Below are 45,307 nucleotides of genomic sequence, written 5' to 3' on the forward strand. Positions count from 1 at the left end.
GGATTATTACGACAAATTAAAAACGCAACCTCAGAGGAAGCCTCATAAGGTTGCGATTGTGGCGTGCATAAATAAGTTTTTGAAGGTAGCACTTCACCTTATTACACACGATATACTTTACGATTATGAGTCCGCACTACCAGCTCAGAAATCGCAAGAAAAGTTAATTTAAATATACCACACAGGCCTTGCGAAAAAAATGAAAATCGTTAGGTCTATTTGTCATGCGAAAATTTTTTTGATGGGGGAGGGGTACCCCTCCCCCATCAAAAAAGCTTCATCTCTCCGAATAAAGTTTCAACAAAACACTTGACTGGAGGTAAGAAAGAGGCTGGGAGTTTAGTCCCAGCCTCTTTTGTTTTCTATTTTTTCAGCCATTTTTTCAATGGCTTGCTCTTCTTCAGATTTTCCAGGACTTCTTTGACGTCCTGGTCTTTGGTCCCCATTTTGAGCCGCTCCCGCATTTTTTCGCGCATCAGCGTCTCGATGTTGCTGAGGTCCGGATATTTGCCGTCTTTTTCGCCTTTTGCCACGACCGTCAGCACCTCGATGTAGCTCATCGCCAAGGCGGTCGTCAGGACAGCAGCCGTCGCGCCGCTGATGACCCCGCCGACGACCGTCCCCGCACCAGGGATCAACTTCAGCAGGTTGGAGACGATATAACGCCCCAGATAAGTCGCTCCTCCGGTTCCGCCGACAGCGCCGATCACACTGGTGATGGCAGCCTTGTCCATCGAGATGCCGAAGATGGCAGTGATGTGGGCCAACATGCCGACCTGCATCGGCACCAACAACGTCGCATCGGAAAAAGGGATCGGCGTGAAACCGACGCCGAATGTGGTCGCAATATATTTGGTCGCCCAACTTCGGGATGCTTTCGCTTTACGTGCGATATCCACCTGTTGGGCGTTGTTAAAAGCCTCTTTCGTCTCCTCCGGCAGCACCGCAAATGTCCGCTCGATCAGTTCCTTCAAGCCTGTCTGCGGAATCACCAGCTCATCTGTGATCGCATATGGTTCCGCCATCACATTCAGCACGCCCGCAATCGGCAAGTTCAAGTTTTCGATGTACTTCTTCAACTCGTCCGCGGGCTTTCCGATCGATTGCGTCAGGACGACCAATACCGGCACCAACCCGGCAAGTTCCTCCATGAAGGCGATCTCGGATTCCTCGATGCGGGACGAATGCGCATTGATGCAATAGTAAACCACATGGATCGCTTGATCGGACCCTTCTTTTTGGCTCCTCTTGATGGCCTCGATGATTTCCCGCTTCACTTCGGTCTGGATCGGATGGCCCAATTCCAGACCGCGCGTATCATACAGCGCGATTGGGATGCCTTCCTTCGCGATCCGGCGCAGATGCTTTGTGACTGGTTTGCCGATGCCGGTCTCAGCCATCCGTTCCCGGAAGACATTGTTGATCAAAGTGCTTTTCCCGACGCCTGTCTTCCCCGCCAGCAGGATGTTGACGGGATGCATGTTTTCCACTTCTTCTTTTGTCTTGTTCAGTATCTCCTGGATCACATTCAAATCAAGGTTGCTTCTCGCCATGGCGTTTCCTCCTGTCGCTCGACCGCAAGAATATTTTTTAGGGAACTGTCACGTTCCTCTGGTTATTTCCACTACGCTTTGGGAAATGAAGTAATAGCCATACTCGCCCATCCGCTCAGGCGAGTCTTTCATGCCGTTCGTCACCCATGAGTAGATCATCCCTTGATACGCGAAGGAAACTGCGGTGATCCAGTGTTCATAAGGGATGACGGTTTTTTTCGACCGGAGCTGCTCCTCCAGCCGCCCCCTAAGATAGTCGTTGAATTTAATGGGAAAGGAATAGCTGCTTCTGCCATTGAAAAGCACGCTGAAGAAGCGTTCGTTTTCCTTGATGTAACTGAAGATATCCGTGAATGCTTCCACCGTTATTTGTCGGAACTCCGTTTCCTCTGCACCGGAGAGGGCTGTTTTTGTGATTTCTTTCCCCCTGTCCTGGAGTTCCAGGATCAGTGCATCGATGTTTTTCTCCAACAGGTCATGCTTGTCTGCGTAGTGAAGGTAAAAAGTTCCCCGGTTCACTTTTGCGCGTTGCGTAAGTTCCCTCACCGTCACTTCTTCGATCGGTTTTTCTTCCAGAAGGGTTATCAATGCATGCAAAAGGTTTTTCTTTGTGGCTATGACGCGCTTGTCTTGGGATTGTTTGTCAGGATTCATTTTTTGCTCCTATTTCCAGAGTCGGATTTGGAACTCTTTTCCGATATAGACTTCCAAAATGCTAATATGATTATAGTATAGCCACCCTGAGATAACAAGTTTAACGACTGCCCTTCAGGCTATCTTGTACGGCAAAAAACTGCTCCGGTCCGTTGGTTGGGCCGCTGCAGTTTTTTCGGGCGGACCGCAAAATTACAGGGTTCCCGTCACTTAATCATCATTGTTTCCGCCGCCGAAAAGCAGCAGCAGTCGGAGCAATTGCAGGAAGCTCATGAAGGCAGCCGCGACATAAGTCATGGCCGCAGCCACAAGAACTTTGCGGGCTTTCGGAACTTCTTGCACATTCAGGATCCCACCATTGGACAGAATCTTCAGCGCGCGTCCGGAGGCATTGAATTCGACCGGAAGAGTGACCACTTGGAACAGGAAGCTGAACGAGAAGAACAGGATCCCCAAATTGAGGAAGGTCTGGTTCATCCCCGAGAACACGCCGATCATGATCATCGGCATGGAAAGCGTCTGGCCGAAATTGGCTACCGGAACCAACCCAGCGCGCAAGCGCAACGGAATGTAATTTTTTTGATCCTGGATAGCATGGCCGACCTCATGGGCAGCGACTCCGATGGCCGCAACCGAAGTCGAATTGGCTGTCGTGTCGGAAAGACGCAACACTTTGTCACGCGAGTCATAATGGTCCGTCAGATCCCCGCGAACGCGCTCGATCCGCACATCGTGGATGCCAGATTGCTCCAGGATGAAGCGCGCTGCATCGGTAGCAGTATAGCCGTTCTGGCTTTTCACTTGATTATAGGTATGGAAGGTACGTTTGACGAACCCGGATGCGATCATGGAAATCACGATACCTAGGAGGATCAACAGATAGGTGCTGTCGAAGAATGGATACAACATGTTTCATCAACCTTTCTTTTTGTTACTCTACAGTATAGCATCCGATTGTGAAGAAAGGATGAAGGATGCTTGCTTTTGCGTAATTTTAGCAAATTCTTTAGATATCGGCGGGCGCGCTAGTCGGAGGAGGACAGCGGAATCGGCGCGCAAGTCCGGTGAGTGGTCCTTTCGCTGGCGGATACCGGTAACTTTTGGACGCAGGTCCGACGAAGCCTTCCTCATCGGAGAACGCATGATAAAATGCTGGCCGAACTCCGTTGAAGCCTCCGTTCGCCGGAGAAAGAAACAAGGGCCGCCTCGAAACGAGACGACCCGGTCTGCTATCCTTGTTTTCGGTATTTCTGCATGACTGCAACAAGGCGCTCCATCGCTTCCATCAGCGTTTTCGTAGGGGCCCCCAGGCTGATCCTTTCGTAGCCGCGGCCCTCGTCCCCGAAGATGTAGCCTTCATCCAGGAACACTTGCGCTTCCTGCTCCGTGATTTCCTCCAATTGCTTGTGCGACAATCCGAATGCGCTGAAATCCAGCCATTGCAGGTAGGTTCCTTCCAGATCGAAGACGGTCACTTCCGGCAGTTCCTTTGCCAGAAAATCCTTCAGTGTTTCGTGGTTGTGCCAGATCAAGGCTTTGAATTCCCCCAGCCAGTCCTCGGCTGCCGTGTAGGCGATTTCGGTTGCCTTCAAGCCGATGACATTGGTTCCGCCGCCGATGCCGGTCATTTCCATATCCATCTTGAATGCCGTGTGAAGTTCCGGATCCGAAATGATGACGTTGGAATTGCGCAGACCCGCAATATTGAAGGATTTGCTGGCGGCGGTCGCCGTGATGCAGATGTCCGCTGCGGCAGCGGATACGGATGCCATCGGTGTGAAGACATGCCCCGGCATGATCAGATCATGGTGGATTTCATCCGCCAAAATCACGACACCGTTGGCGGCGCAGATTTCGACCACTTTTTCCAACTCGGTTCTGGTCCAAACGCGGCCGACCGGATTATGCGGGTTGCTGAACAGCATCAGCTTTGTGTTCGGATCCTTGGCTTTATCGGCCAAGCCGTCAAAATCGATTTCATAACGGTCACCGCTGCGGATCAATGAATTGTTGATGAGCGTCCGTTTCGTGTTCTTGATCGATTTCATGAACGGGTAATAGACCGGTCCCATGTAGAGGACGCCGTCGCCCGGTTCGGTGTACGCCCGGATAGCGGAGTAGAAAGCCGCGATGATTCCCGGCGTGCAGATGATCCATTCTTTTTTGATTTCCCAAGAATGGCGGCTTTCCATCCAGTCTATGACCGCCTTGTAGTAGCTGTCGGTCGGCAAATCGTAGCCCATTACGGCCGTTGCGATATATTCCTGCAGTCCCTCGACGATCTCCGGTGCCGTCTTTATGTCCAAATCCGCCACTGAGAAAGGAAAAACATCCTTCCCCACGTTCGGATTGCTTCTGTACATGGCTGCCCATTTTTCGGACCCGGTGTTGCTCCGATTGACGGGCGTTTCAAAATCATAACTCATAGATTCATCCTCCCAAATATTTGACTTACTTTTCATTCTATCACTCGTTTTGGCAATTGCCACCCCTAATCAGATTTTAATGCAAAAAAGTAGAACCCATTTCGGATCCTACTTCTTTTCGCATGCATTCAGGCATTCAACAGTCAGCTTTTTCGCTTCAGCATTTTGAGGTAGCTTTGATAGTTTTTGTTGCCGCCGGAAAGGTTGTAGACTTCCTGGAAACCCAGATTGATCAAGACATTCTGAGCGGCGTTCCCGGTCACGCCTTTGTTGCAGTATGTCACCGTCGGAATATCTTTGGAAAGCTCTCCGGCGCGCGCCCGCAGTTCCCCCAAAGGGATGTGGATGGCATTTTGGACGTGCCCTTTTTCGAAGTCCTTGGCGGAACGCGTGTCGATCACCTGGATGGATTCGCCTTTTTGCTGCGTTTCGACCAACTGGGCCGGCGTCATCAAAGGATTTCCATGCAAAGCGTTATCCAAAGCCATGCCTGTGTAAAGGATCGGATCTTTGGTCGTTGCGAACGGCGGAGCGTAGGCCAGATCCAGGTGGAACAGATCCTCCGCTTTCGCTTTGAAAGTGATGGCCGTGGCGAGTACGTCGATCCTTTTGTCTACACCCTGGAATCCGACGATTTGGGCTCCCAGGACGCGTCCTGTCGCTTTATCGGCCAAAGCCTTGGTGGTCAGTTCCTTGCCCCCAAGATATTCGGCGTGGTCCGGTTTGATGTTGTAAAGGATTTCCACCGCATAACCCGCGGCCTTCGCTTCTTTTTCGGTCAATCCGGTTTGGCCGACATGCAGATTGAACACGCGGAAAATGCCGGTGCCCAGCACGCCTCTGTGCTCCAGGTCACCGCCTGTGATCACGTCGCCGGCGATCCGGCCCATTTTGTTGGCGGTGGATCCCAACGGACGGTAAATCGGTTTGCCTGTGATGACGGAGAAGCTTTCGGCCACATCGCCGACAGCGTAAACATCCGGGATATTCGTCTGCATTTTGCTGTTGACGGTGATGGCACCCGTCGCTCCGATCGTGACGCCGATTTCCTTGGCGAGCTCGGTGTTCGGACGCACGCCGGCTGCCAGGATGACGATATCCGTTTCGATGGCGGCGCCCTTTGTCGTCACCACTTTTTTGACGGACCCCTTACCTTCGATGGTCTTGACAGTATCCCCGAGGTGCAGATGCACCCCATTGGCCATCAGGACTTCTTCCACCCGGAAAGCCATATCCGCGTCCATCGGCGGCATCACTTGGTTTTCCAGCTGGACGATGGTGACATCCCAGCCCTTCTGCACGAGTTGTTCAGCCATCTCCAGACCGATGAAACCGGCACCGATGATCAGCGCTTTTTTCGGTTGATTCGCTTCCGAATAACTTTCTATGTCACGAAGATCCTGGATATTGCGGACATGAAAGACATTGTCGTACACAGACCGATCGAAAGGCGGCGGCGTAAGCGGCGAGGCACCCGTCGCGAAAACCAAGACGTCGTAATCGTCCTCTTTGAGCTGTCCAGTCACCAGGTCTTCGACTTGAATCTTTTTGGCTTCATGATCCACTTTCGTCACTTTGTGTTCCGTAAAGATGGAGACGTCATAGCGCTTTTTGAACCATTTCGCATCCCGCGGCGTCAGACGCTCCACGGAATCGACTTCCCCGCCGAGTTTGTAGGGGATGCCGCAAACCGAATAGGAAATGTCCTTCCCTTGGTCGTAGACGACGATTTCCGCTTCCTCTGTGTTTCTGCGCGCTTTGGCTGCTACCGAGGTGCCCGCCGCTACCGAACCGATCACAATGATTTTCATTAAAAAACGCTCCTTTTCAGCTAAGCTGGATTATTTTTACGGTTTAACAGGACTCACTAGAGTATTTTCTTTGCCGGGAAACCAGTGTCTTGTCGAATTGGCGATCTTCACCAAAATCAGCATCACCGGCACTTCGGTCAGGACGCCCACAACCGTCGCCAAGGCTGCCGGAGAATCCATGCCGAACAACGCGATGGCAACAGCAACCGATAATTCAAAAAAGTTCGATGCGCCGATCATGCCTGCCGGTGCTGCGATTGCATGCGGAAGCTTAAACACTTTGCTTGCAAAATAGGCAATGAAGAAAATCAGGAATGTCTGCAACGTCAAAGGCACGGCGATCATCAAAATGTGCAACGGGTTTTCCAGGATGACCTCTCCTTGGAAAGAGAACAGCAACACCAGCATCAACAATAGCCCCGCGGTAGTCGCGTCATCAAATTTAGAAAGGAATTCCTTCTCGAAATAGGCGGCCCCTTTCTTCTTCGTTACGAAAATACGGGTCAAGACGCCGCCCACCAATGGGATCACAACGAACAGCACAACCGACAGGATCAAGGTGTCCCAAGGCACCGTGACATTGCTGACGCCCAATAAGAATTTGACGATCGGGATGAAGGCAATCAGGATGATCAAATCATTGGTCGCAACCTGGACGACTGTGTACGCCGGATTGCCTTTCGTCAATTGGCTCCAGACGAACACCATCGCAGTACATGGTGCGGCACCCAACAGGATCGCACCGGCCAAATATTCCGTCGCCAACTCGGGCGTGATGAAATTTTTGAAGACGACAAAGAAGAAAAAGGCGGAAATGGCGTACATGGTGAACGGTTTGATCAGCCAATTCACTACCCAAGTGACATAAAGCCCTTTCGGATTTTTTCCGACGTCCCGGACGCTCTGGAAATCCACCTTCATCATCATCGGATAGATCATGACCCAGATCAATACGGCCGTCGGAATCGAGACGTTTGCATATTCAAATTTCCCGAAGAATTCGGGTACGGCTGGCAGATATTTGCCGATCAAAACCCCCACTACCATACAGATTGCTACCCAGACACTCAGATATTTATTGAAAAACGAAATGCTTGATTGTTCTTTTCCACTCATTTTATTATACCCCCATTTATTATTTAATGCGCTTTGGAGCCCTGTTCTTGCGTTATTTGATCGGCTCTTTTGCTTCTTTTGCTTCCGTCGCGCAGACAGCTTTCGACCGCACAGGTTCGCAGATGCATGCCGGCGTATCGGCCATCAGTCCGGCAGTATCCGCCTTGAATTTTTCGAAGGCGGCTTTGTCCAGGTCGTAATAATGCCATGTGCCGGATTTTTCCGTCGTCACCAGGCCCGCCTTCACCAACAAGTTGATGTGATGGGACAACGTCGGCTGGGTGAAATCGAAATGCTCAAGGATGTCGCAGGCACACATGGCCCCGCAGGAAAGCATATCGACAATTTTGACGCGCTTCGGATCCGCCAAAGCTTTGGCGATTTTTGCATAATTTTCATAATCCATACTTACTGATGCTCCTTTTACATAGAAGTTTTTCTATCTATCCCGGAAAAAGAAACGCGAGCCGGGGATAGCCCGAATCACGTTTACTCTTTGCTGTTGTCAGCAGCGACCGACATTCTAGTGGTGATGGTGACCATGCCCGCCGCAACCACAACCGCCTTTTGCTTGCGCACTATCTTCATGGTGATGGTGGTGCCCGTGTCCATGTCCGCCACAGCCACAGCCGCCTTCTTTTCCGTTGCCGCCGCAACAGCCGGATTCGGCTTGCTCTTCTTCTTTTTCTTCAGCTTCCGCTGAACCGCCACAACCGCAGCCACCGCAGCCGCAGCCGCCTTCAGATGCTTCAACGAAGCGCACGCCGATGTGCCCGGTGATTTCGTCGTTGGTCGGATAGGCGCCGGTTTTGACGATTTCTCCATCCACAACGGTGATCGGCAGGACTGCGTTCCCTTCAGCTTCCATTTTTTCGCTGACTGCTTTGTTGGATTCGAATTGCTCCGCATCATCCGTCAGATTGAAAAGCAATGCTTCGTAGTTCTCCAATTCTGCCAAGGCCTCCATTACCGCTGCGATGCGCAAGGCATCCTGACTGCTGAACAAACTGCTGCTTGTTTCCGGTTCAAAGATAGTGATGTTCGTCATGATTTATTTCCCCTTAGCTTGTTTGTATTTTTGAATAGCTTGTATTAGCCTGAATTTTTTTGGTACCTTTATAATATAGATTTCCTTCGATCTATAGTCAATCATAAATCCAATCAGAAACAAAAAAAAGTGCCGGGTGGGAAAATACTCCCCGCCCGACGCTTCCGCAAATTTTTATTTTTTCAGCAGTTCTGCGATTTCATCCGCACTGGCGACTTTGCCGTAGGAAACGACTTTTTCGTCGATGACCAATCCCGGCGTGCGCATGATGCCGTATTTGGCGATGTCCTTCATGTCGGTCACTTTCGTGATGGTCGCTTCCATCCCCAGTTCCTTCAAAGCCTCTTCCGTGTTTTTTGCCAGATTCACGCAGTTTTTGCAGCCTATACCCAAAATTTTGATTTCCATGATGATTCCTCCTAGCTATTATTTTTTGATTTACTTACATGAACAAAGGTCCCAAGAAATTGAACAGATAGCCAATGATGATGATGCCGACAGCGACGATTCCGAAGAAAAGGCCCAACAGTTTCGGTTTGACGACCTGCTTCAGCATGACCATCGACGGCAACGACAAGGCTGTCACGCCCATCATGAAGGACAATACGGTCCCCAGTCCGACGCCTTTTGCGACAAGCGCTTCGGAAATGGGCAGCGTCCCGAAAATATCCGCGTACATCGGAATGCCGACGAAAGTTGCCACCAATACCGAATACCATTTATCCTGACCCAGCAATGCCGTTATGACCGATTCGGGGATCCAGTTGTGGATGGCCGCCCCGATGCCGACACCAAGTAGCACATAAAGCCAGACTTTCTGGACGACTTCCTTCACCTGATCAATCGCATAATCGATCCGGTCTTTCCTTGTCAACTCGGCTTCCTCCAGCTCGATCGCCGGGCTGCCGAACACAAAGGACTCGACCTGATCCTCCAGATGCGCTTTGCCGATCAACGTTCCGCCGACAACCGCAAGGATCAATCCCACCACGACATAGGCGATGGCGATGCGCCAGTTGAAAATGCTGGCCAAGAGGATGATGGATGCCAAGTCGACGAGCGGCGAAGAAATCAGGAACGAAAACGTCACGCCCAACGGCAAGCCCGACCCGGTGAAGCCGATGAAAAGCGGAATCGAGGAACAGGAACAGAACGGCGTGATCGTCCCCAACAAAGCCGCCAAAATATTGGCGGTGATCCCATCAAAGCGGCCCAAGATTTTCTTCGTCCGCTCAGGCGGGAAGAAACTTTGCACGTATGAAATCGAGAAAATCAAAACCGACAGCAAGATGAAGATTTTGATGACGTCGTAGATGAAGAAATGGATGCTGCCGCCCACTCTGCTGGCGAGATCCAATCCGAAGACATCCCGGACAAGCACACCGACCAAATCGCTGAGCCACTGCATTTTTAATAATTGATCATTTAACCATTGAAATATTCCCATGATGAACTGCACCTTCTGTTTTGTATTTTATCCGCCTATCGCATAGACATTTATCTATGTGATAGTATACGCCGACATATAGATGAATGTCAATGTGTTGTTTGCAGGTGCTGAAACCTTGCAAAAAAAGCTGCGATAGTGCCGGGGCAACACCCGGTTATCGCAGCTTGTTCATTCGAGGATAGGTATTCTTCTCGCTTTGTCACTTTTGCAGCAGTTCTGCAATGTGTTTGGGCGTCAGGATCCGCCCATAGGAGACGACCTTTTCATCGATGACCAGCCCCGGTGTCTGCATGATGCCGTACTTGGCGATTTCTTTCGGATCCTCCACTTTGATGATGGTTGCTTCCTGCCCGATTTTCTTCAGTGCTTCGGTGGTATTGGCATGCAGTTTTTCGCAGTTGCGGCAGCCTGGCCCCAGTATTTTGATTTCCATTTCCATCCCCGCTCTCGCTTCCCTATACCGTGGTGTTTTGTTTGGCCATTGTCTGGAAAAAATCCTTCAACTCGTCCAACTTTTCGTGGTTAACGGAGTATTTGACCCAAATGCCGTCTTTTCTGCTGTCCACCAGCCCGCAGTCCTTCATCATCTTCATGTGGTAGGATAAAGTCGGCTGCGTGATCGAAAATTGATCCAACAAAGCACAGGCGCACATCTCGCCTTCCGACAGCAAGTCCATGATTTCCAATCTGGTCTCGTCCGATAACACTTTCAGACATTTCGCATAGTTTTTGTATTCGATTGCCATATTTATTTCCTCTTTTCCTGCTGCCAGTTGAGGCTATTCAGCCCTTTCTGACGCACTTGACGCCCTCACATAGACATCTATCTATGTGAAGTATATACCCTCAGAGCATGAATTGCAATTTCCTTCTTGTGCAAAGAAAATGAAAAAATAATTAAAACCGTTTGACTCGCTCTTAGCTTGCTGTTATTATGTATATAAATTTCAAAATAAAATCACATTGAAAAGATAAGTACGGATGGACGAAATGCACAGAGAACCTCGGCAGCTGAAAAGAGGACAGGGATGCTATCCGGAAAATGGTCTTCGAGTGGATGGACGGCGAACGCTCTTTTTGGAACCTTAGCCCTCCACGGGAATGCCCGTTACAGCGTCACAGTATCCCGGAACAGCGTTTTGCTTCGGCGCACTGGCTAAGGGGAAAATCGAGAGGTTTTTCCGAATCAAGGTGGTAACACGGTGAATCTTTCATACGTCCTTGCGCAGCATCATGCGCAAGGACGTATTTTTTTACAAAAAAAAGACGGAAGAAGGAAAATATCATGACAACCCAAACAACTTTAATCAGAACGAAAGCGCCTTTCCGCGCAGACCACGTAGGCAGCTTCTTGCGTCCGGCAAGCATCAAAGCGGCCCGCAAAAAGCTGGCTGAAGGCAAAATCACGAAAGAAGCCCTGCGCGAAATCGAAAACGTCGAAATCACACGCATCGTCGACAAACAGATTGAACTTGGCTACAAAGGCATCACGGACGGCGAATTCAGACGCTCTTACTGGCATTTCGATTTCCTCGAGAACTTGTTGGGCTTTGAAGGGTACCTTGCGGCGCAGGGCAAACAATTCCACAATGTCGTGACCAGCGCCCACAGCGTGCGCAACATCGGCAAGATCGCCTTCAATCCGGAACACCCCTTCTTCGCGGACTACCAATTTTTGGCTGAAGCTGTCGGCGATCGAGCCGTGGCGAAAGTGTCGATCCCGAGCCCGAACCAATTGATCCGCCTTGGTTTCCGCAACGAAGAAATCTATCCTACCTTGGAGGAATACGCTGCCGACCTGCAGCAGGCCTACCGCGACACGATCCTGCACTTCTATTCGCTGGGGAACCGCTACATCCAGATCGACGACACTTTCTGGGGCGACCTTTGCTCGGACAAAGCGCTGGAAATTTTCGGTTCGCAGGAAACGTATGACGAATTGAAGCGCGTCGCTACGGAGAACGTCAAAAACATCCAGATCGGCCTGCCAGAAGATTTGGTCGTCACGACGCATATCTGCCGCGGCAATTTCCGTTCTTCCTATTCGCAGGAAGGCGCTTATGAGCCCGTTGCGAAAGAACTTTTCGGCGAAACCGGCTATGACGGCTTCTTCCTGGAATACGACACCGACCGCGCCGGCGGATTCGAGCCTTTGCGCTACTACAAAGGCGACGGCCAAATCATCCTGGGCCTTATCACTTCAAAGACACCGGAACTGGAAGATATAGACGAAGTCAAGGCGCGGATCGCTGAGGCAACCAAGTATGTGCCGTTGGAGCAACTGTGCCTGAGCCCGCAATGCGGCTTCGCCTCGACCGAAGAAGGCAACAACCTGACGGAAGAGCAGCAGTGGGCCAAATTGGCTTTGGTCAAACAGATCGCCGACGAAGTCTGGGGCGGCTGATTACATCCCTGATAAAAAGGCACCGCCGCTCAAATTTGTGAGCGGTGGTGCCTTTTTGGGCTTCATGTGAACATTCTCATTTGATACTATACAAAATATTAATAAGCTGTCATACTATATTCAGAGTATCGCTGTATACTCTTTAAGTACTGAGAGAAACTACTCTTTTTCTTCGGACCTCCGAACAGGATCGGGGAAGCTGCAACTTCCCCTTCCGCTTTCTGAAGAATGCCGTCCATCAAAGGACAACAAAAAAACGCCACCCCAAAAGTGGCGTTTTTTTGTTACTCTGCTTCCTCCTCGCGGGCTTCCTTCAGGTAGACGGCGATCAGCTCATCGCGGACCGCTATCCATTCCGGCCTGCGGTCCTCCAGGTGGACCCGATTCGAAAGCAGAACGAATGCGCCCTGCCGCTCCGGATCCAGTATCATGAACGTGCCCGTGTAGCCGGTATGCCACAGAACAACGTCATCCCCTTCCTGAAACAGGTTCCACCCCAAAGAGCGCGGCTGGCCCGGAACGCCTCCCCAGTCCTGCAGCAAGGTTCGGACGGTTTCTTTCTGCAAGATCTGCTTGCCTTCCCACTCCCCGAAATGCAGCAGCATCTGAACGAAACGGATCAGATCACTCATCGGCGCAAACAGCCCGGCGCTTCCGCAATGACCGCCCAGGACCAGCGCTTTGGGATCGTGCACCGCACCGCGGATCACGCCCCTGATCGGATGGTTTTGGGTCGGAACGCAGTCCAGCGGGTCGGTCGGCCGGTAGGTGCTCCTTGTCATCGCCAGCGGTTTTTTGATCCGTTCCTCAAAGTTTTCCGCCACCGATCTTCCGGTCAACTTTTCGATGATGAAGCCTGCCAGGATCAAGCCGGTATCGGTATAGACCACTTTTTTGCCGAGGTTCTCGCCCGGTTCAAGCCCAATCAGGGCCGCAGCCAGTTCCTCGGCGGAAAGCGCATCGCGATTTTTGATGTAGCCTTTCAGATCGGACGTGTGCGTCAGCAAGTGGCGGAGCGTCACCTCATCCGAAGGGAAGGCCGGCAGGTAGTCCTGCACCAGATCCTCGAAATTGACTATCCCTTCCTCATGCAGCTGGAGCAGCAGCGTCGTCGTGACGACCACTTTCGTCAAGGATGCCAGATCATAGAGCAGACCATCCCGCAGAGCTTCCCGCTCGGGCAGTATCGCCGCCGATCCGATCAGTTGCGATTCGATTTTGTCCTTGTCGATGAAGGTATAGCTCACTCCCGGAAAAACATTCCCTTTCAGCATCTCTTCGATTTTCTTTTGGGTTTTTGGGTACATCAGTAAGCACCTCCTTGTAACTGTTATGGTTGTCTCTCATTATAACGCATCCGAGACCTGCTGCGCGGATCCTTTCGAATGCTTTTTACATTTTCAGGAAAGATCGGCGCGAGTTTTGCGAAGTCCGTTTTCAATTTCAGGAAGGTGGCGCTTTATTCCCCCGACTTGTGCTAGAATATTGTATACTAGTGAACTTATTGGGGGAATGCAAAGCGATGGGGTATTTTAAGGAACGCCTGTATCAGCAATACGTGATATTATTCATCTTCTACTTTATGGCTATGGCGGCCCTATCTTCGTTGATCACCGTCTACATGCGTGGTCTGGGGAAAACCGGGTCGGAAATTTCATTCATCCTCATCCTTTCAAACATAATCGCCCTGATCATCCAAGGCATGATCGGCTATTCGAATGAAAAATGGGGAACGCGCAAAACCGTGACCATCTATGTCCTGGTTTCATCCGTCATCAGCTGCGGGCTGTTTTTTTTCACAGACAATTGGCTTTTCGGGATCGTCTACGGCTTGGCGAACGCCATCACGTTGGGACTTGGACCTCTTTTCGATGTGCTCGCGGCCAACAGCCCTTACCGGTTCGGCCAGATCCGGCTCTGGGGGACGGTGGGTTATGCGGGCGGCCAACAGATTGCCGGCATCATCTATGATTTCTTGTCGCCGAAATCCATTTTCGTGCTGTATCTTGTCCTGTACCTTTTGAGTATCGTGTTCCTGTATCTGTTGCCCCAGCCTGCCGAACCGGCTGCTTCCCCGCAGCCTGCATCCGGAAAGAAGGACGAGGCAGCCGGGGGCAACACGATCAAGAACATTTTCCAGAACAAACTTTTCATTACCTACCTGCTTTTGGCGTTCATCATTTTCGGCACGAACATGATCAACACCAGTTATCTGCCGCTGCTTTTGACCGATACCGGCGCCCCGGTCGCAATCGTCAGCACAACCTTGACCGTGGCGCTTTTTGCGGAAGTCATCGCGATGGGATTATCGCATCGCTTCATGGACCATTTCACGAATAAACAGCTCCTTTTGGGCGTCCTGTTCTTGTCCGGGACTGAATACCTGATCAATTTCCTGTCCCATGACTTTTTGGTCCTTTCGATAGCGACCGTCCTCACCAAGTTTTTCGCTTCGGGGACCTTCATCATGCTGAACATCAAGATGGTCTCTACTTTGCTGAACCGGAAACTGATCGCTACAGGAACAGCGGTCGTCGCTATGCTCTCCCGGAACGTCGGCACCATCTTCTTCCAATTGATGGCTGGGCCTATCATCGACAACATCGGGCTGAACTACCTCTATCTTGTGCTTTTCTTGTTCACGATCATCGCCTTCGTGATCGCCCTGCTGTTCAAAGTGCCGGCGCAGCCGAAAGAACGGCTCTTTTCTTGACGGCACCCCAAATCGCAAAAAAACGTCTTGGAACTTGGATTCCAGGACGTTTTTTTGTTGCCCAAAGGCTGTCATTTCCTTGCGCGTTTGAGGATCAGTTTCGTTGCTTCCATCAATGCGACCGCGGTCAAGGCCAAGCCTGCCGCCATGCCGAACTGCGCCAAGCCGAAGTCGGCAGGTATCGAGAAGATGCCGCGAACCGCAGGAAGCAATGTCACTGCGTACAGTATGCTGCAGAAGGCTACGGCATAGAGGACGTATTTATTCGCAAAGAACCCCGCTCCGATGGCCGTCTGGGAATTCGATCGGGCCGGGAATGTCTGCAAGGTGCGCGCGATGATCAAGGTGGAGAAAGCCATGGCCACGCTCATCTCCGCCGAATAGCCGCGCCCGATGAATTGCGAAAGGATCACGGCTGCCCCGATCAGCACCCCGCGGTAGATGACCGAGATGAGCGTATCGCCGGAGAAGATGCCCTCGTTCGGGTCCCTCGGTTTGCGGGACATCACATCGGGCTCGCCTTTCTCCATCCCCAAAGCAATCGCGGGAATCGAATCATTGACCAAGTTGATGAACAGCAGCTGCAGGGCGGTGAACGGATTCACCCAGTCCATCAGCAGCGCCGCAATGATTGCGATGATCGCCCCCAGGTTGCCCGAGAAGAGATAGGCGACCGCTTTCTTGATGTTGTCATAGACGTTCCGGCCGACCCCGACCGCGCTGACGATGGAAACAAAATTGTCATCGGCCAGCACCATCGCGGCCGCCTCTTTCGCGACGTCCGTACCGCTGCCCATGGCGATTCCGATGTCCGCCTGCTTCAAGGCCGGCGCATCATTCACCCCATCGCCCGTCATCGCGGTGACATGGCCTTTGCTCTGCCATGCGCGGACGATCCTGATTTTGTTCTCGGGAGACACCCTGGCATATACCGACACCCGCTCCAGAATGCCAGCCAATTCACGGTCGCTCAAGTTATCCAATTCTTGGCCGGTCAAAGCGAGATCATCCTCGGCAGCTATGCCGATATCGCGGGCGATGGCGCGGGCTGTCGTCTTGTGGTCGCCCGTGATCATCACCGTCTTGATGCCGGCCTTCTTCGCTTCCGCGACCGCGCCGTACACCGCTTCGCGCGGCGGATCGATCATCGCCAGGAGGCCGACCAGGATCAGGTCATGCTCCGCTTGGAAGTCGAGGGCCTCGTTTTCCTCGATCGGTCTGTAGGCGAAAGCCAACACCCGCAATGCCTGATCCGAGAAATGTTCGTTCTGTTCTTTGATTTTTGCCAAGCGTTCCTTCGTCAACGGCAACACTTCGCCGGCCATCAGTATTTTGCTGCTGCGGCCGAATACGACGTCCGGGCCGCCCTTGGTCAGAAGCAGCCGTTCGCCATCGATCGTATGGACCGTTGACATCAGCTTCCGTTCCGAATCGAAAGGCAACTCCGCTTCGCGGGCGTAGGCTTCCCGCAATTCGCCGAAGGGCTGGTTCATTTTGTTGCTGAAGGCTACCATGGCAACTTCCGTGGGATCCCCCAACCCCTGCCCATCCTTGCTGATGCTGGCATCGTTGGTCAATACCGCGATCTGCATCAGTCTTTGCTCATCGAAGGTCCACGTCCCCGGCTGATCGTTGAAGGTGCCGGATTGGCCGTTCGCCAAATAGTGGTCGACGATCGTCATCTTGTTCTGGGTCAAAGTGCCCGTCTTGTCGGTGGCGATGATGCTGGTCGATCCCAGCGTTTCGACTGCGGGCAATTTGCGGATGATCGCATTTTGCTTCGCCATCTTTTTCGTCCCGATCGAAAGGACGATCGTCACGATCGACTGCAGGGCTTCCGGGATGGCGGCAACAGCCACGGCTACCGCAAACATGAAGGCGCTCAGCATGCCTGCGCCCATGTCGGTTGCGCCTTCCCCCATCATGCGGACGAGCTGGATACCGAAGATGAGGCCGGAAAGCCCCAAAATGCCGACACCCAATTTTTTGCTGAACTGCTCCAGATTCTTCTGCAATGGCGTTTGCTTGGCCAGCGCATTTTCCAACAGGTTCGCCACTTTCCCGATTTCGGTTTCGTTGGCGATGCCCGTCACGATGAACTCGCCCCGCCCGTATACCGCCAGCGTCCCGCTGTGGAGCATATTGGCGCGATCGCCTACCGGGACTGCGCCGTCGATATCCTTGACTTCCTTGTCCGCCGGGATGGACTCCCCGGTCAGCATCCCTTCATCCACCTTGAGCGAGCCGGCTTCGATCAGGCGGCCATCCGCCGGGACATAATCTCCGGCATCCAGGCTGACAATGTCCCCGACGACCAACTCCCTTGCCGGAACGGTCAACCTTGCGCCGCCCCTCCTTACTTTTGCCATCGGAGCGGACAGGCTCTTCAGGGCGTCCAGCGACCCTTCCGCTTTCCGGGTCTGGATGACGCTGACGATCGCATTGATCATCAGGACAGCGAAAATGATCAAAGATTCCGCTGCATGCCCCATGACCATCTGAATTGCGGCTACCGCCACTAATACCATGACCATGGCATCCTTGAATGTCTCGACAAACAGCTTCAGGACGGAATCCCGGTCTTTGCTCTCCAGTTCGTTGAACCCATGCTCTGCCTGTCTGGATTCGACGGACCGTTCATCCAGCCCTGCCCTCGTGCTTCCTGTTTCGGCAAAAATCGTCTCCAGGCTCTTCTGGTATGCCGCCAAAGACGTTCGCTCCGGTTTGTTCTTGTGCGGATGGCCCCCGTTCTGTTTTGCTTCCATCGTCTTTGTGCTGATTCTTTCGTTTTCCATCTTAAGCCCCCTAATGTGTATTCTCTATTTTCCTCATTCATCGTATAATCATTTTTCCTATCCGTGCATCACGTTTCAGCCGCTCTCACCCCCGTTTTCCTCCGCAACAGGGTAACAAAAAAGAGACCTACGCGCTACCGTCCCTCAAGAAACGGTAGGCGTAAGTCTCACTATTTAAGGCAACACCAGAAGGCCCTCTCGGACCTACTTATTGTTGGCATTGCCGCAGCCTGGCTGCTAGTTACTCCCTCACGGAAAAACTTCTATTCAGTTCTTTATCACTATAAACGGCAAACCTGAAAAAAGCAAATTTTAGGTCTTCCGCTTTTCTATTAAAAAAGTTTCATACAAGCAATAATGATGGCTAGCTTCACGGGTTAGCCCTTCGGAAATTAGATAAATCGGTCCTATTGCGCTCTACGATGCTCAGTCGGACCGATTTCCTAAATTTCTTTCAGGGCTGAACGAACCCGTTCCGCTTTTCTATTTCTTTTTGCGGATCATGTCGAAGCGTTCGATGGCGAAGGGAACTTTCATCTTCACGATCATCATGGCGTTCGGGGCCCGATCGATGGCTTCATCGTCTTCATTCCACATGGCTTCCACAGTCTTCTTGTTGTGGCGCAGGCCCGGTCCGTAGAATTCGATTTCGTCGCCGACGCCAAAATTGTTGCGCTGCTGGATCGTCGCCATCTGCGTTTCCGGATCATAATCCAGCACTTGGCCGATGAAGCCGTAGCGCGGAATTTTGCGGCGCTGACCGAAGAGTTGCTCATCCTCTGTCGGATCTTTGTAGAAGAAGCCGGTCGCCAATTCGCGCTGCGCGACTTTCCACAATTCATCCACCCATTCCTGCTTCAGTTCGTAATGATCGGGATCGGCGCAGTAGGCATCCACAGCTTTGCGGTAGACGTTGACGACGGTCGACACATAGTGGATCGATTTCATGCGTCCTTCGATCTTCAGGCTGTCGACGCCGCTCTCGATCAGGTCGGGCAGGTGCTCCAGCATCGACAGATCGACGGCACTCATGGAGAATTTTTCTTCGATGCCCTCTTCACCGGCACCTACAGGGTTCTGTTGCCCCAACAACGGCATATCGAACAGACCGTATTTCCAACGGCAAGACTGCGCGCAGCCTCCGCGGTTGGCGTCGCGGTTCGACATGTGGTTGGAAAGGACACAACGGCCCGAGTAGGAGATGCACATCGCCCCGTGGACGAAGGCTTCGATTTCGACATCGGTCTTCTCGTTCATTTCCTGGATTTCCGCCATCGACACTTCACGGGCCAATACGACACGCTCCAAGCCTTCGCTCGCCCAGAAGTTCAGGGTCTTATAATTGGTCGCAGAAGCTTGGGTCGACAAATGGATTGGCAGACCCGGCGCATCCGTCACGGCGATTTCCATCAGCGCGGGATCAGAAATCAGGACCGCATCGATGCCGATGTCGCGGATCGTGCGGAAGAATTCGCCGGCGCCTTCCTCGTTGCCTTCATGGGTGACCATATTGGCAGCGACATAGACTTTCGAACCATGGCTGTGGGCAAAAGCGACCGCTTCCGCCATCTCCTCAAAGTCGAAGTTGCCTGCGCGGCTGCGCAAACCATACGCTTCTCCGCCGATGTAGACGGCGTCAGCTCCGTAGTGGATGGCTGTCTTCAATTTTTCCAATGTTCCGCCCGGGGCCAAGACCTCGGGCTTCTTTGTTATTGTTCGCATATGTGTGTACACTCTCTTTCTTTCGGTATCAAAGCATCAGACGACTTCGTTCGGGTCCTTGGAATAGAACCCGGCATCCAGCTCACGGTTGGCGGGATGCAAAGCGTGCAGTTCGGCATCCAAGCGTTCCGCCAATTCCGCGGTCCATGTTCCTTCCGCAAGGGCTTCACGCGCCGCAACGAACAGTTTCGCGATTGCGACAAAATTTTCGCCCGGGGTGAACAACCCGTCCAGCATCCATTGCGAGACGCCGATAGCCGTCAGTTCGCCCAGATGCGGCATCAGATCAAGGTCGTTGTTGGCGAAGATGTGCGTCCCGTTGCGGTCCTGATAGATGGAATAATGGGAATCCACTTTTTTCGGCTCCGAAATGAACAGCCCGCGCTCTTTGTTCACTGCTTCCTCTTTCTCGATGAAATTGAAGTAATTTTCCAGCAGGTTACGTTTCGATTGGTGGATGCAAGTGGCGCCGTACACCAGCACTTCAACCGGCACCAACGCGCCCGGGATCAATTTCTTCATCTCCTCGAACGGCACTTCGCGGGCCAAGACGGCACCGACCGCGCCCCGTTTTGCCCAAAAATTGATCTGTCCGCTTGAGGTCACCATGACTTGCGCATCATAACGGTACGGGATGAACAAATCCTGTTCCCGCATCACTTGCACGACGCCAGGGTCGCCCAGCGTAATGCTGTCGACTTCCGCTTCACGCAGGAAAGCCAAATATTCGGCCACTTGGTTGATCCGATCGTTGTGGAAGATCGCATTCACGGACGCGCTGACTTGCGCGCCATTTTCGTGCGCATAGGCGATGATTTCACGCTGTTCCTCCCTGGAGAAGGAATACGGCAAACGCAGTCCGTACTCATCCTCACCTATATAAATTATGTTAATTCCGCAATCCACTAATTCCTTGGCTTGCGCGACTGACTCGGCTGTTGCAATCAGCTCGATCATCCTACATTCCTCCCTTATTCGAGTTCCTTGATAAGATTATCACATTGCTTATAAAAAGTGAATGACTGTTTTCCCTAAGTTTTCAGAATATGATTGCGCAAAACGGCCCAGGCATGTTACGGAACTCGTTAGCACGCCTCCTTGCACAGAGTTCCATCAGGTTTTCCGTATTCTTTCCCGCGTCAAGAATGCTATAATGTCAGATGTGAACACGGAATGACATCCACCAACCCTCAGGAGGAATAATCAAATGAAAAAACTTGTCAACAGCCAACAGATGAAGAAAATCGACGCCTTTACGATCGAGGAGATCGGCATCCCAGCCATGGTGCTGATGGAAAATGCGGCCAATCAGGTAGTCGCGGCAATGGAGGAACGCATCTCACCCGAGGACATCATCCTGGTGGTCTGCGGTTCCGGCAACAACGGCGGCGACGGCATGGCGGCAGCCCGCATTCTGCTGAATCACGGCTTCCAGGTGGATGTTTTTCTGATCGGCGGGCGCGACAAATTGTCCGTCGAGTCCCAAAAACAACTCGACATCATCGAAAATTTGGAGATGGTCGTCTGGGATGATGTCAGCGAAATCAACTTCAAAGGCTACACCGTCCTGGTCGATGCGATTTTCGGCATCGGCTTGGACAGACCGGCGGAAGGGAAATACGCGGAGACGATCCAACGCATGAACGAATTCCACGGCTATGTCTTTGCCGTCGATATCCCATCCGGTATTTCCGCCGACAACGGACAAGTGCTGGGCACCGCTGTCCGGGCGGATGTGACCATCACTTTCGGGATCGAGAAAATCGGCCAGCTGCTTTATCCCGGCTCGCTGCATACCGGAAAACTGATCGTCAGCGATATCGGCTTCCCGCCGAGCGCCATCGATTCCATTTCTTCGAATGTGCTGTTCTATGAAGAGAGCGATCTTTTTTCGCTGCCGAAACGCGCGGCCTATTCGAACAAAGGCACTTACGGCCGGGTCGTGATCATCGCCGGCTCCGCAAACATGAGCGGGGCTGCCTTCCTGGCGGCAAAAGCCGCCTACCGCACAGGCGCAGGTCTGGTCCAGATCGTCACGCCGGAGGAGAACCGCGCCGTCCTGCAGATGCAGCTGCCCGAAGCCATCCTGACGACTTACCGGACGGACGGATTCAATGAAGAAAGCGAACGCCTGAAAATCATCACTGCGGTTTCCGGAGCCGATGCGATCGTGATCGGACCCGGAATCGGGAAATCCGAAGCAGCCCGCACGGTGGTCGATCTGGTCCTCGAAAACAGCCAGATCCCTCTGATCATCGATGCCGATGCCCTGAATATCCTTTCCGACCGGTTCAATGAAGCATCTTTGGCAGGGAACGATTCCCGTGCCCGCATCAGCGAAGTGGCCCAGACTGTTCCGGCGGGAAGCATCCTCACCCCTCATCTGAAGGAAATGGCCCGTCTTTTGGATCAGGACCTGTCGGCAATAAAAGCGGATCTCCTGGGGACCGCCGATTTCTGCACGGCCGGTTCGGAGCTGACTTTCGTCCTGAAGGATGCCCGGACTGTCGTGGCCCATCAGTACGAGCGCTACATCAACGCGTCCGGCAACAACGGGATGGCGACTGGCGGTTCGGGCGATGCCCTGACCGGCATCATCGCCGGCTTGCTGGCGCAAGGCTTGACCCCTTCCGAGGCGGCAAAACTGGGCGTCTACATCCACGGGTTGGCAGGCGATGTTGCGGCCCGGGAAAAATCCGAGTACAGTCTGATGGCTTCGGATCTCATCGAAGCTTTGCCGAAAGTATTGCACTGACTCTCAATGTAAAAAATGCTAAAACGCCCAAGGAACCCGGCAATCAGCTGCCGGGTTCCTTGGGCGTTTTGGTTTTGGGTTTGGTTTTGGTTTTGGGTTTGGTTTTGGTTTTGGGCTGCCGGAGCAGAGGTTCCTTGGGGGGCGCTCAGCTCCGGCGGTATCCCGGTGGCCGGAGGTGATTGATTTTCATACATCCGAACTCCGGCGAAGCCGCGCTGACCGGATGTGACATTTTTGCTTGTGCCCTCTTCTCCGGCGAAAGCGCTCCTCACCGGAGGAGCCCGCGATTTCAGCTATTCCTTGGAACTGTCCTTTTCCCCGGAAATGCGGAAGACTTTTTCGCTGCGCTCGTACGGCACATCGGGAACGCCTTTGCGGGCATTCGCGACCCGGGCCACGACAAACAGGTAGTCTGAAAGGCGGTTGATGAACTTCAGCACGAACGGATTCACTTCATCCGGTTCCTCCTCCATGAAGGTGACGATCCGGCGTTCCGCATCCCGGGTCGTTGTCCGCAAAATGTGGAACCAGCTGGCCAGTTCCGTTCCGCCCGGTATGATGAAGTACTGGGTCTCCTCCGGCTCTTCGCTGTAGCCATCGATTTTCTGCTCTAGCCACTCGATGTGCTCCTGCGCGATTTTGTATTCGCGGTGGCCTTTCGGAATCGACAGATCCGAGGAACAATCGAACAGGAATTGTTGGATGAGCGCCAGGTCCTGCTGGATATCTTCGCCGCAATCATTCTTCGTCAGTACCAGCCCGAACCATGAGTTCAGGCCATCGAGCGCGCCGAACGCTTCGATCCTTCCGGCATTTTTCCGGAGTGCCTTGCCGCCCCCGATGCGCGTGTTGCCTTTGTCGCCGGTGCGCGTATAGATGCTGTATTTCATATGGTTTCTCCTCCTAATGCTGCTCTCGTTCTGTAATTCTATCATAATTCTTTCCATCGTTTGCAATCGGACGACAGAATTTTGCTGAAATACGACCTTGGCAGTATGGCATTCAAGCGCAACTCTGGTAAACTTAAACCAGAAAACCAGTATGCCGCTGGACGGATCCGCTCCGATGACGGCATAAGAAAGGAAGCTTTATGCAAAAAAAAGAAACGAAAATAACCATCCCCGAAGATACGCGCCTCATCGCTTTTTTGGGCGGCAAAACAATCCTCTTTATCCTGTCCATCCTGATCCTGACCGGCGTGCTCATCTTCACGATGGATACCATCTCTTTCATCTTCAAACCGCTGCAGGTCATTTTTTCGACCATCGTTGCGCCGGTCATTTTAGCAATTGTCTTCTATTATGTTTTCAATCCGATGGTGACTTTTCTGGAAAGGCGAGGAATCAATCGGGGAATGGCGACAGCACTCGTCTTTGTCCTCTTCATTCTGATGCTAGTCTATGGGGTCGGCCTGTTGGTTCCGATTTTGTCCGGTCAGCTCACCAATCTAGTCAATGAATTTCCCAGCTATATCGAACAGATGAACGCCTTTTTCGACAGACTGCTCGCGAACAGCACTTTCAAGGACTATTACGACCAGGCGCAAAGTTGGTTGGACAGCACAGTGGGCAGTATCCCTGAAATGATTCTGGCCTGGGTCGGCAACTCGAGCGAAAAAATCATGGCCATCTTTTCCACCATTTCCAGCGTAGTCGTCGTGACGGTCACTTTCCCGGTCATCCTTTTCTTCATGCTGAAGGATCAGGGGAAATTCAAACCTTTTGTCATGAAGAACATCCCGCCTGTTTTCCGCGCTGATATCGAAAAGATATCCCGACAGATGTCGCTTCAGGTCGGTTCCTATGTCCAAGGCCAAGTGCTCGTCGCCTTGAGTCTTGGTGCTTTGCTGATAGTCGGCTATCTGAGCATCGGCTTGGATTACGCCTTCGTCCTTGCCTTGATCGCTACCTTGACGGCGGTCATCCCTTTCATCGGCGCCACCATCGGGGTCATCCCGGCTTTGTTCGTCGCGGCCTTCACCTCCCCGGCCATGCTCCTGAAAATGGCCGTCGTCTGGGCCTTGGCGCAGTTCATCCAAGGCAACATCATAGAACCGAGCATCATGGGCCGGAACTTGAAGATGCACCCGCTGACGATCATTATCGTTTTGCTGATCATGGGCAATCTGCTCGGCTTTATCGGGATGATTTTGGGCGTTCCGCTGTTCGCGATGCTGAAGATTCTGCTTGAACACGTGCTTGAGAAATTCAAACAGCGCTACAACCGTCACTTCGGAGATGTGGCTGGGCCGTTCGAGCTGGCCGAGGAGGAGCCGGTGTTAGTGAACGGCTCCACTCCTGTCAAGGATTTCGCGACTGTGGACTTAGCCCGTGAGGTCACGGGACACGAAAACGATACAGAACAATAACAGCAAAAAAGGTCCGTGATTCCCGTCAGGGTCGCGGACCTTTTTGTTTATCAAAAAAAGTAGTTCCAGATCAGATAAACGAGATAGAACACGACCAAGATGCGGCCTTCCTTTCTGCTGATGACATCGCGTTTGTTGTTGTAGGAAAAGTAACCCAAAACCGCCAACAGAATGGACAAAGCCGGAAAATGGACCCGATAGAAATCCTGGCTGACGACGATGCCGCCCGGAGTAAGGCTGATTGCCGTACCGAGAATAAGCAACGTATTCAACAAGTTTGAACCCATAATGTTCCCCATCGCCAAAGCGCCATAGCCTTTTTTTACGGAAACGATGGTCGTGCTGATTTCCGGCAATCCGGTCCCGAACGCCACAACCGTCGAGGCGATGATCGAGTCGGGAATGCCGATCCGGACAGCCCCGATTTCAACCGTCGTCACCATAACCGAAGCACTCGCAATCACAAATCCCGCGCTGGCTAACAGTTTCAAGAGTTTGATCAGCAGCGGCTTGCCTTTTTCCTGATCGGACGCAATGGCATCGATATCCGGATTCTGCTGTTTCCCTTCCCGCAGCATCCAAATAAAATACAAAGGGCTCAAAAACAAAAAGAGAACGCCGAGCCACTGTGGAATCCTGCCTTGCCCATCCGAGTAGAAAACAGGCAGTGAGGACAGTATCAAAAACAGGGAGAGGCCGGCCAGCACCGTATGTTTATTTGCCGTCTTCCGGTTGACGGGAATACTGCCGTAAAGGGCACCGATGCCGAGGATAAAGCTTGTGTTCACGATTGTGGAACCGATGATGTTCCCCAGCGCAACGATGCTGGCCCCCTTGAAAGCGGACAAAACCGAAACCGCCAACTCCGGCAGAGAAGTTCCCAAGGAAACGATCGTGGCCCCGATCACCAACTCGGATATTCCCGATTCCAAGGAAATAGAAATCGCCTCATCAACCAGAATATCCGTCGCCTTCGACAGCCCCCAGATGCAGAGGATAAGCACTGCCGCCAACACGTAACTGTCCGCTTGTTCCAGTAAAGAAGTCACATCCCTCCACTTCCTTCCCTACGGAGAGCCAGTTATTGCAATCAGTAAGTCACTTGCTGATAATCCGCCGGGATGATGAACGCATCCTCCGACACATTGCCGGACAATTCAAGGATTTCCATGACCGATTCGAACGCTTCATCGATCGTCTTGATTTTCTTCAGGTCGGAGCCGTCAAAATAGTAGAAGATCTGCGTGCCGCTCCCCGTGCGGTATTCCTCGTACACCAGCCCGTCCTCCTCGCCGCTGCCGACGTATTCGATGCCATCCACTTCGACCGGCTCACTCGCTTCCGGAATTTCCGGCAGGGATTCTTCCCCTTCAGTCGTCGTCTGAGGCATCACGATCACCGTTTTGCTGACGTGATCGACCATGTAGATATTGCCGTCCATCATCACCATGGCGGTGTCGGTATCGGCGGATTTGGAATGCATCGCGGTCCTGTCGCCCGAAACGCTCATCATCGTTTCGGATTCCATCACTTCGCCTTCGATTGTAGCCGTGGAGCGGAAAGCCATATAGTATGTGCCGCTCTCCATGATGTCGATGTAGCTTTTTGAGAGTTTGCCCAGGCGATCGCCGACTTCTGTGGATCCATCCGACGCTTCTGCTGTGTCGCTGCTTGCGGTGCTGGCTGGCGAACTGTTCTGTGCGGTTTCTTGAGAGGAATTTTCTTCTTCATTTGTTTCCTGCGCTTGGTTGCAGCTTGCCAGAAAAAGACTGATCAGCAAGACTGTCCAATATTTTTTTCTATCTTTCAGCATCCTCAACAATCCCTTCGAATAGTGTTTATCCTGTCGTTGCATTTCCGGTTGGCTGGGCGGCGTTGCTTTCATTCATATTATAACGTAAATACGGCGGGTTTTGAAATTTGGGATAGGCAGTCGAGCAGCATTCAGTCGGACCTTCCTCCGCGGGGTTTCTTCATTTCAGATTTGGATGTTGCGCATGCTATACTTAACAAAAGAACAACATCTTAATGGGGGAATAGCTATGTGCCTGATTTCGATGCAGCTCAGTCAACACGCGTCATACAAATTGATCCTCGTGGCCAATCGGGATGAGCAATATGACCGGCCATCCTTGCCTGCACACTTCTGGCCGGAGCATCCCGATCTGTTGGCCGGCAAAGACTTGCGCGACCATGGCACTTGGCTGGGGATCACCAAACAAGGCCGGATCGCCGCCGTCACCAATAGTTATCTGACGACCGATCAGGAGTCCGATAAAAAACTGTCCCGCGGCAACCTCGTGATGGATTACCTGACCGGCAGCATGGGGCCTGCGGACTATCTGGAACGGATCAGGCAACAGCGCAGCGACTACAACGGCTTCAATCTGATCGTCGGCTCGAGCGACCGGCTCCATCACTACAACAACATCCTGGACGGTTGCAGCGTCCTTCCGACAGGCAGCCATGCCGTCAGCAATGCCACGCTCGATACGCCCTGGCCGAAAGTCACCCGCACGAAAGCGGCAATGGCCGCACTGACCAGATCAGCAGCGCTGGATGAAGAGTCCATCTTCCGCATCATGGCGGATCTGACACCGGCTCCCGATGACCAACTGCCCGACCTGCCGCTGCCGTTACCTATCCTTCGCGCTGTCTCCGCCAATTTCATCCAGACGGAACGCTACGGCACCCGCTCCACGACACTGATCCTCATCGACCATTCCGATTGGGTGACATTTGTGGAAAGATCCTACCTGCAGGACGGAACCAGCAGCGACGTCCGTTTCAACTTCCGTTTGCTGGCTGAAGAAAAATGACGCAAAAAGATGAGGCCCGGATTATCCTGTTCCGGGCCTCATCTTTTTTCACAGATAATATTTTCTGATAATCGTCAAGTCATCCTGCAGTTCATAGACCAGCGGCTGTCCGGTAGGTATCTCCAAAGCCATGATCTCTTCATCAGGTATTTCTTCGAAGTATTTGATCAGCGCCCGCAAGGAATTCCCGTGGGCCGCCACCAGCACCGTTTTTCGGTCCAGGATAGCCGGCGCAATCTGATCTTCCCAGAATGGGATGACGCGTTCCAGGGTTGTCTCGAGGTTCTCGCCCATCGGAATGACACGTTTTTGGAGATTGGCATAACGGCGGTCATTTGCCGGCGACAACGGGTTGTTCGGATCCATCAACGGCGGCAATGTGTTGTAGGATCGACGCCATTTATGGACCTGCTCCTCGCCGTATTTTTCTGCTGTCTGCTGTTTGTTCAGGCCCTGCAGATCGCCATAATGGCGTTCGTTGAGGCGCCAACTTTTGACTTCCGGTATCCACAATTGGTCGGTTTCCTCCAGAATGATGTGACAGGTTCTGATCGCCCGTTTCAAAACTGACGTGAAGGCCATATCAAGTTCGATGCCGGCTTCCTTCAGCTTTCGTCCAGCTTCTTTCGCTTCCAGGACCCCCTGCTCGCTCAGATCGACATCAACCCAACCTGTAAACAAGTTCAACAGATTCCATTCGCTCACACCGTGACGCACAAGAATAATTCTCCGCATCATCGTCACCACTTTCCGCCTGTTATTTTCTTACATTATACTGCTGCAGGCAGTGCGGTTCACGCGAAAGGCCTTCAGCTCCCGCTGCGGATTGCTCCCACCATCTCCGCGACGAAGGCTCCGACCGGTTTGGGCGAATCTTTCCCATATTTTTCCATGATGTTGATGATCGCGGAACCGATGATGACGCCGTCACCGACTTCGCTCATCGCTTTGGCCTGCCGGGCGTTGGAGATCCCGAAGCCGATGGCGCAAGGGATGTCGCTGATTTTGCGGATTTCGGCCAGCATGCTGCCGATGTCGGTCGTGATGTCGCTGCGGACGCCGGTGACGCCCAAGGAAGACACGACGTACAGGAAGCCTTCCGCTTCCTTGGCGATCATGGCGATCCGTTCCGCCGATGAAGGAGCGACCATGGAAATGTAGGTGATGCCATGTTCCCGGCAGGCTGCCTGGATGAAACCTTTCTCCTCGAACGGGACGTCCGGGATGATGACGCCATCGACGCCGGTCTCCTTGCAGCGCGCCATGAATTTATCGATGCCGTAGACGAACACTGGATTGATGTAGGTCATGAAAACGAAGGGCTTGTCGATTTCGGTGCGCAACTCCGCGACCATCCGGAAAATATCGTCCGTGTTGATGCCGTTCGCCAAAGCCCGCTCATCAGCCTTCTGGATGGCAGGGCCTTCCGCCACCGGATCGGAGAACGGGATGCCGATTTCGACGATGTCCGCTCCGTTGGCCACGATTTCCCTGATCAGTTCCTTCGTTGTTTCCAGATCGGGATCCCCCGCCGTCACGAACGGTATGAATGCCTTGTGCTTGAAGGCAGCTGTGATTTTATTCATGGATGTCCACTCCTTTATACCTTGCGATTGCGGCAACGTCCTTGTCGCCCCGGCCCGACAGGCAGATGACGATGATCTTTTCCGGATCCAAAGTCGGCGCCAGGACCATGGCATGCGCGAGCGCATGCGAGCTTTCGATGGCCGGGATGATGCCTTCCATCCGCGCCAGATATTCGAAGGCGGCAACAGCCTCGTCATCAGTAACCGAAACGTACTCGGCGCGGCCGCGGTCATAGAGATCCGCGTGTTCGGGTCCGATGCCCGGATAGTCCAGACCGGCCGAAATCGAGTAGACGGGCGCGATCTGGCCGTATTCGTCTTGGCAGAAATAGGATTTCATGCCGTGGAAAATACCCGGCGTTCCCGTAGCGATCGTTGCCGCCGTGTCCTGCGTGTGGATGCCTCTGCCGGCAGCCTCGCAGCCGATCAGCCGCACGCTTTCGTCGCCGATGAAATCATAGAAAGTCCCGATTGCATTCGAACCGCCGCCGACGCAAGCCATCACGACATCCGGCAGTTTGCCTTCCGCCTGGGCCATCTGGGCTTTGGTCTCTTCCCCGATGATCTTCTGGAAATCGCGGACCATGGTCGGGAAGGGATGCGGACCCATGACCGAGCCGATGCAGTAATGCGACTCTTCAAACGTGGAAGCCCAATCCTTCATCGCTTCGTTGACCGCATCCTTGAGGGTGGCGGTGCCGCTCGTCACAGGAATCACTTTCGTGCCCAACAATTCCATCCGGAACACATTCAAGGCTTGGCGCTGGGTGTCCTCTTCGCCCATGTAGACGACGCATTCCATGTCCAAAAGCGCGGCGGCTGTTGCCGTCGCCACGCCGTGCTGGCCGGCGCCGGTCTCGGCGATGATCCGTTTCTTGCCCATCTTTTTGGCCAACAGCACCTGGCCGAGCGCATTGTTGATCTTATGCGAGCCCGTGTGGTTCAGGTCCTCGCGTTTCAGGTAGACTTTCGCTCCGCCGAGGTCCTTCGTCATCTTTTCCGCGAAATAGAGGCGGGATGGCCTGCCTGCGTAATTGTCCAGCAAATCGTTCAGCTCTTTCTTGAAAGCCGGATCCTCTTTGAATCGGAAAAAAGCTTCCGACAGTTCCAAGCAAGCGTTCATCAACGTTTCGGGAATGAACTGTCCCCCATGTGCTCCGAAATAACTTGTCATTTTGTTGACCTCCTAATGATTTCCATTACTGCTCTGATTTTTTCAAAATCCTTCGCCCCGTCCGTTTCGACGCCGCTCGAGATGTCCACTGCGTATGGCTGCACTTGTTCGATGGCCGCTTCGAGGTTGCCGGCATGCAGGCCGCCCGCCAGAAAGAACGGCTGCTTCGCTTCCTTCAGCAGTTCCCAGTTGAATGTCTTGCCCGTCCCGCCTGCCACGCCGCTTTGGTACGTGTCATAAAGGATGATGTCGGCGGCGTATTCCTGCCTGACATCATCGGCGTCCTTGACCGCGACCGCTTTGATGATCGGCAGCGTGATCCGCTTGCCCAACTCTTCTATATAGGTGTTGTCCTCCTCGCCGTGGAGCTGCACGATCTGGATTGCCCGGCTTTCGACGATGGCGACGATGTTTTCGATCGGTTCGTTGACGAAGACGCCGACTGCCGGTATGGCTTCCGTCAAGGCTGCCCTGATCTGCAGCGCCTGCTCCAATGAAATCCGGCGCTTGCTGGGGGCGAAAATGAAGCCGGCGAAATCCGGTCGCAGCTCGTTCAGCATTTCGGCATCCTCGACCCGTTTCAGGCCGCAGATTTTCACCTTGACCATCAGCCGATCCCCCGCAGGCGGTCCAGCATACCTTTTTTGTCCGGCGAGAGCATCATCGTTTCGCCGATCAGGATGGCATCGACATGGCCCTCCTCCAGTTCGATGACCTGTTGCCTTTCCGAAATGCCGCTCTCGGCCACGAAAAGGATGTCATCCGGCACCAGCGCGCGCAGCCTGATGGACTGTTGGATATCGACTTTGAAGGTCTTCAGATCGCGGTTGTTGACGCCGATGATCTTCGGATTGGTCCGCAACGCTTTCAGCAGTTCTTCTTCGGTGTGGGCTTCCACCAACGCTGAAAGCCCCAGTTCGCGGGCCAAGCGTTGGAAAGCATCCAATTCTTCCTCGTTCAGGATGGTCGCGATCAACAGCACGGCATCCGCGCCGATGACTTTCGCCTCATAAATCTGGTAGGCATCGATGATGAAATCTTTGCGTATGACAGGCAGCGAGACTGCCTGTTTGATTTCGGTCAGGAAGCGGTTTTCGCCTTGGAAAAAATCCGGCTCCGTCAATACCGAAAGCGCGGATGCGCCGGCTTCCTCGTAGTCCTTGGCGATCTCGAGGTAAGGGAAATCCTCCACGATCACGCCTTTGGAAGGGGATGCCTTCTTGCATTCACAGATGAAGCGGATCCCGTCGCCGGTCAGCGCCTTTTCGAAGGGGAACTCCTGAGTGATCGGCAGTGCCAAGGCGGCTTGTTTCATTTCTTCTAGCGGGATGGCTTGTTTGGCTTTTTCCACGCGTATCTCTGTCGCTGCTATGATGTCGTCCAAGATCATTTTGTCGCCTCCTGTGATGCTTTGATGAATTGCTGCAGTTTTTCCAGGGCCGCTCCGCTGTCGATCAGTTCGGCGGCGCGTTTGATGCCGTCAGCAATCGTATAGCCGTCGTTGGCCAGATAGATGGCCATGCCGGCGTTCAACAGCACCGTGTCGCGCTTCGGTCCTTTTTCGCCGTTCAGGATGGCCAAGGCGATGGCGGCATTCTCAGCCGGCTCGCCGCCGACCAGATCTTCGTTCGTGCAGTACTCGAAACCGTAGTCTTTCGGATCGAACGTGAAGTGGGTGACTTTGCCGTTCCGGAGCTCCGCGACTTCCGATGTTGTGGTCAAGGTGATTTCATCCAGACCGTCATTTCCGCCGAACACCAAGGCCCGTTCCATCTGCAATTGGTTCAGCACTTCAGCCATCGTGTCCACGAGTGCGACATCATACACGCCGAGCAGTTGCATATTCGCGTTGGCCGGGTTCGCCAAGGGGCCGAGGACATTGAAGATTGTCCGGACGCCCATTTCTTTCCTGACGGGTGCGGCATGCTTCATCGACGGGTGATATTTTTGGGCATACATGAAACACATGCCGATTTCTTCCAGCATCGCTTCGCTGCGCTGGGCGCTGGCTTCGATGTTCACGCCCAACTCTTCCAGCACATCCGCGCTGCCGCATTTGCTAGAGGAGCTGCGGTTGCCGTGTTTCGCCACCGGGATTCCTGCGGCTGCAATGACAAAGGAGGAAACGGTCGAGATGTTGAAGGTGAAAGCTTGATCGCCGCCGGTTCCGACGATGTCCAAGGCTGTCGTCTTCGTCTGCACCTTGTTCGAAAAATCCCGCATCACTTCGGCGGAGGCACTGATTTCGCCGGCCGTCTCGCCTTTCATGCGCATGGCTGTCAGATAAGCCGCAATCTGGACCGGGCTGGCTTGACCGCTCATGATCTGCTGCATGATGGTTTTCGTCAATTGCGGAGAAAGTTCTTCTTTTTTCACGAGTTTATCGATCGCGGCTTTCATGCTGTCTTCCGGAAGAATCTGTTCGGTCTGTTTCGTTGCTTTTATCTCTAGCATTTCATTCACCTCATCATTTTTTGTGTACAAAAAAAGCCCTTGTCCCCCATTAAAAGGGACAAGAGCTTGTAATCTCCTGCGATACCACCCAAATTGACGATAAAAACCGCCCACTCGTTCGCATACCAACATATGCGCCTGTCTGTTAACGGATCAGGTTCCCCGTTTGCCCCTACTCTTTTCAAGGCAACCCTCTCAAGTCCATTCGGCATCCCCTAAGCTATCGCACTCTCACTGGCGGCGACTCTCTGGAAACTAGGTATGATGCGTACTCCTCTTGATTATCGGTTTGATTAGATGGAAATGATTTTTCTAACGATTTCTTAATGTTGGGATTATTTTAACGCATCGTCATCCGTCCGTCAACTGTTTTATGAAAAAAAATCAGCAAGCCTGAATGTTTCCTGCTCCGGCGCGCTTTTGGTAAAATGATGGGGAAACTGACTGTGAAAGGATGAAATCCTTATGCAACAAACCGACAGACTATACTCGATGCCGCCTGTCATCGACCCGCATGCCAAAGTCCTGATCCTTGGTTCGATGCCCGGAGTGAAATCATTGGAGGCACAACACTATTACGGGAATCCGCGGAACCATTTTTGGGAAATCATCTTCTCCATCCTCGAAGAAACGGATCCGCTGGACTATGCCGAGCGCCTGTCGCTGCTGAAACGGCATCACGTCGCCCTCTGGGATGTGATCCACTCCTGTTACCGCGAAGGCAGCCTCGATTCGGCCATCAAAGAGGAGCACCCGAACGATCTGAACAGCCTTCTGCGCGAACATCCCCAGATCAAGGCCATCGCCTTCAACGGCGGGAAAGCTTTCCGCAGCTACAAAAAGCACTTCGGTCTGGATGAGAGCGCAGGATTGGTCTACCTGCCGCTGCCTTCGAGCAGTCCCATGCGCGGCAAGCACGTCAAGACCTTGCCCGAAAAGTTGGCGGACTGGTCGGTGCTGAAAAAATATCTATGACGAAAAAGAGCCTGCTGCCGAAAAATGTATCCCGGCAGCAGGCTCTTTTTGTATCGTTTAACCGCGGGAGCGGCTCCGGTTTATTGCGATTGTCGCAAAGCTGCCTCCGACCAGAATGATGGCCAACGCCATCAGCAGATACGCGATCCGGAAATCCAACAGATCGATGACGCCTCCGATCACCGGAAAAAGAATGATCATGCAGAGGCTGTAGGCCATACTGTTCGCGCTCAAAAGCGTCGCCCTTTCTTCGGAAGGGATCAACTGGTTGATGTAGGCGCTCGCGATCGTCGGTGACACCGCTGAAAAAATGATCGAAAGCACAAATCCAACAAATATCAGCAGCCGATTTCCCGATGCCGAGAGGAGCAACGACAAGGAAACAACTGCGGGAAAAACATAAGGAATCCGTTTTTTTTGGAGTTTCTGCTCGATTGCCGGAGAAAATTTTGCTCCGAAGATACCGAACAGGGCAGCCGCAAACAGATAGAAACTCGTAGACTTGCCGTTGTAGCCCAGCTCCGACAGGTAGTTCTGGAAATAGAAATAATAGGTGGCCGCAAAGCTGTCCAGCAAGGCAAAAAACAGGATCCAGCCCCGGAGCTCTTTATGCCGCATCAGCAACCGCCAGGCATTCCCCAGTATCCGGGTGTAGGACTGCCCCACTTTTTCGGAAAATCCAACTGTTTCATCCAACTGCGGACCCAGTCGCTTGATTGGCTCTACCATGCGGTAAATCAGGAACATATTCAGTATGCAGAGAAGGATATTGACCATATAGACGGCCGGGAAATACGCATCGGCCAAAATACCGGCAAGGATCACGCCGCTTTGGGCACTGATCTCGATCAGGAAATTGATGTGGGCCAGCTTGTCCAGATAGCCGCTCTCCTCGTTCACTCCTTTCATGCTTTCGAAGACCAGCGCTTCGTAGGTCCCCGAGTTGAAATTGTAGGAAAGCGCCGAGAACGCGAACGCAATCGCAAAATGAGAGAAACTCTGACCGTAGATCATCCCGATCGAGCTGATGATGGCCATCACTTTCCCGAACAGCAGGATTTTTTTGTAGCCGAAACGGTCCGCCAAAGCACCAGACGGCACTTCAAAAGCAAAACTCGTGATGTGGAAGATGGCTTCCAGGAAACCGATCTGCACCAAGCTCATCCCTTTGAATGAACTCAGGTAAAGCAGCCATAACGAGGTGATGCCAAAATATTGGATGAAGGCATATTTTTTTGCCAGAGATATATTTTTACGTAACGATATGTGATTTTCCATTTGAAGTCCCTTCTTTTCTTGCAAAAAAAATAGCTACGGGAGGCCCCCATAGCCGGACTTATCGCTTTGTCAGGATAAGCAGCAAGAAGCGTATTTTTGTCTGAATTTTTTTGATTTTTGGGCAGACTCCACCCCTTGAATAGCCACATCGGAAAAAATACCACGCATCAAGGTCAAAAAAATCCGCAATTTCGCTTTCATGACCGCTCTCCTCTCTTCTTAATCATCACTAGGAACAGTATAGCATTCCATCTTTTTGGCCGCAATCAATAGGCGAAAAGCCCGAAACCGTCTCTTTGTGGACAGTTCCGGGCTTTTCGCATGTATGCTCTGTTATGGATATTCACGGTATAAGACCGCTCCTCCGGTGTGGCGGTCGCTGAGCGGAAGACACCGGATAATTTCGGCTTCGACTCCGACCAAAGTGCGCTCACCGGAGGACGCACCCCGAAATGACGCCCGAACTCCGGCGAAGCCTCCGTTCACCGGAGTAGCCGGTGCGGTGCCTGATTTACCGGAAATATCTGGATCAGATCTGCGCGAACGCCTGATCCAGATCAGCGATGATGTCGTCGGCATTTTCGATCCCGATCGACAGACGGATCATGTCCCCGGAAACACCGGCAGCGACAAGGTCCTCTTCGCTAAGCTGCGCGTGGGTCGTGCTGGCCGGGTGGATGACCAGAGATTTCGCATCAGCAACGTTGGCAAGCAGCGAGAACAATTCCAGTTTGTCGATCCACTCGATGCCAGCTTGCTTGCCGCCTTCGATGCCGAATGTGAAGATCGATCCGGCCCCTTTCGGGAAGTACTTGTCGGCTAAAGGCTTGTACTTGCTTTCCGGAAGTTCCGGATAATTTACCCAAGAGACTTTCGGGTGGTTCGCCAGATAAGCGACGACCTTGCGGGTATTTTCAACATGGCGTTCAACGCGCAACGACAACGTTTCGATCCCTTGCAGCAACAGGAAGGAATCGATCGGCCCGATGCAGGCTCCCGTATCGCGCAGCAACTGCACGCGGATTTTGGTCGTGAACGCGCCCGGCCCCAGATCCGTATAGACCAATCCGTTGTAATGCGCATCCGGCGTCGTGAAGCCAGGATATCTTCCGCTGGCAGCGAAATCGAATTTACCGGATTCGACGATGACACCGCCCATGGTTGTGCCGTGGCCGCCCAGGAATTTCGTGGCTGAGTGGACCACCACATCGGCGCCGAATTCGAACGGACGGATCAGGTAAGGCGTCCCGAACGTGTTGTCCACGATCAAAATGATGCCGTGGCTATGCGCGATTTCGGCGACCTTTTCGATATCGATCAGGTTGGTGCTCGGGTTTCCGATCGATTCGATGAAGATGGCTTTCGTCTTTTCCGTGATGGCAGCTTCGAAGTTGGCCGTATCTTCCGGATCAATGAAAGTCGTGTTGATGCCCAAATTAGGCAAGGTTGCGCTGAAAAGGTTATAAGTTCCGCCATAGAGCGTGCTGGCAGCAACGATTTCGTCGCCCGCATTCGCTACGTTCAGGATAGCGTACGTGATCGCAGCCGAACCGGAAGCGACCGTAACCGCGGAGGTGCCGCCCTCAAGCGCCGCTACCCGCGCGTCCACGACTGCGGTGGTAGGGTTCGTCAAACGGGTGTATACATTCCCGGCATCCGTCAAAGCGAAACGGCCGGCAGCCTGCTCTGCGCTGTCGAAGACGAAAGCGGTCGTCTGGTAGATCGGCACCGCCCGGGCTCCGGTAACGGGGTCCGGCACTTGGCCTGCATGTACTTGCAACGTTTCAAAACTGTAATTTTTCTCTGTCATTTGTCATCTTTCCCTTCTGTTTTTCGATTTATTCTTGCATAGCGGTTGCTCTTCTGGGTCATTGCCGATCAGCCGAGGTTGCTTCTGTCCAGTCCTCTGTTTTTACAAAAAGAAAAAAGCCCTCGTCCCTATATTCCAACTGATTGAAATACAGGGACGAAAGCTCTTCGTGTTACCACCCATGTTCGTAGGGACCTCGCGATCCATACCTTTAAAAGTACGCAAGCTGACGCTTGTTATACTCCTGTGCGCTATCGTGCACAAACCGAAGCAACACTATCCGCATTGCTTTGCTCCGAGACCATCTTCGCTTCTTTTCATCATACCCCTTTTCACCTGCCGGGGCTCTCTGGAATGACGATCGAAAGGTACTCTTCTCTTCATCGCTCTTATATTAAAATTTAATTAAATATAACATCTGTTTCTCACTTTGTCAAACATTTTTATCAAACAGGTTCCTCATCCGGTTTCTTTCCGGTTTCGCTTCGGTTTCCGGTAAAAGCCGCCGCAGCTCCGGATCAATCCGAACGCACAAAAGGGAGTGCCTCATTTTATTTTGAGACACCCCCTGCTTAAGTTCTATCTACAGTTCTTTTCCATTTGTGGCAATTACTTGCTTGTACCAATCAAATGATTTTTTCTTGCTTCTCGCTAAAGTCCCATTGCCGTAATCGTCTTGATCCACGTAGATGAAACCGTAACGTTTGGACATTTCAGAAGTGCTTGCGCTGATCAGATCGATACAGCCCCAGCTTGTGTAACCCATAAGATCTACACCCTCTTTGATCGCTTCTTCCATTTGCTCAATGTGTGCACGCATATAGTCAATACGGTAATCGTCGTTGATCGAGCCGTCTTCCTCTACTTTATCGTAGGCTCCAAGTCCATTTTCCACGATGAACAACGGTACTTGGTAGCGATCGTACATTTTCTTTAAGGTAATGCGCAATCCTTTCGGGTCGATTTGCCATCCCCAGTCGGAGGACTCCAAATAAGGGTTTTTCACACCGCTGAAGAAGTTGCCTTTTTCCTTCTTCTTGCCAGGAGCTCCGCTGGCAACCATTGACATATAGTAACTGAAGGATAGGAAATCCACAGTATGTTGCAGCAATAGTTCTTCATCGCCAGGAAGCATGTCAAGCTTAATATCATTTTCCTCAAAATAACTTAACATGAAGCTTGGATAATAGCCACGAACCTGGACATCAGTGAAGAAGAGGTTCATTTGGTCTTCTTTCAGTGCTTCCAATACATCATCCGGACTGCATGTTTCTGGATACACTTCCATACGGGCCAGCATACAGCCGATCATGGCATCAGGGATCATTTCATGACAGGCCTTGACCGCTCTGGCGCTTGCTACAAACTGATGATGCAATGCCTGATAAACCGTTTGTTCTTTGTGTTCTACTTCATCTATAAGAACGCCGCTGCCGATATATGGGGACAACGTTGAAATGTTGATTTCATTGAACGTTAACCAGTATTTCACTTTTCCTTTATAACGGTTGAATACCGTTTCTGCATAATGAACAAAGAAATCAACGACGCGTCGATCTGCCCAGCCGTTGTATTTTTGAACTAAAGCAAGCGGAATTTCGTAGTGTGATAACGTCACAAGTGGTTCAATGCCATATTTCAATAATTCATCGAATACTTTGTCATAGAAAGCCAGTCCTTCTTCGTTCGGCTCTCTATCATCACCATTCGGAAAAATGCGCGGCCAAGAGATGGACATGCGGAATGTTTTGAAGCCCATTTCTGCAAACAGTGCAATATCTTCTTTATAACGGTGGTAGAAGTCAATCCCACGACGTTTCGGGAAGTTGTCTCCGCCTTTTCCTGCCAAAAGATCCTCAAGCTCCTTTTTGCTTCTGACATCCATTTCAATTTCATTTCCACGCTCTTCTTTTGGTACAAACTGAACCATATCAAAAATGGAGAGTCCTTTACCACCCTCGTTGTAAGCTCCTTCTAATTGGTTCGCAGCCGTTGCTCCGCCCCATAAAAATCCTTCTGGAAATGTCATATTCTATTCCTTCTTTCGACTTTTATTTGTTTCTAATCTTCATTGTAATTTAATGCTACAAAAAAAACTGGTCCAAAAGAGACCAGTTCAAATCCAAAAAGCATGTTGCTGTCGGAATCAATGGAACAATACATCAAACAACCGTAATAAGGTTTGACTGCTGACAGCACTGTTTTCAATTTTTCCGCACTGTAAAATTTCATCAAATAACTCTGGATGTTGCTGCGGTTTCGAGAAGGTGATGAGCAATTTCTTTCCCTTTGTCCTTTTGATTTTTTCAAACAAGAGGAAATCCTCTGACAGTAAGTATCCCTGTATGGAAATCGTGATGATCATATCTTCCTCCGTCAATGTATCCAGAGCATCCATTTGTTTGAAAATATTTGTGTTGCATTCACAAAATTTCCCTGCAAGCAGCAATTTTTTTTGTAACTCCAAAGCTTGGATTTGATGCTTTTCAAAACCTAATATGACCACTCTGCGGGATTTGCTGATTTGTTTTACAATCCGCTCAATCTGTTCCCTTGGGATATTTTCGATCATTTCCACGTTTTCCTTTAATTGCGCTATAAAGCTGTCCCCACTTAGGGCGATATCGTTTTTTTCAAAAGATGCCCCATAATTATTTACAGAATTCCTCAAGTTTGAAAAATTTCTGAAACCAATTCTTTTGCAGAAACGATTAATTGTGGAAGGCGCTACATTGCATACCTCTGCTGCTGTTTCCAATGAAAAGCCCTCAATCTTATGGAAATTTTCCAATAAGCTCTTCGCTATATGGTAGTTAATATCCTTATCCAGGGAATTATTTATGTATGCTAAAAGATTATAAATCAATGTTTCCACAGTTCCCACCTCGAGTGAATAATTCATGGTATTTTAGTGAACAACGACGGGGCTGCCTCATTTGGAGACAGCCCCTGGACTGTTACTTATTCTTCCTCTTCGTCGAATTGGCTGTTGTAGAGGTCGGCGTAGAAGCCGCCTTTCGCCAGCAATTCTTCGTGATTCCCTTGTTCGACGATGTCCCCGTTGTTCATGCAGAGGATCAGGTCGGCATTCTTGATGGTCGACAGGCGATGCGCGATGATGAAGCTCGTGCGGCCCTGCATCAGCGTATCCATCGCTTTCTGGATCAGCACTTCCGTACGCGTATCGACCGAACTCGTCGCCTCATCCAGGATCATGATCTGCGGATCGGCAAGGATGGCGCGTGCGATCGTCAGCAATTGTTTTTCGCCCTGCGAAACGTTGTTGGCTTCCTCGTTCAGCACCATATTGTAGCCATCCGGCAGCGTCCGGACGAAATGGTCCACCTGCGCGGCTTTGGCGGCGGCGATGACTTCTTCATCCGTCGCATCCAGCTTGCCGTAGCGGATATTCTCCTTGATGGTGCCGTTGTACAGCCACGTATCCTGCAGCACCATCCCGAATTCCGTGCGCAGATCGCTGCGGGTGAAATCGGTGAGGTTGTGGTTGTCGATGTAGATGGCGCCGTCCGTCAGGTCATAGAAACGCATCAGCAATTTGACCATCGTCGTCTTGCCGGCACCGGTCGGACCGACCAATGCGACTTTTTGCCCTTCTTTGATATCGGCCGAGAAATCCTTGATGACCAGATGATCCGGTTCATAACCGAACTTGACGTGTTCAAAACGGACATTGCCCTTGACATCGGCGGTCGCCATCGCGATTTTCGCTTCGGTCACGGTCTCTTCTTCCTCTTCCAGGAACTCGAAGATCCGCTCAGAGGCGGCCACCATCCGCTGCAACTGGCTCCCCACTTGCGCGACTTGCGTCAGCGGCTGGGTGAAGTTGCGCACGTACTGCAGGAAGGCTTGGATATCCCCGATCGTCATGCTTCCGGCAGCCGCCATCGCGCCACCCATGATGCAGACGACGACATAGCCGAGATTGCCGATCAGGCTCAGCAAAGGCATCATCAGACCGGAAAGGAATTCGGCCTTGAAGCCGGCCTCGATCAACTGATCGTTCTCTTTGTCGAAAGCGGCGACCGATTTTTCTTCGCCGTTGAAGGCTTTCATGACCACATGTCCGCCGTACATCTCTTCGACGTGGCCATTGACCGCACCCAAATATTTCTGCTGGTTGGCGAAATGCTTCTGCGATTTCGACATGATCAGCATCAGCAGCATCATCGACACGACCAGCACGCCAAGGATGACGAGCGTCAGCGACCAGCTGATCGTCAGCATCATGATGAAGACCCCTACTAAGGTTGTGACCGATGTGATGATCTGGGTCAGGCTCTGGTTCAAGCTGGTATTCAGGGTGTCCACATCGTTCGTGATCCGGGAGAGCACATCGCCTTGGCTGTTCTTGTGGAAATAGGCCAGCGGCAATTTGTTGATTTTCTCCATGATGTCTTTGCGCAGTTTGTAGGAAACTTTTGCGGAGACACCTGACATCAGGAAACCTTGCAGATAGGAGAAAGTGGCGCTGAGCACGTACAGCCCCAAAAGCCCCAACAGCACTTTCCCGATGTAATCGAAATCGATTTCGCCGGATCCGCCGGTGAATTTCAGCATGACGCCGGCGACCAATTTATCGATGGCCAACGCCATGATTTTCGGTCCGACGATCCCGAACAGCGAGGAGGCGACAGCCAAGATGAAGACAACCGTCATCACCCATTTGAAAGGCGACAGGTAAGCGGCCAATTTTTTGAACCCGCCTTTGAAGTCTTTCGCTTTCACGACCGGCATGCTCATGCCGCCCATCGGACCATGGCCACCCGGGCCGCCTTGCGGTCTTCTTTGTTTCATTTCGCTCATGCTAATTCCTCCTCTGAAAGCTGAGATTTAGCAATTTCTTGGTAAGTCTCACAATTTTTCATCAACGCATCGTGAGTCCCTATCCCGACGATTTTGCCTTTATCGAGGACGATGATCTGCTCCGCATCCATGATGGTGCTGATCCGCTGCGCCACGATCAAGACGGTTGCGTTATCCGTGTAGTCATCCAATGCGGAACGCAACGCCGCATCGGTTTTGAAGTCCAAAGCCGAAAAACTGTCGTCAAAAATATAGATCGGCGCTTTTTTCACCAAGGCGCGGGCGATGGCCAAGCGCTGTTTCTGGCCGCCGCTGACGTTGCCGCCGCCTTGCGCGATGGCCGTTTCGATGCCTTCTTCCATCTCCGCTACGAAGTTTTGCGCTTGGGCGACTTCGATGGCTTTCATGATGTCATCCATCGAAGCGTCGTCTTTTCCGTACGAAATGTTGGAGGCGATGTCCCCTGAGAAGAGCATCCCTTTTTGCGGAACATAGCCGATGTTGCGGCGCAGCTCGGCTTGCGTCATTTTGCGGATGTCGATGCCGTCGATTTCGATGGCGCCGTCCGTCACATCATAGAAGCGCGGGATCAGATTGATCAGCGTCGATTTGCCGGAACCGGTCGAGCCGATGATCGCCGTCGTTTCGCCTGGCCTTGCTGTGAAGGAAATGCCGCTCAGCACATTCTCGCTCGCCTTCGGATAATGATAGGAGACATTGTTGAAGGTGATGACGCCCTCGTTCTTGCTGTTCACTTGCGCCTCTTTTGGATCAGTTATGCTCAAATCCGTATCCAAAACTTCCCCGATCCGGATTGCCGAAACGGAAGCGCGCGGCAGGAAGATGAACATCATCGAAATCATCAGGAAGGCCATGATGATCTGCATCACATACTGGATGTAGGCCATCATATCCCCGATCTGCAAGGCTGAGTCAGCGACCTGCTGGCTGCCGAACCAGATGATCAGGATCGAAACGCCGTTCATGACGAGCATCATCGCTGGCATCAATAACGACATCAGACGTTGCACGAAGCGGTTCGTGTACGTATATTCTTCATTTGCATCATTGAAGCGGTTCTCTTCAAATGATTCATTCCCGAAAGCGCGGATGACCATCATCCCGGAAAGATTCTCGCGGCTGACAAGATTCAAGCGGTCCGTCAAGCTCTGCAGCATTTTGAACTTCGGCATCGCGATCGACAGAATCGACAGCATGATGCCGAGGAGGGCAATGACCGCGACTGCGATCGTCCATGCCAACGAGACGCTCTTGTCGATCGCCATAATCAGGCCGCCGGTCGCCAAAATCGGCGCATAGCAGAGCATACGGATGCCGATCGTGATCAGTTGCTGGATCTGCTGCACATCATTGGTCGTGCGCGTTATCAGCGATGCGGTCGAAAAATTATCAAATTCGGCATTGGAGAAGCTTTCGACTTTGGCAAAAACATCCCTTCTCATTTTTCCGGACACTTTTGCAGCGACCCGGGAAGAGAAATAAGCGACCGCCACGGAAGCGATGGACACCGCAAGCGCGATGGCGAGCATCTGGGCGCCTTTTGTCATGATATAGCGATTCTGGATTGCATCCATATCCGCTCCCAGATCCTGATAGAAAAGTTTCGTGAACAGGATCCCGATTTGACTGTAGAGCATCGGCTCGGCCGCTTCGGCAACCTCCATGGACTCCGCGAAGGCTTCCTTCGGCAGGAATTGCAATTGCGGCAAGAGCGCATACAGCTGGTTCATGTCGACATCTTCGAATCCGCTCTCAGTGCCGACTGTAGCCGCATCTCCTTGCTGCCCGCCCATTTCCTTCATGAATGTCACAAAGCTGTAGCTTGCCTTGCTGAAGATGCTCTCCAAAGCGGACAAGCGTTCCGGATCGGTTTCGTCCAGAACATACAGGTCGGCATTCCGGCTATCAGGAAATTCATCCTTGTATGCCTCTGCCTGCGCCGATCCGCCTTCGATCAGCTGATAGCTTTCCTGGAACGTTTCTTTATCTTTTTCATCCATGAACAGCGTCATGAGCGCGAACCCATCAGAGGGGAGCGCTTCAGGAGCTTCCTGTTCGATGCCTCCATTTTGGATACCAGTTTTGACGATATCGCTCATCAGATTCGGCAGGCTCAATTCCCCGATCGCCTGCCCGAAAAGAATCAGCAGGCTGACCAAGATCGCGCCGGCAAATGGTTTCAGGTATTTCATTATCACTTTCATCTGCATTTCCCTTTTCTTTCCTAATTTTGTCTGTTCTCTCGTTTATGCCAATGCCCATGGCCGCATCCGCCGCCTTCGAGGTTATGCAGCATCCTTTTGAAGCAGCCTTCCAAAACATCCAGTTCCTCTTCGCTGAAGCCTTCGAACACTTTCTTGTTGGCTTCCTGCATAGCCCGCTTCATCTCTTCCGATGCAGCGATGCTTTTTTCAGTCAGATGGATGCTCTTGGAGCGGGCATCCTTCGAACTGACCGTGCGCGTGACGAATCCTTTCGCTTCCAAACGCTTGATGATGCCGGTCACGGTCGGATTGGAAAGATTGAACTTCTCTTCGATGTCTCTCTGGATCACTTCTTCGTCGCCACGGCCCTTCAGATAGAACAGGACGTGGATCTGGGACGTGGTCAGATCGATTTTCCCTACCATGCGGTTCATTTGCTCCTTGAATTGGTTATGCAGCATCGGGATGTAAACTCCCATCATGTCGCGTGATACCACAGCATTTTCTCCTTTCCATCGAAATATACATAGCACGCTATCTATTATCGCACTCTCCGATTATTTGTCAATAGATCCGACACGATACAAGCCAAGTTTGAATAAATTTACTATAATGTATGGAGCATCCAATGAACCGGAAAGAAGGAACAGCAAATGGAAGAATGCAATACTGTCAGGAACCGCCTGATTGCCCTTTGCCAGGAACACGCACACGTCATCGAGGACTACCCTTTCGATGACCCCAATTGGACCGTCATGCGCCATGAAGGCAACCGCAAATCGTTCGCCTACATCTATGAACGCAACAATGAAATCTGGCTGAACGTAAAAAACACGCCGGAGCGGAACGAATATCTGCGCGAGTCTGTGCCGGAAATCATGCCTGCCTACCATATGAACAAAACCCATTGGATCACCCTGCGGCTCGCCTCCGAAACGCTCTATCCAATTGCGGACCGGATCATCAGCGAAAGCTACCGGCTGACGCAGACAAAGCCAAGGAAAAGAACGAAGCTAATCGAGTAGGAGGTAGATGATTAGTTCATCTACCGTCCTCTCACACCACCGTGCGTACGGTTCCGTACACGGCGGTTCAGTACCTTGAGTAAGCAGACTCTGCCAGGAGGCTTAATGAAATTAAGCCCCAATGGTGGAGTCTTTTCGTCGTAAGTGCCCGATGAACTTCGGGCGTTTTGGAGAGCCTCCAGTGTTTCTTTCTGGAGAATCCGACGCGCTTTGCGCTATCTTTATCGAGACCAAGCTTGGATAGTCTGTCAATCTTCGTACGTGAGCTTTTCCATCGTTTAAGAATAAGTTGTCTGATTCTGCGATGCAGCCATTGTTCTAT

The 45,307-nt window shown here is 52.1% G+C and carries 40 protein-coding genes and 1 other annotated feature; of the genes, 7 read left to right on the forward strand and 33 right to left on the reverse strand.

All coding sequences use genetic code 11. The features are described 5' to 3' along the window. Nucleotides 1–362: 362 nt before the first annotated feature. The 12 genes from BMX58_RS11080 to BMX58_RS11135 all read right to left on the reverse strand — a co-directional run bounded on the left by BMX58_RS11080 (nt 363) and on the right by BMX58_RS11135 (nt 10,804). Entirely contained in the window at nt 363–1,553 is a 1,191-nt protein-coding gene (locus tag BMX58_RS11080) for a YcjF family protein (RefSeq protein ID WP_068624342.1), read from the reverse strand. A gap of 48 nt (nt 1,554–1,601) precedes the next feature. Continuing rightward, nucleotides 1,602–2,207 (reverse strand): TetR/AcrR family transcriptional regulator, encoded by a 606-nt coding sequence (locus BMX58_RS11085; RefSeq protein ID WP_068624344.1) that lies wholly within the window; start codon nt 2,205–2,207, stop codon nt 1,602–1,604. A 210-nt stretch (nt 2,208–2,417) separates the two neighbouring features. Continuing rightward, nucleotides 2,418–3,116, reverse strand: a complete 699-nt coding sequence (locus tag BMX58_RS11090) for a zinc metallopeptidase (RefSeq protein ID WP_068624346.1) — start codon at nt 3,114–3,116, stop codon at nt 2,418–2,420. A 320-nt stretch (nt 3,117–3,436) separates the two neighbouring features. Continuing rightward, entirely contained in the window at nt 3,437–4,633 is a 1,197-nt protein-coding gene (locus BMX58_RS11095) for a MalY/PatB family protein (RefSeq protein ID WP_068624348.1), read from the reverse strand. A 143-nt stretch (nt 4,634–4,776) separates the two neighbouring features. After that, nucleotides 4,777–6,444, reverse strand: coding sequence for an FAD-dependent oxidoreductase (locus tag BMX58_RS11100; RefSeq protein WP_068624350.1), 1,668 nt, complete (start codon nt 6,442–6,444; stop codon nt 4,777–4,779). 36 nt (nt 6,445–6,480) lie between these two features. After that, on the reverse strand, nt 6,481–7,560 hold the full coding sequence (gene arsB, locus BMX58_RS11105) for an ACR3 family arsenite efflux transporter (RefSeq protein WP_068624351.1): 1,080 nt from the start codon (nt 7,558–7,560) through the stop codon (nt 6,481–6,483). A gap of 52 nt (nt 7,561–7,612) precedes the next feature. After that, nucleotides 7,613–7,966 (reverse strand): ArsR/SmtB family transcription factor, encoded by a 354-nt coding sequence (locus tag BMX58_RS11110; protein ID WP_068624352.1) that lies wholly within the window; start codon nt 7,964–7,966, stop codon nt 7,613–7,615. Between the two features lie 117 nt (nt 7,967–8,083). Continuing rightward, nucleotides 8,084–8,608: an arsenic metallochaperone ArsD family protein gene (locus tag BMX58_RS11115; RefSeq protein WP_068624354.1), complete on the reverse strand. Its 525-nt coding sequence runs from the start codon at nt 8,606–8,608 to the stop codon at nt 8,084–8,086. 174 nt (nt 8,609–8,782) lie between these two features. Then, entirely contained in the window at nt 8,783–9,016 is a 234-nt protein-coding gene (locus tag BMX58_RS11120; RefSeq protein WP_068624356.1) for a thioredoxin family protein, read from the reverse strand. Nucleotides 9,017–9,050: 34 nt separating this feature from the next. Beyond that, a complete protein-coding gene (locus BMX58_RS11125) occupies nt 9,051–10,055 on the reverse strand; it encodes a permease (RefSeq protein WP_068624359.1) in 1,005 nt (334 codons plus the stop codon). Between the two features lie 202 nt (nt 10,056–10,257). Beyond that, on the reverse strand, nt 10,258–10,491 hold the full coding sequence (locus tag BMX58_RS11130) for a thioredoxin family protein (protein WP_068624414.1): 234 nt from the start codon (nt 10,489–10,491) through the stop codon (nt 10,258–10,260). 22 nt (nt 10,492–10,513) lie between these two features. After that, the gene (locus tag BMX58_RS11135; RefSeq protein ID WP_068624361.1) at nt 10,514–10,804 is read right to left on the reverse strand and encodes an ArsR/SmtB family transcription factor; all 291 of its coding nucleotides are present in this window, start codon (nt 10,802–10,804) and stop codon (nt 10,514–10,516) included. 539 nt (nt 10,805–11,343) lie between these two features. Here BMX58_RS11135 and BMX58_RS11140 point away from each other — a divergent pair. Continuing rightward, a complete protein-coding gene (locus BMX58_RS11140) occupies nt 11,344–12,462 on the forward strand; it encodes a 5-methyltetrahydropteroyltriglutamate--homocysteine S-methyltransferase (RefSeq protein ID WP_068624363.1) in 1,119 nt (372 codons plus the stop codon). A gap of 284 nt (nt 12,463–12,746) precedes the next feature. Here BMX58_RS11140 and BMX58_RS11145 read toward each other — a convergent pair whose 3' ends face one another. Further along, nucleotides 12,747–13,769, reverse strand: coding sequence for a serine hydrolase domain-containing protein (locus BMX58_RS11145; protein WP_068624365.1), 1,023 nt, complete (start codon nt 13,767–13,769; stop codon nt 12,747–12,749). Between the two features lie 215 nt (nt 13,770–13,984). On the opposite strand from BMX58_RS11145, the gene BMX58_RS11150 reads away from it, so the two are divergent. Beyond that, nucleotides 13,985–15,175 carry an MFS transporter gene (locus tag BMX58_RS11150; protein ID WP_068624367.1) on the forward strand — a complete coding sequence of 397 codons (1,191 nt, stop codon included), beginning with the start codon at nt 13,985–13,987 and terminating at the stop codon, nt 15,173–15,175. 71 nt (nt 15,176–15,246) lie between these two features. Here BMX58_RS11150 and BMX58_RS11155 read toward each other — a convergent pair whose 3' ends face one another. The 3 genes from BMX58_RS11155 to BMX58_RS11165 all read right to left on the reverse strand — a co-directional run bounded on the left by BMX58_RS11155 (nt 15,247) and on the right by BMX58_RS11165 (nt 20,649). Further along, on the reverse strand, nt 15,247–17,940 hold the full coding sequence (locus BMX58_RS11155; RefSeq protein ID WP_084254008.1) for a cation-translocating P-type ATPase: 2,694 nt from the start codon (nt 17,938–17,940) through the stop codon (nt 15,247–15,249). Nucleotides 17,941–18,453: 513 nt separating this feature from the next. Further along, on the reverse strand, nt 18,454–19,692 hold the full coding sequence (locus BMX58_RS11160) for a peptidase U32 family protein (protein ID WP_068624369.1): 1,239 nt from the start codon (nt 19,690–19,692) through the stop codon (nt 18,454–18,456). Nucleotides 19,693–19,728: 36 nt separating this feature from the next. Continuing rightward, nucleotides 19,729–20,649 (reverse strand): peptidase U32 family protein, encoded by a 921-nt coding sequence (locus BMX58_RS11165; RefSeq protein WP_068624371.1) that lies wholly within the window; start codon nt 20,647–20,649, stop codon nt 19,729–19,731. A gap of 250 nt (nt 20,650–20,899) precedes the next feature. Here BMX58_RS11165 and BMX58_RS11170 point away from each other — a divergent pair, with 250 nt between their 5' ends. Next, nucleotides 20,900–22,447, forward strand: coding sequence for an NAD(P)H-hydrate dehydratase (locus tag BMX58_RS11170; RefSeq protein ID WP_068624373.1), 1,548 nt, complete (start codon nt 20,900–20,902; stop codon nt 22,445–22,447). 293 nt (nt 22,448–22,740) lie between these two features. Here BMX58_RS11170 and BMX58_RS11175 read toward each other — a convergent pair whose 3' ends face one another. After that, a complete protein-coding gene (locus BMX58_RS11175; RefSeq protein WP_068624376.1) occupies nt 22,741–23,337 on the reverse strand; it encodes a cob(I)yrinic acid a,c-diamide adenosyltransferase in 597 nt (198 codons plus the stop codon). A 200-nt stretch (nt 23,338–23,537) separates the two neighbouring features. On the opposite strand from BMX58_RS11175, the gene BMX58_RS11180 reads away from it, so the two are divergent. Further along, entirely contained in the window at nt 23,538–24,815 is a 1,278-nt protein-coding gene (locus tag BMX58_RS11180; protein ID WP_068624378.1) for an AI-2E family transporter, read from the forward strand. Between the two features lie 50 nt (nt 24,816–24,865). Here BMX58_RS11180 and BMX58_RS11185 read toward each other — a convergent pair whose 3' ends face one another. Together BMX58_RS11185 and BMX58_RS11190 are read right to left on the reverse strand one after the other, a co-directional pair. Then, nucleotides 24,866–25,864, reverse strand: a complete 999-nt coding sequence (locus BMX58_RS11185) for a sodium:calcium antiporter (RefSeq protein ID WP_068624381.1) — start codon at nt 25,862–25,864, stop codon at nt 24,866–24,868. 41 nt (nt 25,865–25,905) lie between these two features. Further along, nucleotides 25,906–26,628, reverse strand: a complete 723-nt coding sequence (locus BMX58_RS11190) for a hypothetical protein (RefSeq protein WP_068624383.1) — start codon at nt 26,626–26,628, stop codon at nt 25,906–25,908. 229 nt (nt 26,629–26,857) lie between these two features. Here BMX58_RS11190 and BMX58_RS11195 point away from each other — a divergent pair, with 229 nt between their 5' ends. Further along, nucleotides 26,858–27,634 carry an NRDE family protein gene (locus tag BMX58_RS11195; RefSeq protein ID WP_068624385.1) on the forward strand — a complete coding sequence of 259 codons (777 nt, stop codon included), beginning with the start codon at nt 26,858–26,860 and terminating at the stop codon, nt 27,632–27,634. A gap of 48 nt (nt 27,635–27,682) precedes the next feature. Here BMX58_RS11195 and gpmA read toward each other — a convergent pair whose 3' ends face one another. From gpmA to trpD, 6 genes are all read right to left on the reverse strand, one after another. After that, nucleotides 27,683–28,369 carry a 2,3-diphosphoglycerate-dependent phosphoglycerate mutase gene (gene gpmA / locus BMX58_RS11200; protein ID WP_068624419.1) on the reverse strand — a complete coding sequence of 229 codons (687 nt, stop codon included), beginning with the start codon at nt 28,367–28,369 and terminating at the stop codon, nt 27,683–27,685. Between the two features lie 74 nt (nt 28,370–28,443). Beyond that, on the reverse strand, nt 28,444–29,220 hold the full coding sequence (gene trpA / locus BMX58_RS11205) for a tryptophan synthase subunit alpha (RefSeq protein WP_068624386.1): 777 nt from the start codon (nt 29,218–29,220) through the stop codon (nt 28,444–28,446). Further along, a complete protein-coding gene (gene trpB / locus BMX58_RS11210; protein WP_068624388.1) occupies nt 29,213–30,394 on the reverse strand; it encodes a tryptophan synthase subunit beta in 1,182 nt (393 codons plus the stop codon). Before trpB ends, trpA begins: the two co-directional genes overlap by 8 nt. Continuing rightward, the gene (locus tag BMX58_RS11215; protein ID WP_068624391.1) at nt 30,391–31,002 is read right to left on the reverse strand and encodes a phosphoribosylanthranilate isomerase; all 612 of its coding nucleotides are present in this window, start codon (nt 31,000–31,002) and stop codon (nt 30,391–30,393) included. Before BMX58_RS11215 ends, trpB begins: the two co-directional genes overlap by 4 nt. Continuing rightward, nucleotides 31,002–31,784 (reverse strand): indole-3-glycerol phosphate synthase TrpC, encoded by a 783-nt coding sequence (trpC, locus tag BMX58_RS11220; protein ID WP_068624393.1) that lies wholly within the window; start codon nt 31,782–31,784, stop codon nt 31,002–31,004. The genes BMX58_RS11215 and trpC overlap by 1 nt, the downstream gene beginning before the upstream one ends. Beyond that, nucleotides 31,781–32,848: an anthranilate phosphoribosyltransferase gene (gene trpD, locus BMX58_RS11225; protein WP_239420599.1), complete on the reverse strand. Its 1,068-nt coding sequence runs from the start codon at nt 32,846–32,848 to the stop codon at nt 31,781–31,783. The genes trpC and trpD overlap by 4 nt, the downstream gene beginning before the upstream one ends. Nucleotides 32,849–32,899: 51 nt before the next feature. Then, nucleotides 32,900–33,142 (reverse strand) — a binding site (T-box leader). Between the two features lie 171 nt (nt 33,143–33,313). On the opposite strand from trpD, the gene BMX58_RS11235 reads away from it, so the two are divergent. Continuing rightward, on the forward strand, nt 33,314–33,823 hold the full coding sequence (locus tag BMX58_RS11235; RefSeq protein WP_068624397.1) for a DNA-deoxyinosine glycosylase: 510 nt from the start codon (nt 33,314–33,316) through the stop codon (nt 33,821–33,823). Between the two features lie 57 nt (nt 33,824–33,880). On the opposite strand, the gene BMX58_RS11240 is transcribed toward BMX58_RS11235, so the two are convergent. From BMX58_RS11240 to BMX58_RS11270, 8 genes are all read right to left on the reverse strand, one after another. Further along, nucleotides 33,881–35,101, reverse strand: coding sequence for an MFS transporter (locus tag BMX58_RS11240; protein ID WP_068624399.1), 1,221 nt, complete (start codon nt 35,099–35,101; stop codon nt 33,881–33,883). Nucleotides 35,102–35,170: 69 nt separating this feature from the next. Continuing rightward, nucleotides 35,171–35,302, reverse strand: coding sequence for a hypothetical protein (locus tag BMX58_RS15010; RefSeq protein WP_275425230.1), 132 nt, complete (start codon nt 35,300–35,302; stop codon nt 35,171–35,173). A 328-nt stretch (nt 35,303–35,630) separates the two neighbouring features. Then, nucleotides 35,631–36,911, reverse strand: coding sequence for an O-acetylhomoserine aminocarboxypropyltransferase/cysteine synthase family protein (locus tag BMX58_RS11245; RefSeq protein WP_068624401.1), 1,281 nt, complete (start codon nt 36,909–36,911; stop codon nt 35,631–35,633). A gap of 583 nt (nt 36,912–37,494) precedes the next feature. Next, on the reverse strand, nt 37,495–38,940 hold the full coding sequence (locus tag BMX58_RS11250; protein WP_068624403.1) for a glycoside hydrolase family 1 protein: 1,446 nt from the start codon (nt 38,938–38,940) through the stop codon (nt 37,495–37,497). Between the two features lie 117 nt (nt 38,941–39,057). Further along, nucleotides 39,058–39,786, reverse strand: coding sequence for a MurR/RpiR family transcriptional regulator (locus tag BMX58_RS11255; RefSeq protein WP_162268641.1), 729 nt, complete (start codon nt 39,784–39,786; stop codon nt 39,058–39,060). Nucleotides 39,787–39,872: 86 nt separating this feature from the next. Next, complete coding sequence (locus BMX58_RS11260) at nt 39,873–41,735, reverse strand: ABC transporter ATP-binding protein (RefSeq protein ID WP_068624407.1); 1,863 nt, start codon at nt 41,733–41,735, stop codon at nt 39,873–39,875. Next, nucleotides 41,732–43,960 carry an ABC transporter ATP-binding protein gene (locus BMX58_RS11265; protein ID WP_068624409.1) on the reverse strand — a complete coding sequence of 743 codons (2,229 nt, stop codon included), beginning with the start codon at nt 43,958–43,960 and terminating at the stop codon, nt 41,732–41,734. The genes BMX58_RS11260 and BMX58_RS11265 overlap by 4 nt, the downstream gene beginning before the upstream one ends. A 20-nt stretch (nt 43,961–43,980) precedes the next feature. Further along, on the reverse strand, nt 43,981–44,457 hold the full coding sequence (locus BMX58_RS11270; RefSeq protein WP_068624411.1) for a MarR family winged helix-turn-helix transcriptional regulator: 477 nt from the start codon (nt 44,455–44,457) through the stop codon (nt 43,981–43,983). 156 nt (nt 44,458–44,613) lie between these two features. On the opposite strand from BMX58_RS11270, the gene BMX58_RS11275 reads away from it, so the two are divergent. Next, complete coding sequence (locus BMX58_RS11275; protein WP_068624413.1) at nt 44,614–44,985, forward strand: MmcQ/YjbR family DNA-binding protein; 372 nt, start codon at nt 44,614–44,616, stop codon at nt 44,983–44,985. Nucleotides 44,986–45,307: the final 322 nt, after the last annotated feature.

Origin of the sequence: Trichococcus ilyis (assembly GCF_900109135.1) — a bacterium.
GTDB classification, from domain to species: Bacteria; Bacillota; Bacilli; order Lactobacillales; family Aerococcaceae; genus Trichococcus; species Trichococcus ilyis.

Bases quoted from the DNA above. Each gene is read 5' to 3' on its own strand.
- BMX58_RS11090 (WP_068624346.1), bottom strand. From the start codon at position 3,116: ATGTTGTATCCATTCTTCGACAGCACCTATCTGTTGATCCTCCTAGGT.
- BMX58_RS11190 (WP_068624383.1), bottom strand. From the start codon at position 26,628: ATGCTGAAAGATAGAAAAAAATATTGGACAGTCTTGCTGATCAGTCTT.
- BMX58_RS11175 (WP_068624376.1), bottom strand. From the start codon at position 23,337: ATGAAATACAGCATCTATACGCGCACCGGCGACAAAGGCAACACGCGC.
- gpmA (WP_068624419.1), bottom strand. From the start codon at position 28,369: ATGCGGAGAATTATTCTTGTGCGTCACGGTGTGAGCGAATGGAATCTG.
- BMX58_RS11120 (WP_068624356.1), bottom strand. From the start codon at position 9,016: ATGGAAATCAAAATTTTGGGTATAGGCTGCAAAAACTGCGTGAATCTG.
- BMX58_RS11110 (WP_068624352.1), bottom strand. From the start codon at position 7,966: ATGGATTATGAAAATTATGCAAAAATCGCCAAAGCTTTGGCGGATCCG.
- trpC (WP_068624393.1), bottom strand. From the start codon at position 31,784: ATGATCTTGGACGACATCATAGCAGCGACAGAGATACGCGTGGAAAAA.
- BMX58_RS11085 (WP_068624344.1), bottom strand. From the start codon at position 2,207: ATGAATCCTGACAAACAATCCCAAGACAAGCGCGTCATAGCCACAAAG.
- BMX58_RS11130 (WP_068624414.1), bottom strand. From the start codon at position 10,491: ATGGAAATCAAAATACTGGGGCCAGGCTGCCGCAACTGCGAAAAACTG.
- BMX58_RS11150 (WP_068624367.1), top strand. From the start codon at position 13,985: ATGGGGTATTTTAAGGAACGCCTGTATCAGCAATACGTGATATTATTC.
- arsB (WP_068624351.1), bottom strand. From the start codon at position 7,560: ATGAGTGGAAAAGAACAATCAAGCATTTCGTTTTTCAATAAATATCTG.
- BMX58_RS11165 (WP_068624371.1), bottom strand. From the start codon at position 20,649: ATGATCGAGCTGATTGCAACAGCCGAGTCAGTCGCGCAAGCCAAGGAA.
- BMX58_RS11140 (WP_068624363.1), top strand. From the start codon at position 11,344: ATGACAACCCAAACAACTTTAATCAGAACGAAAGCGCCTTTCCGCGCA.
- BMX58_RS11265 (WP_068624409.1), bottom strand. From the start codon at position 43,960: ATGAAAGTGATAATGAAATACCTGAAACCATTTGCCGGCGCGATCTTG.
- trpB (WP_068624388.1), bottom strand. From the start codon at position 30,394: ATGACAAGTTATTTCGGAGCACATGGGGGACAGTTCATTCCCGAAACG.
- BMX58_RS11160 (WP_068624369.1), bottom strand. From the start codon at position 19,692: ATGCGAACAATAACAAAGAAGCCCGAGGTCTTGGCCCCGGGCGGAACA.
- BMX58_RS11195 (WP_068624385.1), top strand. From the start codon at position 26,858: ATGTGCCTGATTTCGATGCAGCTCAGTCAACACGCGTCATACAAATTG.
- trpA (WP_068624386.1), bottom strand. From the start codon at position 29,220: ATGAATAAAATCACAGCTGCCTTCAAGCACAAGGCATTCATACCGTTC.
- BMX58_RS11245 (WP_068624401.1), bottom strand. From the start codon at position 36,911: ATGACAGAGAAAAATTACAGTTTTGAAACGTTGCAAGTACATGCAGGC.
- BMX58_RS11235 (WP_068624397.1), top strand. From the start codon at position 33,314: ATGCAACAAACCGACAGACTATACTCGATGCCGCCTGTCATCGACCCG.
- BMX58_RS11125 (WP_068624359.1), bottom strand. From the start codon at position 10,055: ATGGGAATATTTCAATGGTTAAATGATCAATTATTAAAAATGCAGTGG.
- BMX58_RS11215 (WP_068624391.1), bottom strand. From the start codon at position 31,002: ATGGTCAAGGTGAAAATCTGCGGCCTGAAACGGGTCGAGGATGCCGAA.
- BMX58_RS11180 (WP_068624378.1), top strand. From the start codon at position 23,538: ATGCAAAAAAAAGAAACGAAAATAACCATCCCCGAAGATACGCGCCTC.
- BMX58_RS11250 (WP_068624403.1), bottom strand. From the start codon at position 38,940: ATGACATTTCCAGAAGGATTTTTATGGGGCGGAGCAACGGCTGCGAAC.
- BMX58_RS11095 (WP_068624348.1), bottom strand. From the start codon at position 4,633: ATGAGTTATGATTTTGAAACGCCCGTCAATCGGAGCAACACCGGGTCC.
- BMX58_RS11135 (WP_068624361.1), bottom strand. From the start codon at position 10,804: ATGGCAATCGAATACAAAAACTATGCGAAATGTCTGAAAGTGTTATCG.
- BMX58_RS11145 (WP_068624365.1), bottom strand. From the start codon at position 13,769: ATGTACCCAAAAACCCAAAAGAAAATCGAAGAGATGCTGAAAGGGAAT.
- BMX58_RS11170 (WP_068624373.1), top strand. From the start codon at position 20,900: ATGAAAAAACTTGTCAACAGCCAACAGATGAAGAAAATCGACGCCTTT.
- BMX58_RS11275 (WP_068624413.1), top strand. From the start codon at position 44,614: ATGGAAGAATGCAATACTGTCAGGAACCGCCTGATTGCCCTTTGCCAG.
- BMX58_RS11260 (WP_068624407.1), bottom strand. From the start codon at position 41,735: ATGAGCGAAATGAAACAAAGAAGACCGCAAGGCGGCCCGGGTGGCCAT.
- BMX58_RS15010 (WP_275425230.1), bottom strand. From the start codon at position 35,302: ATGAAAGCGAAATTGCGGATTTTTTTGACCTTGATGCGTGGTATTTTT.
- BMX58_RS11155 (WP_084254008.1), bottom strand. From the start codon at position 17,940: ATGGAAGCAAAACAGAACGGGGGCCATCCGCACAAGAACAAACCGGAG.
- trpD (WP_239420599.1), bottom strand. From the start codon at position 32,848: ATGCTAGAGATAAAAGCAACGAAACAGACCGAACAGATTCTTCCGGAA.
- BMX58_RS11115 (WP_068624354.1), bottom strand. From the start codon at position 8,608: ATGACGAACATCACTATCTTTGAACCGGAAACAAGCAGCAGTTTGTTC.
- BMX58_RS11080 (WP_068624342.1), bottom strand. From the start codon at position 1,553: ATGGCGAGAAGCAACCTTGATTTGAATGTGATCCAGGAGATACTGAAC.
- BMX58_RS11240 (WP_068624399.1), bottom strand. From the start codon at position 35,101: ATGGAAAATCACATATCGTTACGTAAAAATATATCTCTGGCAAAAAAA.
- BMX58_RS11100 (WP_068624350.1), bottom strand. From the start codon at position 6,444: ATGAAAATCATTGTGATCGGTTCGGTAGCGGCGGGCACCTCGGTAGCA.